Genomic DNA, 55,777 nt, shown 5'->3' with positions numbered 1-55,777 from the left:
GATAGAGGCGACGCGTCCTGTAGCTTCCTCATGAACCCAGAGAGGCTCGACTGGTCGCCGGTGATGATCGAGCGCATGGGTCTGGACGTAGGCAAGCTGCCGCCGATCCGCAACCCGCTGGATGTTGTCGGCCACGTCACCGAACAGGCGGCGCGCGACACCGGCCTGCGGTCTGGAACCCCCGTGCTGGTCGGCGGCGCCGACTATCCGGTGGCACTGCTCGGCTCAGGCGCTTGTCGGCCGGGAATGGGTTCCGACAGCACCGGCACGGGCGCTATCATCACGGCGATCGCGGAGAAGCCACTGCTTGACCCGGAAATCTCGAACGTTGCGACGATCGAAGGCAACTGGGCGCAATTCGTGCTGCTGGAGACCGGCGGCGACGGCATGCGCTGGGCACGCCGTGCCTTCCACGGCAACACGCTGTCCTATGACGAGATCGTCGCCCGCGCCGCCGAGGCACCTGCCGGCTGCGACGCACTGCTGTTCATGCCCTTTCTCACCGGCGAGCGCCTGGGGCGCCATCGCAACGCCCGCGCACAGTTCTTCGGATTGGGCGCCGGGCATGGCATGGAGCATCTGCACCGCTCGATCCTGGAAGGCATCGCCTTTGCCATGACGCGCCACATCCGCATCATGGAACATGCGTCAAACAAGCCGCTGGAGCGCGTCATCGCCGCGGGTGGCGGGGCGCGCACCGAACTCTGGCTAAAGATCAAGGCGAGTGCCTTCAACATTCCGATCCTGGTCCCGCGGGAGCCCGAATGCGGCATTGTCGGCTGTGCCGCGATGGCCGCGACGGCGACAGGCCGCTTCTCGCGCGTCGAACAGGCGGCCAAGCGCTTCGTGAGCTACGGCGCCGAAATCCTGCCGGACCCCAGATGGGCCGAGACCTACAGGCGCACCCAACCCGTTTTCGACAAGCTCTACTATCACAGCCAGGCGCTCTACGACGACATCGACGCCCTGGCGGCCGCCACGCGGCCGACGCAGCCGTGACGCATCTCAGGCCTGCCGAGCCCTGCCTGCAGCGAGACCTGGCAATCACGATGCATCCCGTCTGGAATGCATCGGACGATTGACTCAGTTGTGGCGGATTTCCGTCCCCAGCACGTTCAGGCACTCGCGGATGAACGCGGCAAGTGCGGTCCAGCCCTTTGCCGAGACCATCGTTCCGTCGACATAGGCCTCAGTCGGGGACAGGTCGATATAGGTTCCACCGGCCAGCGTCACTTCCGGCTCGCAGGCAGCCAGCGCACCTACTTTCTTGCCACGCACGACGCCATCGACTGCGATCAGGATCTGGACGCCGTGGCAGATCGTAAAGATCGGCTTCTTGTTTTCGTGGAAATGGCGGACGATCGCCTGTACGCGCTTATCGGTGCGGATGTACTCGGGGCCACGACCGCCCGCGCAATAGACGGCATGATACTGGTCGAGCTGTCTTTCCGCCTCCGAAAAGGTCTTGTTCAGCAAAGCATAGTGGCCGGGTTTTTCGGTGTAGGTTTGGTCACCTTCGAAATCGTGAAGCGACGTCTTGATCAGGTCTCCAGCGTTCTTGTCAGGACAGACAACGTGGACGATGTGGCCGACGGCCTCCATCGCCTGCTGATAGACGAAGATCTCGTATTCTTCGGTAAACTCACCGGTCAACATCAGTATTTTCTTGCCTGGCATGGTCGGTTCCTCGTTTTGTGAATGGAACGGTTTTGTGAATGAGGGGGGCGGCATTGCACGCGCCCGGCGGCGCGGGTCTCAGAAAAGGGGATCCGGGACGTGGTATTCCTGGGCGTTTGCCTGCGTGATCAACGATGCATCCAGCTTGACCGCGCCGCTCCCGACGCGGACGGTGACGGACATCGTGGACAGTCTCAATCGAACGCCAGCAGCAAACGATCACGAGAATGCTCGATATGACGGCGCATCGCCTGTTCCGCCGCAGCGGGATCGGAGGCAGCGAAGGCGGCCAGGATGGCCTCATGCTCGTCGAGCGCTTCCTCGGTGACGCGCGAATGGAACATCAGGCGGAAGATGTGGAAGTGCGTATGCTGGAACGCGAGAGTCTCGCGCACGAGATCATTGTTTGCAAATTCCATGATCCTGTCGTGGAAAATGGCGTCCTGCCGCGCAAAGTTGGAGTAACGCAGGCGTTCATCCTTGCCTTCGCGGCGCGCCATGCCCCCTGCGGACTCCTGAAGCACCGCAAGTTTCGTCTCATCCATCAATGCGGCTGCTTTGGCCGCCCCATGCGGCTCGAGCAGCAGGCGAAGCTCATAGAGTTCGTCAAATCGGCGCTTGGTTATCTGCGGCGCGGCGCGGTAGCCGATCAGATGTGTCTTCAGCACAAGGCCTTCGCCTTCGAGGCGGCCAAGCGCTTCACGGATTGGCGTGTGGGATACATCCAGTTCCTTGACCAGACTGTCGACGGTGATCCGTGAGCCAGGCGCGATCTTCAGCGACATGAGTTGCGCGAAGATCGCTTCATAAACGTCCTCCACCAGGCTGTTGGATCGCTGGATGCGTCCGCTAGCGGGGCCGACTTCTCGGGCATTGCTTACGTTCGTGACCTGCATCTTTGCCTCTTGACAGGATCACTGGCTAACACGATGCTTCGTTCAATGCAATCCTATATCCTATACGATTTAATAGAGGATACCTTTGGGCCGAGCTTGGCGAGCTTTCGCCTTTCCACTCCCACCATCATCGAGGGCCGCAGAACATGAGCCTTTTCGCTGCCGTAAGGCTGCCGCGTGAAATCCTCTTCGGGAAGGGCCAGCGCCATGTCATTGCAACCGTTGCGGCCAGGCTCGGCCGTCGCGCTCTCGTCTGTACGGACGAGCGCTTTGCCGCAACTGTCGCCTTCGCAGAGATCATCGCGGCGCTCGAGGACGCATCGATCGATGTGCTGGTGCACGACCGTGTGTTGCCCGATGTGCCACGAGACACGGTTGCCGTCTGCGTAGAGGTGGCGCGACAGTTTGCGCCGGAGATGGTGATCGGCATCGGAGGCGGCAGTTGTCTCGACATGGCCAAATGCGCCGCGTTGCTCATCAGTCACGGCGGCCTGCTCCAGGACTACTACAGCGAGTTCAAGGTGCCCGGTCCGACGCTGCCGCTGATCACGGTGCCAACGACAGCCGGCACCGGCTCGGAAGTGACCCCTGTCGCGGTGATTTCCGATCCGGATCGCACCATGAAGGTAGGCATCTCCAGCCCGCATCTGATCGCGGCAGCCGCCATCTGCGACCCGGAACTGACGATGACATGTCCCCCGGGATTGACGGCGATCGCGGGCGCTGACGCGCTGACCCATGCGATCGAGGCTTTTACCGCCGCCAGGCGCGGCACTGACCCCAGCCTGCCGCAACAGCATGTCTTCATCGGCAAGAGCGCGCTGACCGATCATTTTGCGCTGCTCGCGATCAAGCTGCTTGGCCGCAGTCTCGAGAAGGCATACCGCGACCCCGCCGACGAGGACGCTCGGGCCGATGTGATGATGGGCGCGCTTGCAGCCGGCTGCGCGTTCGGCACGGCCGGAACTGCGGCGGCGCACGCGGTGCAATATCCGGTCGGCGCGATAACCCACACGGCTCACGGGCTGGGTGTCGCCACCATGTTGCCGTATGTCATGAAGTACAACCGGGCCGCCGCGGCCGCCGAGATGACCGAGATCGGCCTTGCCCTTGGTCTCGACGGGAAGGACCGGAGCACCGGTGAGATGGCCGACGCGACGATCGACGAGGTCGGCCGGCTGTTTGGAGCGATCGGGATCACGCCTACGCTGGCCAAGCTCGGGCTCCCCGCCGACAAGCTCGATTGGACGGCCGAACAGGCGCTCGGCATTGACCGTCTCATCAAGAACAATCCGCGTCCATTCGATCTGGCAGCCATGCGTGGCCTGATCCAGGCCGCCTATGATGGCGACCTCGCCGCCTGTGTCATGTGAGCAATCGAGGAGCAGGCCATGAACATATCTCATCAGGTGCTGGAGGACGATCAGGACACTGCCGGCTTCCATAGATTCTCCCACGGCTTGTATATCGGCGGCCAATGGAGGCAATCCGCCGACGGCAGGGAAATCCAGGTCGTGGATCCTTCCACGGAAGCGGTGATCGCCGCCGTTCCCGATGCGACGATCGAAGATGCCGCGGCCGCCGTGGAGGCTGCGGCCAAGGCCGCCGATGGCTGGCGCACAACGGCACCCCGCAAGCGTTCCGAAATCCTCAGGCGTTGCTTCGAGCTGATGACGCAACGTTCCGAGACGCTGGCAACCCTGATCTCGCTGGAAAACGGCAAGGCACTCCGGGACGCGCGTGGCGAGATCGCCTATGCTGCGGAATTCTTCCGCTGGAATGCCGAGGAAGCCGTTCGCATCACCGGTGAATTCGGGGTTGCGCCTTCCGGCACGAACCGGATCGTGGTCGACTACGAGCCCATCGGCATCTGCGTCCTTGTCACACCCTGGAACTTCCCTGCCGCCATGGCGACGCGCAAGATCGCGCCCGCCCTGGCTGCCGGATGCACGGTAATTTTGAAGCCAGCCAGCGAGACCCCGCTGACGGCTTACGCGCTTGCCGCGCTCTACCAGGAAGCAGGTGTTCCGCCAGGTGTGGTGAATGTTCTGACAACCTCCAATCCCGGCCCTGTGACGGCCGCGATGCTGGCCGATCCGCGGGTGCGCAAACTCTCCTTTACCGGCTCGACTTGTGTCGGGCGCGTTCTGCTGGCCGAGGCTGCAAAGCACGTGGTTTCGTGTTCGATGGAACTTGGCGGCAACGCGCCATTCCTTGTGTTCGATGACGCGGACCTCGACGCGGCGGTCGATGGGGCGATGGTGGCGAAGATGCGCAACGCCGGCGAGGCCTGCACGGCTGCAAACCGCATCTATGTCCAGTCTGGCGTTTACGATGCCTTTGGCGAAAGCCTCGCCAGGCGGATGTCGGCACTCAAGATCGGCGCTGGTACGGACGCGGCCACGGAGTGCGGGCCGATGATCACCAGGAAGGCCGTCGACAAGATCGACCGTCTGGTCAACGATGCTGTCGCCCGTGGCGCGCGGGTGCTGTGCGGGGGCATGGCAAGCTCGGGAACGGGATACTACTATCCGCCGACCGTGCTATGCGACGTACCGGCCGAGGCGGAGATGGCGCACGAGGAAATTTTTGGGCCGGTGGCGCCGATCTCGAGATTCGAAACGGAAGCCGACGTTATCGCGCGCGCCAACGACACCGAATACGGTCTTGCCGCCTACATCTACACGCGCGATCTTGCGCGTGGAATGCGGGTTGCATCCAGGATCGAAGCCGGGATGATCGCTCTCAACCGCGGCTTGATGTCCGATCCGGCAGCACCTTTCGGCGGGGTAAAGCAGAGCGGCCTCGGCCGCGAGGGCGGCCAGCATCACGGCATTGCCGAGTTCATGGAGGCGAAATACCTCGCCATCAGCATCTGAGCGGAGGAAGAGTGCAAAGCGATCCGTTCCGCATCCGCGACCATGTCGCGGATTTTGACAAAATCGTCCAGGACATCGTTCACCGCAGCGAGGCCGTTCGCGCAACCATTCCAATGACTGCGGACGTTGCCTATGGGCCGGATCAGACCGAAACCATCGACCTGTTCTTTCCCTCCGGCAAAAGAAGCGGCCTGCCGGTGCACATGTTCATCCATGGCGGCTACTGGAGAATGTTCTCCAAGCGCGACTACTCATACGTGGCGACGACGATTACCCAGGCCGGCGCGATTGCCGTCATCGTCGACTATGCTCTGATGCCCAAGGTCAGAATGGCGACGATCGTCGACCAGGTGCGCCGCGCGAAGCAGTGGGTCCTGGCCCATATCGCCGACCATGGCGGAGACCCCGCAAACCTGACTGTCAGCGGCCATTCGGCCGGAGCACATCTTTCAACGTTTCTGTTCAACAGCGAGCATACCCCTTCGAATGTGCGGGCAGCTCTTCTGCTCGGCGGGCTCTACGATCTGAAACCGCTCCAGAACTCCTTTCTCGCCAACGAGATTGGAATTACCGATGAAGAAGTCGCCAGGTTTACACCGCTTGCCTACCGGCATGATCCTCAAACCAGGGCGATGGTTCTGGTCGGAGCCAACGAGACGCCGCCTTTCCATCAGCAAGCAGATCGATTCAAAGAGCACCTGCTGCAGCAGGGTTTGCCGGTAATGTCGCTTGTTCTCGCCAACCGCAACCACATGGACAGTGTCAGAGATCTCGGCGTGCCTGAGAGCCAGGCGGGGGATTGCCTGACGAAACTGATTGCCAACGACCGCCGCTAACCCTCCCGCAGCCATGCCGGCCATGGCGGCTTAACCGCAATGCCGTCTGCAGCACGCCTCAGCGAGGGAAAAGAACCTCACCCATTCCAAGCACCGCGTTGTCACCGCCATATTTCTGCGGTGCGATGCCCAGAAGCGGCCGTTTCAAAATACCCTCGGCGATCAGATGGCGATCGATGACTGCGGCGAAAACGCTCTCTGGCGCACCGCATTCGACGAAACTCGGCGACAGGCTTTTCGGCGCCCGATCGAGCAGGATCGAACCGCGACGCATCAAATAGCCGGGCATCTCGCCGCTGCCGCCGGCCACCACCAGCGTGCCGGCGATCATGCGGCTGCCGGCATTGTCGCCTGAGCCTTTCAGCACCGCGATCAGGCCGCGCCGCATCCGGTCGGCTGCAAAAGCGCCCGCTTTGCCCCTGACGATCAGCACACCGCCATTCATGCCGGCCAGTTCCCCGGCGAGCGGCGCACCAAGGTGATCACCGGCGTTGCCTGTTATTTCAAGCCTGCCGCCGCGCATGCCGGAGCCTGCATGCGGACCTGCATTGCCTTCGATCGTGAGCGTGCCGCCGCGCATGGCGCGCCCGGCCTGGGCGCCGGCATTACCGACGACGCGAACCGAACCGCCCCGCATGCCTTCCGCCACGCGGTCGAGGCGCGTGCTTCCACCTTCGAGCACGATGTCCAGCGGATCGTTTCCGGCGACGCGAAAGATATCGCCGACCTTCGATCCATGCTTCGACATGCCGATCTGGATTTTTTCGATATCGCGCCTTTCGATCCCGGCAAGCCGCTCCGGCGTCAGCGGCGACAGGTCAAGGCGCTCGGGCGGCTCGGCGACAAGGGTGAAGGTCAGCGCTTTCACGGCAGCATATCCTTCAGCGAATAGATGAACTTGCCGAGCTTGCCGCCGTAATTACCGGCGCTTATGCGAACCGCGCCTCGCTTCGGCCCGAGCTCGATGACGGTCTTGATGCCGGCCTTCATCGCGGCGGCAACGGCATCGTTGGTCTCGCCATCGATGACGATTTCCAGGACAGCGTTGATGTCGGAACCGAGCTCACTCCTGACAACACCGCGCAATGTCGGCGCGTAGGCTTCGTTGGCCGAGGCGATCATGCCCTTGTATTTGCCACCGATCTTGGAACCCGAACGGGCGATGCCGCCCGGAAACGGCACGATCGCGCCCGGCACCAGGCCTATCGCCGCAACCGCGGCCTCGGCGGCAGCCAAGGCCTTGGCGCTGCTTTCAGCCATGACGAAGAAATTGCCGCCGCCGACGGCAGCCTTCGTCAGCCCGGTCGTCGCTTCGCACAGGAATTCGCCATCCATGACGGGAACGCGCCAAAAATGCCTGCCGCCGATTTTCTTGGAGATCTGCCAGCCGTCACCAAAATAACGCAGCGCCGAACCGAGCTTCAACTCGGCGCTGCCCTCCAGTCCGGCGAAGCAGGCGGAACCCGGCGAGGTCAAGACACACTGGCCGACGCGATTGAGCAGTTGTTTCTGCAACTCGTCTGTTCCCATCGCAAAGATCATCACGCGGCAGCCGGGCCGGCCATCCGGTGTGGCCGATGGCGGCAGTTCGATATCGATTGCCGCTTCGCAGCCGCAGCCGATCACCGAGGTGGCAAAGCCGGTCATCGTGATCGCCGCCTGGCGGGCCCATTTCCGGTTCGGCGCGGTGATGATGATGGCGGTCGCACGCATGCCGAAGGCCTCGGCAAAGGTATCGTCGATCATTATGCCATTTACGCTCACGTTCGGCATGCAACCTCGCCGAATGGCTGTTCGCGCGCGATCGCGGAATCCGGGAAATTGAACCAGTCCAGCGACAGGCCGTAGCGCTGCTGGTGATAATCCTCCAGGCGCCGCACCATCGCCTTGTCCGGCGACGGATTGAGCCTGAGCGCCTTGCCCCAGCGGTAATGGGTGATCTCTCCGTCCTGCACGACGAGATCGCCATCCTTGAAGACGTACGCCGCCTGCCTCAGCATTTTCGCGATATTCCCGTCCCTGCGGTAGACAGCGATATCGGCTATGGCGCCGGCGCCGAGATGGCCCCGATCTGTCAGCCCGAGCAGCTTGGCTGGGGCCGCGCGCGTCATGATGGCGATTTCCTCGAACGTGTATTCGCGGTCGACTGCGGCCAGGGTGGAGAGCGCCATGGCGGATTTTGGAAGTCGGGCAATCATTTCGGTGCGCGCTTCCCGGCTCATCAGCAGCTCGAACAGGGTTGGGTAGGCGGTGAAGGGCGCGCCGTTGGGATGATCGGTGGTGAAGAAGACACGCCAGGGATCGTCGATCAGGAGAAAAAGCTCGAGCCCGATCGCCCACTGCATCGCGCCATAGAAATCCTTGCCATAGCTGTAGGGCACGATGCCGCCGCCATTGCCGTCGCCGTCATGAATGACGGATTTCTTCGGCTGCGCACTGCCACGCGCCGAAAACTGCCGCATGACGTCGGAGGAGACGGTGACCGTCTGGCCGAACATCACTTGGCCGATATCGATGGTGACTTCCGGCGTCGCGTTGACCAGTTCGGCAAGACGCGCCGCGGCCGACGAAAACCTGCGCTTGCCTTCCGTGCCATAGCCGTAGAACTGGAGATGGGCGAGGTGCAGCGGCAATCCTTCCGCCGCCGCGATCGTCGCGGCCGCCGTGTCCGCCGATCCGGGGCTGCCCAGATTGTTGCAATGGACATGCAGAGGATGCGGGACGCCAAGGCTGTCGACGGCCGCCTGTAGCGTCTTGACGATCTTGCGCGAGCTGACGCCATAGGAAGGCACGACATCGTCCAGCGAGAAGGTGCGGACGTTTTCCTTGAAGGCGGCCGCCGCACCGGCGTTGATCACCTTGACCCCAAGCGCCCGCGTCGAGGCGACCGTCCATGCAACATAGTCCTCGATCATTTGAGAGGAGGCGTCGTCGCGGACCATCGACAGCAGGAAATCGTCGTTGCCGAGAATGGCGAGCGTCGCCTTGTCGATGATCGGGATGTCGGCCAGTTCGAGATGGGTGTGAAGTGCGGCTCCCGGCGACATCGCCGGTTCGACGACCGTGGTGAAACCCATCTTGGCGTAGAGGCAGCCGGTCTGGAATGTCGACCAGCCGGCGTTGGAGAGCGGCGTCGTCGCCGGCCGCGCCTGGTGCGCGGCATGCTGCTCGGGCAGGAGCAGCCGTGCCGTATTCACGTTGCCGCCACCGATGTGGGAATGGATGTCAATGGCGCCCGCCATCACGATGCAGCCGGCAGCGTCGATGGTCCGGTCGGCAGCGCCACCCGCCGGCGCCGCAACGATCTTGTCGTCCCTGATCCAGAGGTCGCCCTTGCCGACACGGCCGTTGACGGGATCGATGATGTCGCCGCCGGCAATTTTCGTCAGCATGGCAACGCGGCCTCGGCGGAGACATGACTGGCGACCAGGCGGATAACAGTCGCAGCGGAGGGCAGTTCGGACGCCGCTCGCGCATCGATCGACCGCAGCGAACCGGTGCGGCTGGAATAGACCACCGCCTCGTGATCGACGCCCGCTTCGCCAATGGCGATGGTGACCGCAGCACCCGCGATCGGCTCCTGCGTTTTCGCCAGCGCAATCAGCGCCATGCGGTTCTTTTTCTTCTGCGGCTGGACAATTGAGGAAGATATCCGCAGGTGCAGGTCGGCTTCGCCGGCAGCGATCATGCGCGCGACATCGTAACGCCAGGGATCGAATTCCGGGACGCCGCGCGCAAAGCCGGTGCGCAACGGAAAACCCGTCATCCAGGTCGAGGCGAGCGCGCTACCCCATCCGTTTTCGCTTGCCGGCAGATGAAGGCCGGATGCGCGTGATTTGCGGTTGAGATCAGTGATCAGTCCTTGCAGCATCTCAAGCGCCAGCCCCTCGGTTGCGTCGCCTGAAAACAGGAAGACGGGAAAATGCGCAGCCTCCAGGGCTTTGGCGAAATCGTCGAAATTCGACACCGGCTGCGATGTTTGACGCCCCCTGCACTGCGTCCTCAGCGCCGCCAGTGTCGCGCCGAGGCTTGCCTCGCCGCAGGACAGGAGCGTCGCCGTCCGCCCGTTGTTCAGCGGCGGCGCCGACGCCCCGTTCGACCCGACCAGAAAGATCTCGCGTTGATTCTTGCCTGAGAGATCGGGGGCCGAGAGATCGGGAACCGTGGCTGAGAGTTCGCCGACAAATTCATGATGGATTTGTGGGAGTTCGCCGACAATCACCACGACATCGGCGCGCCGGCGCGTCTCGCCGGGCGCGACGGTCATCGCGCCTTTGTCGGTAAAGAGCGCCGTCTCCCGGGAAACTGCCGCGCCATCGGCATGATCGTATGCCGCGCCAACCCGCTCAGCCAGCGCGATCGCCGCCCTGGTGCCGTGTATATCCGTATCCAGGCTGAAAACCGGGCACCGGCTTGACCCCAACAGCGCGGCGGCATGTGCAGCCGCGCGCTCGACCAGCGTTTCCCGGTTGCCGATCCAAGCAACCGCCATTCACTACGCCACTTTCTGGTGCCGGCCCGATCCTAGACGAAACTGGAATGGCCGTGAACCCCGCCTGTCAGCAGATTAGCGAATGTTTTCTTAAGCCATCAACAAATTCCGACCGCGCTTAATCATATTTGATGTAGGCGAAGCGCTGATCGGTCGGCGGAGTGCCTTCCAGCGCGCCGCCTTCCCTGGCCGGCTGCCACTGGACGACATCCTCGATCTTTTTGGCCAGCGCGAAGTCTTTGTCGGTGATGCCCTTCGCTGCGTGGTTCATCAGGCGCACTTCGACCCAGGCGTAGGAAGCCGTGATGTCGGGATGGTGCCACGCCGCCTCGGCGAGATGGCCGACCGTGTTGATGACCATCAGTGTCGATTTCCAGCTATGGGTCTTGTATTTGCGCCGGATCCAGCCGTTCTCGTAATACCATTTCGGCAGTTCCTTCTCGAGCCTGTCGGCAATCTCGGCTTCCGAATAGACTTTTTCCTTAGGCGTCTCGTTCATCTCGACCTCCGCGACTTGCCCGGTCCGTTTTGCGCCGGGGCCAAAAGAAGATAAAACGAATGCATTCTCTCCGGCTTGCCCCTTCGACGAAAACAGCTATCATGGCGACGGGCACCTAAACTTCCATGATGCGTCTATGATGCACCCATCGGGGGGTAGATGTCGAATTCTGTTACCATACGAGTGCCCGCCCGCCTGCACCTTGGCTTCCTCGATCTCAATGGCGATACCGGACGTCGCTTTGGCAGCGTCGGGCTACCTCTAAGCGAACCCGAAACCGTCGTCACCCTGTCGCGGTCCAGCGAGACCATCGTCGAAGGCACCGAGAGCCGGCGCGCCGGCGAACATTTGTCGACGCTCTGCAGGCATCTCGGCATTCGCGGCCAGCACCGTCTGGTGGTCGAACAGTCGATCCCGAGCCATGCCGGCCTGGGCTCCGGCACGCAGATCGCCCTTGCCGTCGCCTCGGCGCTGCGCACGCTCCACAAATTGCCTCTCGATGTTGGCGGCGACGCGACCCTGCTCGATCGCGGCGGCCGATCCGGCATCGGCATCGCCAGTTTCGAAAGCGGTGGTGTCATTGTCGATGCCGGCAAGGACGACCGCGGCAGGCCGCCGCCGGTCGTGGCGCGACTGCAGTTTCCAGAAGAGTGGCGCGTCATCCTGATCCTCGACCATGGCGGGCATGGACTGCATGGCGATGCCGAGATCGCGGCGTTTCGTTCACTGCCGCCGTTCCCGGCGTCCGGCAGCGGCGAGATCTGCCGGCGGGTGCTGATGGGCATCATGCCGGCTCTGGTCGAGCACGACCTTCCAGCCTTCGGCGCCGCCGTCACCGCGATCCAGATGCTGATCGGCACCCATTTCGCACCGGCGCAAGGCGGCGTGTTCACCTCGAAGCGGGTCGAGAGGGTGGCCCACGGTCTCAATGAAGCAGGCGCTGTCGGCATCGGCCAGAGTTCGTGGGGACCGACAGGGTTTGCCTTCGCCCCATCGCAGGACGCTGCAGTCAGCTTCGTCAGCGCGGTTCAGCAGACAGTTGAAGACGGCATCGAGATCAGGATCGTCAAGGGCCGGAATTCCGGCGCGAAGATCAGTTCGACCAAACTTGATCTCGTCGGCAGCTGACGGCCCGGCAACGCGATCAGGTTCAAGAGGAAAGGCGAGAAATGGCCCGCAAACACATCCTGCACATGCTGACGCCGTTGAAGCATATGAGCCCTTTCGACGTGAACATGGCTCTCGATGCAGGTTTCGACGCCGTCGTCCCCTATGTCGATGTAAGCCTGGGAGAGGTGACAGGCCTCGTGCAGGACGCGATCTTCTCGCGCCCGCCCGATGCGGGCGTCGATACCGGCATCTTTATCGCCGGCAAGGACGCCTCGCTGGCGCTCGACATGTTCGACGCAGCGCGAAAGGCGATGGTGCCGCCTTTCCAGGTTTCGGTATTCGCCGATCCGGCCGGCTCGTTCACCACGGCCGCGGCGATGGTGGCCAAGGTCGAAAAAGCGCTGGAGAAGAAATTCGAGCGCGGGCTGAGGGACACCAGGATCGCTGTCTTCGGCGCCACCGGCGTCGTCGGCTTCTGCACTGCCGTCATCGCCGCCAGGGAAGGCGCCCGAGTCACGCTTGTCGGTCATGACGGCATCGGAAGGGTCGAGCAGATCGCGGCCGAGATCAAAAGCCGTTTCAACATCGCCGTCGATGCGGCTGACGGGTCGAGCGACGCCCGCAAGACGAAGCTGGTCGAGGCGAGCGAGGTGATCCTGGCCTGCGCCAAGGCCGGCGTCCAGGTGGTCTCGAAAGCGCAGTTGAAAGCCGACGGCCTGCTCATTGCCGCCGACGTCAACGCGGTCCCGCCGGCCGGCATCGAAGGCGTGGCCGTCAATGCCAATAGCGATCCGCTCGAAGCGGCAAAGGCTGTCGGCATTGGTCCGCTTGCCATCGGCAATGTGAAATACAAGGTCGAATTCGGCCTCTTCAAAAGAATGATCGAAGCCGAAAAAACCATCACGCTCGATTTCCAGGAAGCATTTTCCCTTGCACGCGAAATCGCCAAATAACGCCGGATCTCTATTGATCGCGGCGATTTCAGGCCGGGCGCTGGCTGCTGCTGCGCGCCGCGCCGGCTATCGTCCGCTGGTCGCCGATTTCTTTTGCGACACGGACACCGTCGCGCTCGCCGAACGCGCGACGATGCTGCCGGGCGACCTGCAAGGCGGCATCGACGGCGAGCGCATCATGGAGACGCTTCAGCAATTGGCAGGAGACGACCAGCCGGTCGCCATCGTCCTGGGTTCGGGCTTCGAGCGGATGACGGAGACCGTCGATGAGATTGCGCGCCATTTTCCGCTCGCCGGCAATGGCGGCGGCGCGATCCGCAGGATCAAGGACCCGCAATTGCTGGCCGCCGATTGCGCCGAACTCGGCATTCCGCATCCGCAATTCCGATGGGACCGGCCGCCCGATCCGGAGAACTGGGTGGTCAAGACCGCGGGCGGCGCCGGCGGCACGCATATCAGACGGGCCGCCGGAGAAACCGTGGCCACCGGCCGCTATTTCCAGCGTTTCGTTGCCGGCCGCAGCATCTCGGCCCTGTTCGTCGGCGACGGCCAAACCGCTGATATCGTCGGCTTCAGCCAACAATGGGCGTCCCCCGCCCCGGCAGCGCCCTATCGCTATGGCGGCGCCGTGCGGTTGAGACGCTTCGATCGCAGGCAGGCGGCGATGATCCGCGGCTGGCTTTCAGGTCTGGCGGGCCGCGCCGGCCTGGTTGGATTGTGCAGCGCCGATCTCATTCGCGGACCGGATGGCTACAAGCTCATCGAGATCAATCCGAGGCCAGGCGCCACCCTCGACATTTTCGACGATGCCGACGCGCCACTGATCGAAGCGCATCTGCGCGCCGCGGCAGGCAAGGCTTACCGTCTGCCGCGCTTCGTCGATTCGATGGCGTCGATGGTGACCTATGCCGCGGCGCCGATCGCCCGGTTTCCATCGATTGCCTGGCCTGAATGGACTGCCGACCATCAGTCGCCCGGCACCCGTCTGATTGCTGGCGATCCTGTCTGCACCATCTTCGCGCGCGGTCCGAGCGCCGATCTGACCAGGCGGCTCATCAAGGGACAAGCCAGCCGATTGCAACACCAATGGGAAGGAGACCGGACATGAAAGACGGTTCGGCATTCCTCAACGACAATGCGCAGCGCATCATAGACGGCATGATCGGCAACGCCGAACGCCTGCGTATCGCCGTTGCCAGGGGGCCATTGGGCGAGTGCCTGATCGATGCCGGCGCCAAGGCCGCCGGCGGCGTCGAGGCCGGGCTGCACATGGCGGAAGCCGCGATGGGCGGGCTCGGCAGCGTTTCGGTCTGCATGGACCGCGCGTCGCGGAAATGGCCGCTCACCGTCGAAGTGCGGTCTTCGCAGCCGGTGCTTGCCTGCCTGGGCAGCCAGTATGCGGGCTGGAACCTGTCGAGCCAAGGCTATTTCGCCATGGGATCGGGACCGGCGCGGGCGCTCGCCCGCGTCGAACCGCTGTTCGAAGCACTTTCCTATCGCGACACTGCGTCATCTGCCGTGCTTATCCTGGAGACCGCCGAACCGCCGCCCCAGCCGATCGTTGAGAAGGTCGGCAAGGCAACTGGATTGCCAACTGAAAAGCTCACCTTCCTCTATGCGCCGACACAAAGCCTTGCGGGCAGCGTGCAGATCGTTGCGCGCGCGCTCGAGGTCGCCTTGCACAAGAGCAACGATCTCAAGTTTCCGCTTGAGAATATCGTCGATGGAATCGGTACCGCCCCTATCCCCGCCCCCCATCCGGATTTCCTGACCGCCATGGGCAGAACCAACGACGCCATCATCTATGGCGGCAGCGTCCAGCTCTTCGTCAAAGGCCCGTCGAAAGACGCCAGGGAACTCGCGGAGCGACTGCCGAGCCGCGCCTCGCGGGACCACGGCCACCCCTTCGCCGAGGTCTTCAAGCGGTTCAAGGGTGATTTCTATGCCATTGATCCGCTGCTGTTCAGCCCGGCCGAAGTGATCGTCACGGCGATCGAGACCGGCGATACGTTTCGCGCTGGCGAGCGTGATCTGCGGATGCTCGAACGGAGCCTCGGTTAGACGATGGCGGTGCAATGGACTCATCTATCATCCGCCTGCCGGGCCGCCCGCTCGCGCCTTCGGTATACCGGTATCCGAGGCGCGACATGATCCCCCGTATCCTGATCGTCAGCGACGTCTCGGACACCCGCGCCAAGGGCCTGGCGGCAAGGCTAGACCGGCGGGGCGCCGTGGTCGCAACCGTGCCGCTGGCGGCAATCGCGTTCGACACCGGCAGCCCGAGCGGACTGTCGATCCCCGGCTTCGACGGCGCGCTGCCCGACGCCGTGCTGGTCCGTTCGATCGCCGCCGGATCGTTCGAAGCGGTCACCCGGCGCCTCGGCGTGCTGCACGCATTCGGCAAGCTTTCCATTCCGGTGTGGAATTCCGCACAGGCGATAGAGCGCTGCGTCGACAAGTCGATGACGACCTTCCTCCTGAAGGATGCCGGCCTGCCGACGCCGCCGACATTCGCGGTCGAAGGACGTGCCATGGCCGAAGCGATTGCCGAACGCGAACTGCCGTTCACGCCGCTGGTGCTAAAACCGCTTTTCGGCGCACAGGGCCGAGGCATCCGGCTGATCGAAACACTGTCCGATCTCCCCGCCGAGGACGAGGTAAACAGCGTCTACTATCTTCAGCATTACGTGCCGCGCCCCGGCCCTCCTTTCCGCGATTTTCGCGTTTTCGTCTGCGCCGGCGAGGTCCTGGCGATGATGAGCCGCCGCGGCGACGACTGGATCACCAACGTCAATCGCGGGGCAGTGCCAGAGCTGGTTTCGAGGCAGGTTTCGCTGCACGGCGAAACCGAATTGGCGACGCTGGCACGGGCCGCCGCCGCCGCTATCGGCGCCGATTTCGCCGGCGTCGACATCGTGCCGTCGGCCGACGGCACGATGTTCGTGCTTGAGGTCAACAGCATGCCCGCCTGGTCCGGGCTTCAATCGGTCGTCGCGGTGAACATCGCCGATGCGATTGCAGACGCCCTGCTGAAATTCCTGGCCGATCGTACCGAGGCGGCGGCAGCGCGACCCTACCGCCTCACTGCGCCGGCGAATTCGTGACCGACGGCATGGCGCTTTCGCGAGAACGCCTCCGGGCTGCCTATAAGGACGCCTGCCGGATGGAGATCGAGGCGCTGAAACCGGGCAATGTCCATCTGTTCGCCGACGGGCACGGCATGTCCGCCGCCCAGTTCATGACGAGCGCAGAGGTCTCGTCCGCGCCGCTGACCGATCCGCGACTGCCGGTCGGACAGCGCATGCTGGAAGCAGTCCGCGCGACACGTCTGGCAGTCGCGACCAATACCAATCTCGGTATCATTCTTCTGGCAGGGCCTCTGCTATGCGCCGCCGAAATGGCGGGCGGCAGCCTCCACGACAATGTCGACGCGGTGCTGCGCGCGATGACCATGGACGACACCAGGGCGGTGTTCGAGGCGATCGTCGCGGCCGCGCCGGGCGGGCTCGGAGAGGCCGCGAACGATGTGCGGCAGGAGCCGAAGGTTCATCTGCTCGAAGCAATGAGGGAGGCGGCCGACCGCGACATGATCGCCCGCCAGTATGTTACCGGTTTCGGCGACGTGTTCGGCGTCGGGCTTGCGGCTCTGAAAACGGCGTTGGCACGCGGCGAAGGCGGCATGTGGCCGACGGTGTTCGCCTATATGGCGTTTCTCACCAGCTTCCCCGACAGTCATGTGGTGCGCAACCATGGAACTGACGTCGCAGATCAGACGCGGCAAGAAGCCCTTGCCGTTGAGGCGGCGCTGCATGCCAACGATGACGAGACGTCACGCATTCGTCTGCTCATGGAGCTTGACCGCCGGCTGAAGGCGGACAACGTCAACCCCGGCACCTCGGCCGACCTGACCGTGGCTACTCTTTTAGTCCACACCCTCGGCGTTCAGCTTGCATAATCGCAACGTTGGTGGTTGACTTTCAGGAGCGGAAGCTGGGCTTCCGCGGCTATCCAGCCAACCGGTCCGGATGTCCGGGCGCTGCCAACAAGGATAGCTGTCCATCGAGCGCTCGCTCGGTTTGCGGCGTCTTTGGACACCATAACTGTGTCTTGGAGGAAATTGGCATGGCAAAAATCTCGAAAGTAATGGTCGGTGAATCGCTGGTAGGAGACGGCAACGAAGTGGCGCATGTTGACCTGCTCATCGGCCCACGGGGGAGCGCAGTCGAAACAGCATTTTGCAACGCGCTTACCAACAACAAGGACGGTTTTACCTCCCTTTTGGCGGTGATCGCACCCAATCTTCAGTGCAAGCCCAACACCGTGATGTTCAACAAGGTCACGATCAAGGGCGCTAAACAGGCCGTGCAGATGTTCGGCCCGGCCCAGCATGCGGTTGCAAAGGCCGTGCAGGACAGCGTCGCCGAGGGGGTCATTCCTGCCAGTGAGGCGGACGATCTGTTCATCTGCGTCGGCGTTTTCATCCACTGGGACGCGGCGGACGACGCCAAGATTCAGAAGTACAATTACGAAGCGACAAAGGAAGCCATCCAACGCGCGGTCGCGGGAACACCGACCGCCGCCGAAGCCACGGATAAGCGGGACCAGGTGAAGCATCCGTTCGCGGCTTAGACAAGAGACAGCCCCGCACAGGCAAAACCCTCCGCTGAGTCGGATGGTCTGTTGCGCCGCCTGAAAAAACTTCTGGGCCTTTAGAGCATCGGACCCCAAAACCTGCCCTCGGAATTGACCCGAGGGTTGGGAACCGGTTTTGGGAAATCCGATGCTCCAGCAAAGAGATAGAGCGGCGAGACGATCGACTTGAGAGTTCGCCGCTCTAATCCAAGGCAGTTTCCGAGGCCGAAGTTCGAGATCACGCGATGTCAGGTGCCAAGCGTTGCGAGGTGCCCCGGGGTGAGCGTGCCGTCATGCAGCGAGGTCGCGACCAGCGCCGCGGCGATACCGAGTGACGAAAGGGCGCGAATGTCAGCCTCGTTGCGCACCCCGCCGGCCGCGATGACGGAGCGGCTTCCAGCCTTCGCCTTGATTGCCTCAAGCCGCGTGAAATCGGGACCGGAGGCGGAGCCGACCTTGGCCAATGTCATGACGATCACCTTTTGCGGCCAAAGCTCCGGCTCGTCGAGAAATGATGCCGGACCGCGAAACCCGTCGTCGAAGAAATCCAGCGACAGGATAAGCTCCGGATGATTGCAAAAACGCCGCAACAACGCGTCGTCTTGCTGCGATTCGGAACCCAGCACCGGGTAAAGCCAGGGCTGGGCAAGTGCTGCCGAAAGGGTTTTCTCGTCGGCGAAGCCGGCATCGACCCAAAGCTCCGGCGGCTCCGCCATCGCCTTCAGCCGGGCAAGCGCGCCGCTGTTTGGCGTTCCGCCTTCGATGGCATCGAGATCGGCGATATAGAAGGCCGGAAAAGGATAAAGCCGGCGCAGCCCTTCGGCGACCGCGACGGCATCGGAACTTTGACTGAGCGGCGTGACGATCGGCCTGTAGCGATCGCGTTTTCCTTGCTGGGCGCGGACCACCTCGCCGCCTTTCAGGTCAAGAACCGGAATGATACGCAACGCTCTTTTTCTCGCTGACCAACTGCCCCTGACCAACTGTGATGAAAGCTTGAACCGTGGAAAAAAGAAAGAGCATCGTTGCCGGCTTCGATATTGGCGGAGCCCATCTGAAGGTGACGCGTGCGCAAGACGGCCGCATCGTCGAGGCAGTAACGATCGCCACGCCGCTCTGGCAAGGGCTCCATTCCCTGACCTCGGCATTCGAGGAAACGGCTCCTATCTATGCCGGCGCCGACCTCAACGCATTCACCATGACCGGCGAACTGGTGGATGTCTTTCCGTCCCGCGATGCAGGCGTCGCGGCTCTGCTGGATGAGATTTCAACCCGTGTCGCAGGCGAAAACTTGATCTATGCCGGGCCGTCCGGCTTTGTCGGGGTCGAGCAGGCAGCGCGGCTGAGCAGCGATGTCGCCTCCGCCAACTGGCACGCGACAGCGTCGTTGGTGGCGAAGCTCGCTGGCGATGCTCTGTTCGTCGACATGGGCTCGACCACCACCGACATTATCGCCATCAAAAATGGCTCCGTCGCCAATGACGGCTACACCGATGCCGGACGGCTTCTGAGCGGCGAACTGGTCTATACCGGCTTCACCAGGACGTTCCTGTTCGGCGTCGCCTCGTCGGCCCCCGTCCGCGGCAGGCTGACACCGCTGATGAACGAGTATTTCGCCTCGATCGCCGATGCGCACCGTATCCTGGGGGTGCTCGACGAGAAGGACGACAGGCACGCGTCCGCCGACGGCAAGGAAAAGACCGTCGATGGTTCGATAGCGCGGCTGGCGCGCATGATCGGGCGCGACGCCGCCGAGCTGACCCTGCCGGAATGGCATGAAGTCGCACGCTGGTTCAGCGAACGGCAATTGCGCAAGATCCACGACGCTGCGTCCCTGGTTGCCGGGTCCCTGGTCGCCGGGTCCCTGGCCCGGGATGCGCCGATCGTCGGCGCCGGAACCGGCCGCTGGCAGATCAGGCGGCTGGCCGAACGCATGGAACGCCGCTTCGTCGATTTCGCCGAGATCGTCCCCGCAGATGACGCCATTCGCGGCGAAGCGAGCAGCGTGGCGCCTGCGTCCGCGGTGGCGCTGTTGGCGGGATCTCCATCATAGGCGCTCTACCTGGTTCAGCCCCGCGCCTCCTCGCCGGGAGACCCCTTGACCGACAGGTGATCGCCGACACGCTGCATCAGCCAGTCCCAGGCTTCCTTTTCGCCCTCGCCCGCGGTCTTTTCGATGGCGATTGAAAGGTAGGCGATTTCCGCCTCGATCTTGTCGCGCGGCAGCATGCCGAGCCGGCTGACCAGGATGGCCAATTCCAGCACCGCCGCCTTGGCGCGGTTGAAGCCGGTGAACGGCGCATGCGTCTCCTCCTGCACCACGCGGCAGAAATGGCGAGGTCGCATAGCATCGCCGTCGACACTTTCGACTTCGAGGACCGAATGCGCGAGCGCCGCCTCGAGCCGCGGCACCGGAGATCCATCGACGGCAACGGTTGGCCAATGCTTGCGCCCGGTCAGGCAGCCGGCAAAGATACGCACGTCATCGGTGTAATTGGCGATGGCGAACGGCACTTCGGCGAGATTGTCGAGCGTGATCGACGGCCGGAACGGCGCGATGACCCAGCCGTCCTTCTCGGCGATGATGCCGATCGGGGCGATGTGGACATCGCCGGCCTTGTTGACGGTGGTGATGATCGATTCGCGAATGTAGGGCATGGTTTAGCGCTCTTTCTTCGCGCGGAGCGTGTGACCTGCTTCCGCAAGGCGGGTGCGGTCGGTTTCGGGACCCGGCGCGGCAACGCCCCATGCGAGCGGCTCGTCCTGCACATAGCGCTTGCCGAGGCGCCACGCGATCTCGGCTTTCATCAGTTCCGCGCCGAGATAGAACGCGTGTGCGCCATCCGCCTCAACGCCAAGCCCGGCAAAGAGTTCGAATGCATCCGTGGCAACCGCATGCCCTTTGCCGTTGAAAACATGGATGCCGTCCTCGGCGGTCATGATGCGGAAGTTGGTGTCGCGCACCTCCGCCGCGAGTGCTGCGATATCCTCGGTCGAGGCCGTAAACGGCTTGCGGTCGTGAACCTGCAGGAGCCCTGGATGGTAACTCCGCGGCAGCGCACCGTCGTTCTTCGCCGCGAACAGGATGCGACGGGCAATATCGTGCTCCTCGATCGTTCGCAGCGTGTGCGGGCTGACATGCACGGCAAGCACGTTTCGGATCTGAAGTTCCGAGCAGAGCCCGGCCAGAACGGCGGTAACGCCGGAACTGTCGGCGTCGGTCAACTCGGTGAGATTGCCGGTGCCCATCAGCAGTTCGACCTCGGGCCAGCGGCGGCGCGCCTCGATGAAGCGGCCAAGTGACGTCGCAAAGCCGAAATGGATTGGGTCGAGCACGGGGTCGGCGATGAAGGCGACGCCGGCCCTTTGCGCCGCTTCGATGGCACGGCCGAGCGAATCCAGGTCGCCGGGGGTGGACGGGATCAGCACTGGTACGGCCTTGCAATCGAAGGCCAACGGCAGCGTGTTCTCATCGAGGCTGAGAAGATAGTCCGCACCGGCGCGTGCGCCGATCGACAGTTCGTCCGTGCTGGCCGAATCGACACTGACCAGAAATCCCTGTGCCTTCAGCTCGACCACAGCCTGTTCGAGCAATGGAAACGGCGTTTCCGGCAGGCAGCCGAGATCGATGACGTCGGCGCCGGCTGCGGTCAGCGTCTGCGCCCTCGCCACGAGCGCCTCGACCGACAGCATCGGCGCATCGACGATTTCGGCGAAGATGCGCATGTCATGACGCGAAAGATCAGGCGGCTCGCCCGCCCGGCCGAGAAAGGCCGGCAGATCGGCGATCTCGTCGGGACCGCGGACGAAGGGCACGCCGAAATGGTTCGACAGATGCTCGATGTCGCCGCGATAGCGGCCGGGCAGGATGACGCGGTCGGCGCCGCCTGTCAGGCTGAGCCGCCGCTTGATGATATCTTCGCTCATCAGCGCCGCGACCTTGACGCCGATGTCGATGATCTCCCACGCAAATTCAGTTTCGCCCAGCCCGGCCAGCAGCCTTTCCAGCCGGACCTTGGCCAGATGGCCGGTAAGAAAGGCCAGCCGCTCAGCCATGGCTTGCAAGTTCGGCGTGGCGCCGTCTGACCGAGGCTTCGAGATCGGCAAGCGACTCGACCACCTGGGTCCGCTCGAAACTCTTCAGCTGGTTGGTATTCTCCAGGTCGATCCGGCGCGGATAGACCTTGACCAGCCCATGCGGCGCCATGGTTTCGAGTTCCGGCGCGGTGTCGCAAGCAAAGACGATGGCCGGCACCCGGCATTTTCCCGCCTGGGCAAAGACATTGGTGGCGAGCGTGTCGGAAATGCCGTGCACGCATTTGGCGACCGTGTTGGAACTGGCCGGCGCCACCACCACCGTGTGATAGACACCGTGATAGAATTCGCCGACCGGGATCGCGCTCGCCGTCTTGTCGTGCAGCACGCGCGTCGTCTCCGGGAAATCAAGCTTCAGCTTGTACATGCGCAGCACTTCGTTGGCGGCTTTCGACACGAAGACATCACAATGCTCGAGCTGGTGAATGAGTGCGAAGCTCTCCGTAAAAAAATGACCGGAACCGGTCAAAACCCATGCCCAGCGCGGCGTATGCAGCTCCGCCATCGCCTACCCTGCTTTTCTTGCCGGCCGGATCGGAGCCGCGATCGCGATGCCGGGCAGATTGCCCGACGCGAGTAGCGCCCCGGCTTCGGCTGCATCTTTCGGACCGGCGAGATGGAAATCGACACCGTCGGGCAGCATGGCGGCGAAGCCGGCGTCGATGATTCCTCTGACTGCCAGGCTGTCGATCGTGTCGCTGCCGAGGAAGGCCCCGGTCTGCTTGATCAGCAGCAGCGCATTCGCGCCGAGCTTGCCGGCAAGCCAGGCGGCAAGGGAATCGGAGGTAACATCCCAGGACGCCGGAATGTCCGGCGCCGCCAGCGCCAATGACGACGGCAGCCACACCGGCACCTTCCCCGCGTCCAGGGCTCGCAGCATTTCTTCCAGCGACCGTGCCGGCGCCAGCCTTTCGTCGCGGTCGAGGATGACCTGGCCGAACTGCTCCATGGCGAGGATCGCCATGGCGTGGGCGGCGGTCTCGGAAAAGTCCATGCGGAACTGCATCTCGCGCACCTGGTCGGCAAAGAGGCCGCCGCCGGGCACGATGACGATCGGCAGCTTGGAACCCGCCAGCGCCGCGATCCAGCTTTCCATTTCCGCCGCATGGACCGTGCTGCCGCCAAGCTTGACGACGGCTAGCTTGACGGCGGCTCGCCTCACGACCTCAGGCCTTTCCTGTCGCGGCTGGGAAGCAGCGCTTTGTTCTTTTCGGCCGGCAGGGCCGGAGGCGACGCCGCGGCCCGCCGCTTGGCGCTTGCGTTCGATCTCGACGCCGACGCCGCCTGGGCCGAGTTCGAGTTTTTCCACCCTTACCGTGACGCGCACGACACGCGGGTTCTCCAGAATGTACGTCGCCACCTGCTCGGCCAAGGCCTCGCTAAGCTGGATGTGGCCCCGCGCGACGATGGTGCGAATGCCGTCCATGATGATGTCGTAGGAGAACACATGGCGCATGTCTTCGGGATGGTCGGTGACTTGCAGCACGTCGGCGGTCACGTCGAAGCGCACCTTCTGTGTATGGCCGTGCTCGAAACTGTAAGCGCCGATCTGAACCGGCAGAACAAAGTCCCGCACGAAGATCTTGTCGGTGCCCAGTGTCGGGTCGGTGCCCGGCGAATAGCCCCTCGCCGCCAGCAGGCGGTAGTCGACGCTCGACGCGCCGCCCGCCCGGGATGCTTCCGGGACCAGCTCGCGGATCTGCGAAACCGCCTCGGCTCTGATCGAACCCACGCGGCCGGAGTTGCCGCACAGTGCCCCGCGAAAGCCGAGAAAATCGGGAGCGAAGGGCAGCAGGCGCGGAATGTCTGGGGCTTCCAGCGATCCGCTCAGCCCAACCATGAGACCAAGCGATTTCGTTCGATCGATGAATCCCGGGATACGCTCGGGCGGCAGATGGTCGAGCAGCCGCCCGTTTGCCTTGTTCGCAGTGTCGACCATGGCGCCGTAGAAGCGATGTTTGGCAAAGTTCGGCAGAAGCTCGAAATCCGGCGCCAGATCGGCGAAAAGCACGGCGATCAGCTTCGTTCGCGCGGCGAGCGGTTCGAGCGCTGCCGCGCAGGCGGCGGCATTTGCCGACGGAAAAAAGCCTATCTTGACGTAATCGACACCGGTCGCAGCGATCTCTTCGGCCTTGGCGCGGATCGTCTCCGGTTCCATCGGCAGGTCGCCGCAGACCGCGCTGACCGGCGCCCGGCCGGCGATGAATGAAATCGTGCGGCGGATGGTTTGCGTGGATACCGCGCCCAGCGCTCCCGCCTTCGGCTCCTTCAGGTCGACGATGTCGACGCCGCCCGAAAGCGCGATCTCCGCCTCGTCGACGCCGGTGACACTGGCCAGCATTCTGGTCATTGGACTTTCTCCGGCATGAGGGACAGGACGCTCTCGGGCCCGAATACCGAAATCCGCTCGGTTGCCGTTCCGGCGAGCAGGCATGGCACTAAAGCAGACGCGAGACGTCCACTTTCAGGGTTTGATAAAGTTTGCGGGTCAGCTAAGCTCATCACGGGCACCTTGACTTCGCGCCGCTCCGACAACAATCGGACTTTAGCGCAAGATGGGTAATTTTTATCGATGACAAGCGCGGTGCCGGGCACTCTCGCGGCCTTTTTGTGCTTTTTTTCCCTGACCGTCAACGTTCCGCGCGCGCCAGCCCAGGAGGCGACGGGCGGGCAACCGGCTGCAACGGCCAAGCTTGAAAAAAAGCTGACCGAAATCAAGATAGGCTATTTGCGCGCTTATGCGCCGCAGCTGGCCTTGTCGGTGCTCGACGTCCCGCCGCGCGATGAAGGCGTTGCCGGCGGCAATGTGGCGATTGCCGACAACAACACGACCGGCAGCTTCCTCGGCCAGAAATTCAGCCTCGACGTGACCGAGGTAAAGCCGGACGCGGATGTCGTTGCGGCCTTCCAGGAAATGATCGCCAGAGGCGACCGCTATGTGGTCGCAGACGTCTCGGCCAGGCAATTGCTGTCGATCGCCGATCTTGCCCGCGACAACGGCGTTTTGATCTTCAATGCCGGCGCCACCGACGACAGTCTCCGCGAAGAGGAATGCCGCGCCAACATCTTCCACACCATCCCGACGCGCAGCATGCTGGCCGACGGGCTGGCGCAATATCTCATCTGGAAGCAATGGCGGCGCTGGGTGCTGATCTACGGCTCGCACGAGCGCGACCAGCTTTTTGCCGAGGCGCTGCGCCGGGCGGCGACGCGCTTCGGCGGCGAGATCGTCGGCGAAAAGCTGTTCGAGGATACCGGCACGGCACGGCGGACCGATTCCGGCGTCGTCCAGATCCAGCGGCAGATGCCTGTCTTCACCCAGGACCTGCCGGAGCACGATGTGTTGCTGGTCGCCGATGAAAGCGAGGTGTTCGGCACCTATGTTCCGTTCCGCACCTGGACTCCGCGGCCGGTCGCCGGCACCGCCGGCCTCACCCCGTCGGCCTGGCATCCGGCCAGCGAGCAATGGGGCGGCACCCAGATCCAGAACCGCTTCGCCAAGGCAAACGGCCGCCGCATGATGTCGAAGGACATGGCGGCGTGGACCGCGGTGCGCATTCTCGGCGAGGCGGCGACCCGCACGCAGGGCGCCGACCCGCGCAAGATGGCCGACTTCATCCGCTCAGACGATTTTTCGATCGCCGCCTTCAAGGGGCAGAAACTGACTTTCCGCAAGTGGAACCAGCAGTTGCGGCAGCCGATCTTCATCGGCGACAACAGGTCGGTCGTCTCGACATCGCCGCAGGAAGGTTTTTTGCACCAGGTGTCGGAGCTCGATACGCTCGGGGTCGATGAGCCGGAAACAAAATGCGTGCTTGAGTAGAACCAATTGGGAGGAATTTCGGTGCAGAGACGAGCTTGCGCACTCGCCATTCTCGCGACCGGCTTCATGGCCGGCCCGGCGTCGGCCTACATGGCTTATGTTTCCAACGAAAAGGACAACACGATGAGCGTCGTCGACACCGCGACGATGCAGGTGGTGAAGACCGTCAACGTCGGGCAGCGTCCGCGCGGCATCACCATCTCGCATGACGGCAAGCACATTTATCTCTGCGCCAGCGACGACGATTCGATCGAGGTGATCGACACGGCAACCCTGGAGATCGTCGATACCTTGCCCTCCGGGCCTGACCCGGAGCTCTTCGTGCTCTCGCCTGACGGCAAGACACTCTATGTCGCCAATGAGGACGACAATCTAGTCACCGTCATCGACATAGAGAGTAAGAAGGTGCTGTCTGAGATTCCGGTCGGCGTCGAACCGGAAGGCATGGGCGTCAGCCCGGACGGAAAGACCATGGTCAATACGTCGGAAACGACAAACATGGCGCATTTCATCGATACGACGACCCACGAGATCACCGACAACGTGCTGGTGGATACGCGTCCGCGCTTCGTCGAGTTCACCCCCGACGGCAAGCAGGCCTGGGTGAGTGCCGAGATCGGCGGCACTGTTTCGGTGATCGACAATCAAACGCGCGAAGTTGTCCAGAAGATCACCTTCGAGATATCAGGCCTGAGGGCCGAATCCATCCAGCCGGTCGGCGTGCGCATCACCGCCGACGGCAAGAAAGCCTATGTGGCGCTCGGACCGGCCAACCGCGTCGCGGTAATCAACACGCAGACATACGAGGTCGAGAAATACGTGCTGGTCGGCCAACGCGTCTGGCAGCTCGCCTTCACCCCGGACCAGAAAACCATCATCTCGACCAACGGCGTGTCGAACGACATCACCTTCATCGACGTGGAGACCGACGAGCCGGTGCAGTCGGTGACCGTCGGCGCGTTGCCGTGGGGCGTCGTCGTCTCGCCCAATTGAACCAGCCCAATTGAATCAACACAGCCAGAAAAACAGCAGAAGGGCAGGAAATCATGCGGAAATTTCGGGTAGTCGCATTCGCTGCATTAGTGGGTATGGCACTCACGCAGGGCCAGGTCTGGGCGCAGGACGGCGATGACGATGACGCAGCCGCCGGTGCGGCCACCAAAAACGATGCCAGCCCCGAAGCCGAGAAGGCAACCCGGGCCAGCAAGGACGTGCCGGAACTTATCCTCGGCACAAAGCAAGACCAGTTCACCGCCAACCAGAAGGATTTTCAGCTGATCGCCGGCCAGGGCTATCGCTGGAAGATCACCGCGGCGGGCGGGCTGGAGTACAAATTCCATACCGACCTGTTCCGCAATGTGTGGAACAACCAGATCGTCGTCAACGACCTCGAGGTGCACATGAACGGCGCACCTGCATGGCTCGAATTCGACGCCGACGGCACCATCCAGGTACAGTTCACCACCGTGAGGCCCGGCATCTACACATGGTCGGTGCCCGACCTCGCCGACAGGGGCATGAAGGGCACGATCACGATCAAGTAGGATCACCGGAAAGCGAGACCTTCGCGATCGGGCCCGGTGCGCTAGACTCCTGGTGCGCCAGGTGCGCTAGATTATCGTCGACGACAAGGAGCCAGCCGGCGTGCAGCATGTGAGGACAAGCGGACCAGGAGATGAGGTGGCGGCGCTCGATGTCGCCGGCGTCAGCCATTCCTATGGTTCGAAGCGGGCGCTCAACGACGTCTCATTCTCGATCGCGCCGGCGACCTTCACCGTTCTTCTCGGCCTCAACGGCGCTGGCAAGACAACCCTGTTCTCGCTGATCAGCCATCTTTACGACACGCGCCGCGGGTCGATCCGCATCTTCGGCCATGACGTCAGCCGCGCTTCGGGCGAAGCGCTCAGGCGTGTCGGTATCGTGTTCCAGGCACGCACACTCGACCTCGATCTCAGCGTCCACCAGAACCTCTCCTACCACGCCGCGCTGCATGGCATCGGAGGACGTGAGGCCCGGCAGCGCATTGCCGCGCTGCTCGATATGGTCGACATGCAGGACCGGCAGCATGACAAGGCACGCAGCCTTTCCGGCGGCCAGATGCGGCGCATCGAGATCGCCAGGGCGCTGCTCCACCGCCCGTCCCTGCTGCTGCTCGACGAGGCGACGGTCGGTCTCGACATCCAGTCGCGCGCCGGCATTCTCGCCACCATCCGCAAGCTCGTCGAAACCGAGGGCATCGGCGTGCTGTGGGCGACGCATCTGATCGATGAGGTTGAAGACGGCGACCATGTCGTCGTGCTGCGGCAGGGCGAACTGGTCGCCAACGGCAAGGTGGCCGACGTCGTCAGGACGAGCGGCGCCGGTTCGATCCGCGACGCCTTTTCGAGGCTCAGCCGCATCGAGGCCGCCGGCATCGCGGAGATATCGCCATGAGCGCTCCCGCAATCCCCGAAAAAGTCGCCGGCATCGTGCCGATGAAGTTCGAAAAATTCGGCCTGCGCCACTATCTCATTTGCCTCAAGGGCGTCGTCCTGCGGGAGTGCCTGCGCTTCCTGCACCAGCGCGAGCGCTTCATATCCTCGCTGGTTCGGCCGCTCATCTGGCTGTTCATTTTTGCCGCCGGATTCCGGCAGGTGCTCGGCGTGTCGATCATCCCGCCCTACAAGACCTATGTCCTCTACGAGGTCTACATCACGCCGGGTTTGTGCGGCATGATCCTGCTGTTCTCGGGCATGCAGTCTTCGTTGTCGATGGTTTATGACCGCGAGATGGGCAACATGCGCACCCTTTTGGTCAGCCCCTTCCCGCGCTGGTTCCTGCTGGTGTCGAAGATGCTCGCCGGCGTCTCCGTATCGATCGCGCAAGTCTACGCGTTCCTGATCGTTGCCTGGTTCTGGGGCGTCAAGGCGCCGCCGATCGGCTATCTCATGGTTCTGCCGGCGCTGTTCCTGTCGGGCATGATGCTTTGCGCGCTCGGCATGCTTTTGTCGTCGATGATCAAGCAGCTCGAAAATTTCGCCGGCATCATGAACTTCGTCATCTTTCCCGGCTATTTCGCTTCGCCGGCGCTCTATCCTTTGTGGCGCATCCAGGAGGCGAGCCCGCTGCTTTACAAAATCTGCCTCGCCAACCCGTTCACCTATGCCGTCGAACTGATCCGCTTCGCCTTCTACGGCCAGATTAACTGGATGTCGCTGGGCGTCGTCGCCGGCTGCACGCTGCTGTTCCTTGCCGCCGCAATCATCGCCTATGACCCTTCGCGCGGCCTGATGACCCGCAAACAGGACACGGGAGGAAATGCCTGATGGCACGAATGAGCCTTGTTCGCAGCCTGGCTGTGGTTGCCATGCTCGCGCCGGGCGTGAACGCCATGGCGGCGAACACCGATCCGGACTGGCCTTGCATACAGCGCAAGGTGCCGCAACTCTCGCTCGGCCAGATCTGGAACGGGCCGGAGCTGCCGCCAGCGGCGAAGGACTTGTCGAAAGACCCCGGTATCTCCGCCCTGGTCGAGGAGGTGGCAGCCCGGCGGATACCGATTGCCGAAGCCCAAAAGAAGATCAAGGATTTCGCCGCCTCGCTGCCGGCCGAGCAGCTTGCGCCGAAGATGGCGATGCTGGTGCAGGGCATGTTCGATCACATGGACGCCGAGCGTTCTCACGTGATCTCAGGCATTTCCCGTTACGCTCACAAGCAGCTCGAAATGGCCGCCGCGTTGCGCAAGGAAGCGTCCGACGTCGATGCGTTGCGAGCAAAGCCCGATGCAGATCCAGACGAGATCGAACGGCGAACCGAACAGCTGAAATTCGCAACGCGAATTTTCAACGAACGCGTCCAATCACTGACTTACGTCTGTGACGTGCCGACGATCATCGAGCAGCGGCTTTATCAATTGTCCAAAGTCGTCTCGGAAACGCTCGCCGCGAAGAAGTAAAACCTCATTTGCTCTTCGCGGCGGATCTCACGATCCCCGGCCGGGCAGCACGCGCCAGCGCTGCACGAAATAACCGGGATGCGTCTCGATCCACTGGGCTACCAGCGGCTGCGCCTGCATGAAGGCGGTCCCGGGATTCATTGCCAGGCCGTCCACCATCTGTTCGCGTTGTTCACAGGTCTGCGGCACATCCGTCAGGCAGACCATCATAACCAGCGTGTAAAGCATTACCCCTTGTCCCCATCGAATCCCGAACCCCATGCCCGGGAGGTTTCAGTGATACCGACCAGTCTGCAGGGGTCGCACATACAGATCGCTTACGGGTGTGAAAGCACGTGCCCCCGCTCTTTCGCACTGCAACATAACATGTCGCTTATCTAACTCCAACGACCGCCGGGCGTTTTCCAGAGCAATCGCGTCAGGCTGCGCCGCGCCAACGTGGCGCCAATGTTTCCAGCCCCGATCATTCCGATCATCACGGGGTGTCGTCGATGTCGTCAGACCGGCAACCCGTTCTGCTTTCGCAGGCTTTTGTCGAATGCCGATGCGGGGACGAAACGGCGCAGGAAACTGACCTGGCGCGCCATTTTTCCCGCCGCATAGCGCCTCTTCGGAGCGCGATCGGTCGCAGCCGCCAAAACCGTCTTGGCTACCACTTCGGGCGAATCGCCTTTTTCCATTGCTTTCCGCACGACTGCGTTCATGCCAGCGCGCGCAGCGTCATAGATATCAAGCAACTGGTCCGGCTTGGCGAGATTATCCTCGAAGGACGTGCGGGTATAGGCGGGTTCGACCAAGGCAACGCGAATCCCGAACGGGCGCAGTTCATGGTCGAGCGATTCGGAATAGCCTTCGATGGCATGTTTGGTCGACGCATAAAGCGCGAAATAGGGAGCTGGAATGAACCCCTGCACCGAACTCAAATTGACAATTCTACCCTTGCCTTGACGGCGCATTATCGGCAGGACCGCGTTGGTCACGCGGAGCACGCCGAAGACGTTCACATCGAACAGTGCCTGAGCCTGGACCATTGAGGACTCTTCCGCGCCACCAAACAGACCCATACCGGCATTGTTGACGAGCAGGTCGATGCGCCCGGTCTCGGCCAGCACGTCATCGACCAGTTTCGCCACGGACGCGTCATCGGTCACGTCACTGGCCAGCATGGTTAGGCCGTCGGAGTTTTTGGCTGCGCGACGGCTGGTGCCGAACACGCGGAAACCGGCGCTTTGCAAAGCTATGGCCGTCGCGCGTCCGATGCCGGAAGACGCCCCCGTCACCAGGGCGACGCCAGGATTGGTCTTGTTCATGGAAATCATTTCTTTCTTTGGGTTGGACTGATTTTGGATTGGCATGGAAGAAGCACGAAAAGGTCGGAGTCAGTTATGAGCGCCTCTGGCGTTCGCACCGGCCAACTCGTCCGTCCAGCGCCTGAACAGCGCGCTGGCGTTGACGCCGCCAAAGCCGAAGCCGTTGGCGATCGCGTAGTCCATTGCCATCGGCCGGGCTTGGTTTGCGACGAAGTCGATGCCGTCACCGGCCGGATCCGGCGCGCTCAGATTGAGAGTTGGCGGCGCCACCTGATCCCTGAGCGCCAGCATGGCGAAGATGGCTCCAAGCCCGCCGGCGGCTCCGAGCAGGTGTCCGGTCGCCGATTTCGTTGCGCTGACGGCGATGGTGGAATCTGCGCCGAAGAGTGTTTTGATCGCCGCGATTTCCCCGAGATCACCGACCGGCGTGGAGGTCGCGTGCGCATTGAGGTGGCCAACCTCACGCGGCGAAATACCGGCTTGGGCAATTGCGATCTGCATGGCTCGGCGCGCCCCGTCGCCATCCTCGGGACCGGAGGTGACGTGATGCGCATCTGCCGTCGTGCCGTAGCCGACGAGCTCGGCGAGCGGTTTCGCGCCGCGCGCCAGCGCGTGGCTCAACGCCTCGATGACCAGCACGCCGGCTCCTTCGCCCATGACGAAGCCGTCCCGCGACACGTCGAAAGGCCGTGACGCCTGAGCCGGCGCCCAATTGAAGCCGGTTGAAAGAGAGCGTGCGGCAGCAAAACCACCGAGACTGACGATGTTCATGCAGGCTTCGGTTCCGCCGCACACGGCGATATCGGCCTCGTTGGCGCGGATGAGGCGGGCCGCATCGCCGATCGCCTGGATGCCGGCCGCGCACGCCGTCACCGGCGCGCCGAGTGGCCCCTTGAAGCCATGGCGGATCGAGATGTGGCCCGCCGCGAGGTTTACCAGGAAGGACGGCACCGTAAACGGCGACAGGCGGCGGACGCCGCGCTGGTCGACCGTGCGCACCGCCTCGGTTATGGCGGGGAACCCGCCGATGCCGGACGCGATGATCGTGGCCGTGCGCAGGCGATCCGCTTCAGAGACGGGCGCCCACCCTGCTTGCGCGAGGGCCTCTTGTGCAGCGGCGAGCCCGAAGAGGATGAACCGGTCTACCTTGCGCTGGTCTTTTGGCGCCAGAACGGCATCCGGATCGAAACCAGCATCCGGATCGTCTTCCAGCAAGGGAACCACCCCGCCGATCTTCGCCGGCAGCTCTCCCACCACATCGTCCGGAAGCCTGCGGATGCCGGAGCGACCGGCCAGGAGCCGCGACCACGACGCGTCGACATCGGCTGCAAGGGGCGTGACTGCTCCCATGCCTGTAACAACAATCCGTCGCACCTATTTTCCTATCAATTTGGGTGCGCCGCCAGCGCTGCGCACGCCGTTCAAGCGGCGGCTGCTTCGCGGACCTGTTCGGTCGCCGCGTCCAGAAAGGCCTGGGCGAGGTCCGGGTCGTTGACGACGCGCGATAGCGTCAGTGCACCGACCATCGTCGAGAGAATGGCCATGGCCTTTCTATCGGGCTCCTCACCATTGGCCTCGGCAATGAAACGGCCGAGGATTTCGAGATGCTCCGTGATCCCGGCTTCGAACGACGCTTTCACGTCGCTGCCCTGTCTGGCGGCATCCGAACCGAGCGCGACAATCGGGCAGCCGTCCATCTTTTCTCCGCGATGGTCCATACTGAGGTAGAATGCGATCACCGCGCCAAGCGGATCCTCGGATTTTGCCGCAGTCGCGGCCGACCACCGCAGCGTGGCGCTCTCCATCGCCCGCCTGGATGCCTGCGCCGCCAGATCGTCTTTGGATGCGAACTGCTTGTAAAACGCGCCTTGGGTCAGCCCGGCAGCCTGCATCAGGTCCTTTAGGCCGATGCCGTCAAAGCCGCGCTCCCGAAAAAGCCGGCTTGCCACATTGATCACTGTTTCGCGGTTTTCCGCCGCCTGAATGCGACTCACACGCATGTCGACCTCCTTGAATTAGCTTGCGTTCGACATCTATAGCAGGTATAGAGTTCGAACGCAATCCAATTTGGCTACGCGCCGGTCCCTTGGTCAAGCCATCGAACAAATTTGGAGGAGAGGTCAAATGCTATACAGTTATGTTGTCGAGAAATCGATCCGGCAGAGCTTCGACCACGTCAACAACCATCGCTGGGATGAGGCGGTGAAAGCACTCGTGCCGCATGTCCATCACCGCGTTTCCGGCTCCCACGCGCTTGGTGGTGAGCGCCACGACAAGCAAGCCGTGCGCCGCTGGTTTGAGCGCCTCGGCCGCGTCCTGCCCAATCTCCATCTCACGGTCAATCACGTCTGGGTGAAGGGCTGGCCGTGGCATACCACCGTGTTTGCCCAGTGGGACGGCACCGCAACGCTGCTCAACGGCGACGCCTCCTACGTCAACAGTGGTCTCCACGTGTTCACCCTGCGGTGGGGCAAGGTCTATGCCCTTGAGGAATTCTACGATTCACAAGCTGCGGCCCGCGGTCTTGCCGCCCAGGCCGCAACTGGCCTCGAAGAAGCTGCCGCCGAACCAATTGTAGGCTAGCAGAAGCGCAGTCAGCGGCCCGCAGCGTAACCGCGGGTACGCTACCCGTGGCCATGCCGGGCATCGCCCGCAGACGACCCCATCAGCGCGCTCCCGGCCGCCGCTTGCAGGAACCGTTCGACAGCCGCTCGTCGTTGACGGCCCGCGAGACCGCCGGCGGGTGGCGTTCTCCATCGCCCGCCTGGACGCCTGCGCCGCCAGATCGGATGCGAACTGGTTGAAAACGCGCCCTGGGTGAGTTCGGGCAGCCGCCATCAAAGTCCTTTAAGGCCGATGCCGTCCAAGCCGCGCTACCAAAAAAGCCGGCCTGCCGCATTGATCGCCGTTTCGCGGTTTTCTGCAAGCGACTCACACGCATCATCACTTTTTCTCTTTTTTTAGATTGCATTCGTAATCTATCTTCGATATAGAGTTCGAACGCAATCTAAAAAGAAGGAGATACGAGATGATCCGCAAAGCCCTGAGCGCCTCGGTTTTGGCCGCGCTGTTTCTTGCCGCCCCGGCATTTGCCGAGGAAGCCACCATAGGACGCCCGATCGAATCCGGCAGCCTGCATGAGGGACACCTCGACCTGGTCGTCTATTACGTCCCGGTCGACGGCGACCTCCTGGAGGTCACCGCCACCTTCGCGCCGAAGATCGGCGGCGATCCGCAGCGCGTCGTCATGGGCCTCGCCGACGGCGACACCGTCGCCTTTTCGATGCCGGGCTACCGCGGCCCGCTCTACGCGTTCGCGCGGTCCGGCGAGCAGGTGACGGTGTCGTCCGAGACCGACATGCGCGCCGATGCCAATGCACTGACCCGCCTTGCAGACGGCAGCCTGCGTGCTGCTGGCCGAGAACTCGCGTCCGTCGGGCCGATGTAAAGGTCAAACGCAATCTTTTTGAGAGGCGACGAACGTGAAAAAGAGACCCGCTGTTGTGCTGGGGGGCGTGCTGATCGCGATGTCGGGAGCGGCGGCATTCGCCACATTTGCCATTCCTACGCAGGGAGCCTCCGCCGTAGGCGACCCGAGGCAGGAACCGCCGATCGTCAGACTGGTGACGGCAGCGCCGGTGAAAGGATCCGAACGCGGGTTCACCGGTATTATCGGCGCGAGGGTGCAGAGCGATCTCGGCTTTCGGGTCCCCGGCAAGATCGTGGAGCGACTCGTGGATGTGGGTCAGGAGGTCAATGCTGGTCAGCCACTGATGCGCATCGACGACACCGACCTTCGCCTCGCGCTCACGGCGAAGCGCAACGCCGTTGCCGCAGCGCGCGCAACAGTCGTTCAGACGGAACCGGATGAACGGCGATACGCCAGTTTGCTCAAGGATGGATGGGTCCCCCGACAGCGCTACGAGCAGGCGAAGGCCGCGGTGGATACGGCCGAGGCGCAACTCGCCGCCGCCGAAGCCGATGCACGGGTCGCCGAGAACGAAGCGATCTACGCGGTCCTGCTGGCGGACGCGGATGGAACGGTAGTCGAAACGCTTGGCGAGCCGGGGCAGGTCGTCTCCGCCGGCCAGAAAGTGGTCCGGATCGCCAAGGCCGGCTCCCGCGAAGCAGTGGTCGCGCTTCCCGAAACGATCCGGCCGGCGATTGGGTCGGCGGCCGAGGCCAGCGTGTATGGCGGCGATGGGCGTCGTTATACGGCACATCTCCGGCAATTATCGAACTCCGCCGATGCCCAGACCCGTACCTATGAGGCCCGTTATGTGCTCGACGGTGAGGCCGCGGCAGCACCGCTTGGCGCGACGGTAACCATTCGGCTTGCAAGCCAGGCACGCCAGCGGGAGGTCCAGGTGCCGCTGGGAGCCGTGCTCGATGACGGCGAGAAGACTGGCGTTTGGGTCCTGGACAACGCCACCTCAACCGTACAGTTTCAGCCCGTCAAGCTTGTTCGTGTGACCAGCGAAACCGCTGTGGTCTCCGGACTGAACTCCAGCGATCCGATTGTTTCGCTCGGCGCTCATCTCCTGCAGGAGGGCGCTCGCGTCAGGGCTGCGTCCGAAAGCGGGGGCAACTGATGATGAACCTAAATCTCTCCGCGATCGCCGTTCGCGAACGCGCCGTTACCCTGTTCTTCATCCTCCTGCTGGTGGCCGCCGGCGCCTACGCTTTCGTCATGCTCGGGCGGGCGGAAGACCCCAACTTCACCATCAAGACCCTGACGGTCACGACGGCATGGCCGGGCGCAACGGCGCGCGAGATGCAGGACCTCGTCGCCGAACCGTTGGAGAAGCGGCTTCAGGAGATGACCTGGTACGACCGGGTCGAAACGACCACACGGCCGGGTTACGCGTATATGACGGTCACGCTGAAGGACAGCACACCGCCATCTGTCGTGCAGGAGGAGTTCTACCAGGCTCGTAAGAAGCTCTGGGATGAAGCCCGCAACCTGCCGTCCGGCGTCTTCGGCCCCTTCGTCAACGACGAATATTCGGATGTAAGCTTCGCCCTTTACGCGCTGAAGGCGAAGGGCATGCCGATGCGTGAGTTGGCGAGACAGGCCGAGGCGATCCGCCAGGACCTCCTGCACGTGCCCGGCGTCAAGAAGATCAACATCCTTGGTGAACGTCCCGAACAGATATTCGTCGAATTTTCCTACGCCAAGCTGGCTACCCTCGGCGTGTCGGCACAGGACATCGTCGCCGCCTTGCAGCGGCAGAACACCCTCACGCCGGCAGGCTCGATCGACACCCAGGGGCCGCGGGTCTTCATCCGGGTCGACGGCGCTTATGACAGCGTTCAGGCGATCGCCGACACGCCGATTGCCGCTGCGGGGCGGACGCTAAAGCTCTCCGATATCGCCGAAGTCCGGCGCGGCTATGAAGATCCTCCTACCTACCTCATCCGACGTCAGGGTGAGCCCACCATCATGCTCGCGGCTGTCATGCAGGAGGGCTGGGATGGTCTCGCGCTCGGCAAGGCGCTGGAGGACAGGACAGCAGCTATCGCACAGACACTGCCACTTGGGATGACGCTCGACAAGGTCACTGACCAGGCCGTCAACATCACCTCTGCGGTCGACGAATTCATGATGAAGTTTGCGATGGCGCTCGGTGTGGTGCTCTTGGTGAGCCTGTTGAGCCTCGGCTGGCGCGTCGGCATCGTCGTGGCGGCTGCCGTCCCTCTGACGCTTGCCGTCGTGTTCCTCATCATGCTGGAGACCGGCCGGTTCTTCGACCGCATCACGCTCGGCGCCCTCATCCTGGCGCTCGGTCTTCTCGTGGACGACGCCATCATTGCCATCGAGGTGATGGTGGTGAAGATGGAAGAAGGCATGGACCGCACCAAGGCGGCGGCCTATGCGTGGAGCCACACTGCGGCGCCGATGCTGTCCGGAACGCTGGTGACGATCGCCGGCTTCCTGCCGGTGGGCTTCGCGCGCTCGACGGCCGGCGAATACGCCGGCAACATCTTTTGGGTCGTAGGGTTCGCCCTCATCGTCTCCTGGATCGTAGCGGTGGTCTTCACACCTTACCTCGGCGTCAAGATGCTGCCCGCGATCAAACCGGTCGAAGGCGGTCACCACGCGATCTACGACACACCCAATTATCGGCGCTTGCGGCGGCTCATCACCTTCGCCGTGCGCCACAAGTTCATAATCAGCGGTGTCGTGGGCATCGCCTTTGTGCTTTCCGTTGTCGGCATGGGCTCTCTCAAACAGCAGTTCTTCCCGACATCCGACCGCCCCGAAGTGCTGGTGGAGGTTCGCCTGCCTGAAGGCACCAGCATCGAGACGACGACCGCTACGGTCGAGAAGCTCGAAGGCTGGCTGGACGACCAAGCCGAGGCTAAGATCGTCACGAGCTATGTCGGTCAGGGCGCACCCCGCTTCTTTTTCGCAATGGCGCCGGAACTGCCTGATCCTGCCTTCGCCAAGATCGTCGTGCTGACCCAGGACGCCGAGGCGCGTGAGGTGTTGAAGCACCGCCTCCGCGAGGCGGTGGCAGAGGGGCTTGCACCCGAGGCCAATGTCCGCGTCACGCAACTCGTGTTCGGCCCCTACACGCCATTCCCGGTCGAGTTCCGGATTATCGGACCCGATCCCGTGCAACTCTACAGCATATCCGAGAAGGCGCTCGACATCATGCGGGGCGTCCCGGACGTGCGTCAGGCCAACCGCGATTGGGGCAATCGCACACCCGTGCTCCGCTTCGTCCCGGATCAGGATCGACTGAACCTGATCGGCCTGTCGCCGGCGGAGGTGGGCCAGCAACTCCAGTTCTTGCTCACCGGCATCCCCGTTACGCAGGTTCGCGAGGACATCCGCAACGTCCCCATCGTCGCACGCAGCGCCGGCGGCGAGCGGCTGGATCCGACACGTTTGGCGGATTTCTCACTGATGAGCCGGGACGGTCGCCCGATTCCGCTCGACCAGATCGGCCATTCGGAAATCCGTCTGGAAGAGCCGATCCTGAAGCGCCGCGATCGCACGCCTGTCATCACGATCCGCTCGGATGTCAACGAAGCGACTCAGCCTCCAGAGGTTTCCAAGGAGATCGTGAAGGCCCTTCAGCCGCTGATTGCATCCCTTCCGGCCAGCTATCGCATCGAATTGGGCGGATCGATCGAGGAGGCCGAAAAGGCCAACACCGCGCTGGCTAAAGTCTTTCCGGCAATGATAGCCGCCATGCTGATTGTTATCATGCTGCAGGTGCGATCCTTCTCGACGATGGCCATGGTGATGCTGACGGCGCCACTTGGCCTCGTCGGCGTCGTGCCGATGCTGCTCACCTTCAACCAGCCCTTCGGATTCAATGCCATTCTGGGCATGATAGGACTGGCCGGCATCCTGATGCGCAACACGCTGATCCTGACCGAACAGATCAAGGAGAACCGTGCTGCCGGCCTTGACGACTATCACGCCGTGATCGAGGCCACGGTGCAACGCACGAGGCCCGTGATCCTGACGGCACTCGCCGCCGTGCTGGCCTTCATCCCGCTCACGCACTCCGTCTTCTGGGGATCGATGGCCTATACGCTGATCGGCGGCACGGCGGTCGGCACGGTGCTGATCCTGCTCTTCCTTCCCGCGCTCTATGCCGCGTGGTTCGGCATCAGGCCGACTGCTGACGAGGTCCGTGAGGGCGCGGCGGAGGAACTGGAAATGCACACGGCAATTGCTGCTGAATAGGGCCCTGTTGTCGAGCAGGCGGATCAAGATTTCGCCGCTGGCTTTGCCTGAACATACGCAGGGCCAGTCGCACGACCTTACCGCTTGCAAATGATCGTTCAGGGCGAGCCCAGCAGATCCATCATCAGTTCTGGAGACACCCATGAATCATCCGGTCGGAACGCAAACGGATCCCGACGAGGTGCGCGCTCGCATCCTGGAGGTGGCGGAGGAGCATTTTCGCCGCATCGGCTACCATAAGACGTCGATAGCCGACATCGCCTCCGAACTCGGCATGAGCCGGGCGAACGTCTACCGTTTCTTTTCCTCCAGGGATGCAATCAACGAGTCCATCTGCAGGCTGGTCGCGAACGAGGTCGCGGACATCGCCGTTGCGATCGCACGCACCAACGCGCCGGCCTTGGAGAAACTCGACCGGCTCCTGACCGCCGTTCACCAGCACAACAAGACGAAATTGATCAAGGAAAGAAGCATGCACGACTTGATCGTCGCCGCCATGCACGAGAATCGGGCGGTCATTAAGGCGCATGTCGAGCAAATGCTGAAAATCCTTGAGGCGATCATTCGCGAGGGGACCGAGGCGGGCGAACTCAAGGTCGAGGACCCGGCAGAAGCGGCGCGTGCGGTCAACACCGCGTTCACGCCGTTCTTCCACCCGATTCTGATCGAGCACTGCGTTCAACACGGCGAAGACACCGAAGAGGGCCTGCGCGCGCAGATTCGCTTTATCCTGAAAGCTCTCGGCAAATCGGACTAGGCGTCCTGGTAGGTGGCTGCCAGCGGCATTCCGCCCTCAATTCAGGCGCGACCTCTAGTGTCCGGTCCTTCGTGCGGATAGAGCTTGCCGAACAGCGGCAGATACATCGCGCCCTTGCGCATCAGGAAATCGTGGAACGTCGCCATCGCCGGCGAGATCGCGTGATCGCTGCGCATCACCGAAAACCATTGCCGGCGGATCGGCATGCCGACGACGTCGAGGATGACCAGCCGGCCGGCTTCGGTTTCTGCAGCGATGGTGTGGGCAGAGATGAAGGCGATGCCGAGCCCGGCCATCACCGCCTGCTTGATCGTCTCGTTCGAGCCCATCTCGACGCCGAGGTCGTCGATGCGCCCGGGCACGTCGCTCAGGAATATCTCCAGCGAGATGCGTGTACCGGAGCCGGGCTCGCGGATGAGGAAATGCTCTTCGGCGATCCGCTCCTTGGATATCTCGCGCGCTGACGCCAGCGGGTGGTCGGGCGGCGCGATGATGACCAGCGGGTGATCGCCGAACACCGAGGCACGCACCGGGACTTCCTTCGCCGGGCGCCCCATCAGCGCGATGTCGATGTCGTGGTTCTTCAGACTGTCGATCGTTTCGGCGCGGTTGCCGATGGCGAGCCGCATGTCGATGTCGGGATGTTCTTTCATGAAGCCGGCCATGAGCCGCGGCGCGAAATATTTGGCGGTGGAAACGACGCCGAGCCGCAAGCTGCCGATACGCACGCCCTTGATCGCATCCATCTTGTCTTCGAGCAGGCGAAGCCGCTCCTCGATGGCTTGCGCCGTCTCGACGAAGGCCAACCCTGCGGCAGTCGGACGCATGCCGTCCGACGTCCGGTCGAACAAGGCCAGTTGAAACTCCTCCTCGACCTGCCGCAACTGGATCGTCACCGCTGGAGGAGACAGGCCCAACACTTTGGCCGCGCTGACGATTTTTCCGTGGCTGACGATTGCCTGAACGGTCTTGAATTGCCTGAGCGTGAGATTCCTCATGCGTCATATTAAATTTTTTTTAGTGCGAAAGTAAAGTTATTGAATTTTACTTATCCCGCTTCGTTTGTTCTCATTCCCCTATCCGGCCGATCCGAGGAGAGGCGGCTGGATCGGGAGGTTACGATGCCAGCGGCAACGCTCGACGCTTTTCTGAATTCCTATCTCGGCCCGCCGGACGAACTGCGCTCTGCGGTCGTAGCGACTGTCCGTCAGCTGACGCAGGCCGCCACCAAGATCCGCAACACCATCAATCAAGGGGTGCTCGGCACCGCCTTTGCCGGATCCCGCGGCGCCAATGCCGACGGCGACATCCAGAAGGATCTCGACATCTTCGCCGACGACATCTTCCTCGACGCCATGCGCCACGCTCCGGTCGCGCTCTACGCCTCCGAGGAACTGGAGCAGCCGGTCCTGCTCGACAGGCAGGCGCCTCTCGCCATCGCCATCGACCCGCTCGACGGCTCTTCCAACATCGACACCAACGTGTCGATCGGAACGATTTTCTCGCTCCTCCCTGCAACTGGCGCGCCGGACGAAAATCCGGCCGCCTCTTTTTTGCAGCCAGGGGTGAACCAGTTGGGCGCCGGTTTCTTCATTTATGGGCCGCAGCTGGCGCTGGTTCTGTCGCTCGGCAGCGGCACGCATGTCTTCGTTCTCTCGACCAGGCTCGGCACCTTCGTCCAGGCCTATGAAAGCCGGATCATCCCGCAGCGTACCCAGGAGTTCGCCATCAACGCCGCCAACTACCGGCATTGGGACGAGGCGGTGCGGCTCTACATCGACGACTGCCTCGAAGGCACCGAAGGCCCACGCGGAAAGGACTTCAACATGCGCTGGATCGCCTCTCTGGTCGCCGACTGCTATCGTATACTGATGCGCGGCGGTGTATTCCTGTATCCAGGCGACAAGCGCAAGGGTTACCGCCAGGGTCGGCTGCGCCTCGTCTACGAGGCCAACCCGATCGCCTTTCTCATCGAACAGGCCGCCGGCGCCGCTACCGACACGATCACCCGCATCCTCGAAATCGAACCCGAGAGCCTGCACCAGCGCGTGCCCATGGTGTTCGGATCGGCGCGGGAAGTCGCGCGCATCACCCGCTACCACATCGAGCCCAGCGCGATCGGCGAGCGTGCGCCGCTGTTCAGCCGCCGCGGCCTGTTCAGGGCCTGAGCACCATGTCGGCGAAGCACCCCATCATCACCATCACCGGGTCGTCGGGCGCAGGCACCACCTCGGTCAAGCGCATCTTCGAGCTGATCTTCCGGCGCGAGAACATCGACGCCGCCTTCATCGAGGGCGATGCCTTTCACCGCTACGACCGCGCCACGATGAAGACAAAGGTGGCCGAGGAGGAGAAGGCGGGCAATCCGAACTTCACCCACTTCCATGCCGAGGCCAACGAACTCGCAATCCTCGAAGAGGTTTTTGAGGAATATGGCCGCCGCGGAACCGGGAAGACCCGCACCTACATCCATGACGAGGACGAGGAGAAGCAGTACGGCACGCCGCCGGGACAATTTACCGAATGGCGCGAATTCCCGCCGAGCGACCTGCTCTTCTACGAGGGCCTGCATGGCTGCGTCGTCACCGACAAGATAGACCTGGCCCGGCACGCTGACCTCAGGATCGGCGTGGTGCCGGTCATCAATCTCGAATGGATCCAGAAGATCCATCGCGACCGCGCAACCCGCGGCTATTCCACCGAGGCGGTGATGGACGTGATCCTGCGCCGTATGCCGGACTATGTCCGCTACATCGTCCCGCAGTTCTCGCAGACCGCCATCAACTTCCAGCGCGTGCCGATCGTCGACACGTCCAACCCGTTCATCGCGCGCTGGATTCCGACGCCCGACGAATCGATGCTGGTCATCCGCTTCGCCAATCCCCGCGGCATCGATTTCCCCTACCTGCTTTCGATGATCCACGACTCCTTCATGTCGCGGCCGAATTCCATAGTGGTGCCAGGCAACAAGCTCGATCTTGCCATGCAGCTGATCCTGACGCCGCTCATCCTGCAATTGATCGAACGCAAGAACCGTGTGTCGTGAGGAGGACGCCATGAACAGCCAAGCAGCAGCCCTGAAGCCCGTCGCCGCCGTCTCGGAACGCGACATGGCGAACGCCATTCGCGCACTGGCGATGGACAGCGTCCAAAAGGCCAATTCCGGTCATCCGGGCATGCCGATGGGCATGGCCGATGTCGCGACGGTGCTGTTCAGCCGCTTCATCAATATCGATCCGTCGGCGCCCAACTGGCCCGATCGCGACCGCTTCGTGCTTTCGGCCGGGCACGGCTCGATGCTGCAATATGCGCTGCATTACCTGCTCGGCTACGAAGACATGCCGATCGAGGAATTGCAGCGGTTTCGCCAGCTGGGCAGCCGCACCGCCGGACATCCCGAATATGGCCATGCGCTTGGCATCGAGACGACGACCGGTCCGCTTGGACAAGGCATTTCGAACGCCGTCGGCATGGCGCTGGCGGAGCGCATGCTTGCCGCCCGCCACGGCGCCGATCTCGTCGACCATTTCACCTACGTGATCGCCGGCGACGGCTGCCTGCAGGAAGGCATCAGCCACGAGGCGATCGACCTTGCTGGCCATCTGAAGCTGTCCCGGCTGATCGTCTTCTGGGACGACAATGCGATCTCGATCGACGGACCGACCTCGCTGTCGACATCGATGGACCAGCCGGCACGGTTCAAAGCCGCCGGATGGCATGTCCAATCGGTGGACGGCCACGACACGGAAGCCGTTGCAGCGGCAATCGAAGCGGCGCAGCAGTCTGACCGGCCCTCGCTGATTGCCTGCCGCACGGTGATCGGCAAGGGCGCGCCCAATCTGGGCGGCTCGGAAAAGACGCATGGCGCGCCGCTGGGCGACGCGGAGATCGCCGCGACGCGTGAAAACATCGGCTGGGCCTACGCGCCGTTCGAGGTGCCGGACGACATCTTGTTCGCCTGGCGCGAAATTGCCGAGCGCGGGCAAGCGGCACGGCACGCCTGGGAGCAGCAGCTTGCCGCCTCGCCGCAGCGCGACACCTTCGAGAGCGCGGTCGCCGGCACCCTGCCCGACGCGGTCTTCGAAGCGCTCCACGCCTTCCGCAAGGAGCATGTCGAAAAGGCGACCAAGGTCGCAACGCGAAAAGCCTCCGAAATGGCGCTCGGCGCCATCAACGCCGCAACCGAGCTGACCGTCGGTGGCTCCGCCGACCTGACGCATTCGAACCTGACGATCACCAAGGGCATGGATCGCATAGCGCCTGGTGCCTATGCCGGCCGCTACATCCACTACGGCATCCGCGAGCATGGCATGGCCGCGGCCATGAACGGCATCGCGCTGCATGGCGGCTTCGTGCCTTATGGCGGCACCTTCCTGTGCTTCGCCGACTATGCGCGCGGCGCCATGCGGCTCTCGGCGCTGATGGGCCAGCGCGTCATCTATGTGATGACGCATGATTCCATCGGTCTCGGCGAGGACGGCCCGACCCACCAGCCGATCGAGCACCTGGCGATGCTGCGGGCGACGCCCAACCTCAACGTCTTCCGGCCGGCAGACATCATCGAAACGGCGGAGTGCTGGGAACTGGCGCTGAAGAGCAAGAATCGGCCGAGCGTGCTGGTGCTCTCGCGGCAGAACCTGCCGATGCTGCGCCAGGCATATAGCGACGAGAACCGGTCGAGCCAGGGCGCCTACGTCCTGCGCGAGCCAGCCGGGCACCGCGCCGTGACGCTGATCGCCACCGGCTCGGAGGTCGAGATCGCCGTTGCCGCCGCTGAACGGCTGGAGACCGGGCACGGCATCGCCGCCGCCGTCGTCTCGATGCCGTGCTGGGAGCTGTTCGAGGAACAGGATACCGACACCCGCAAGACCGTCCTCGGCTCGGCGCCGCGCATTGCGGTCGAAGCCGCAGCACGGCTCGGCTGGGATCGCTGGACCGGCGACACCGGCGTGTTCGTCGGCATGGCCGGTTTCGGTGCCAGCGCCCCTGCCCCGGATCTCTACCGGCATTTCGACATCACGCCCGAAGCCGTCGCCGCAGCGGCGCTGAAGCTCATCATCTAGGAAGGACCCCAAAAATGGCCCGCATCACCCTTCGCCAGCTTCTCGACCATGCCGCCGAGCATGGCTACGGCGTTCCGGCATTCAACATCAACAACATGGAACAGGGCCTTGCCATCATGGAGGCAGCCAGGGCCTGCGACGCGCCAGTCATCATCCAGGCCTCGCGCGGCGCTCGCTCCTATGCCAACGACATCATGCTGGCCAAGATGATGGAGGCGTTGACCGAAATGCATCCGGCCATTCCGCTCTGCATCCATCAGGACCACGGCAACAACGAAGCCACCTGCCTTTCGGCGATCCGCCACGGCTTCACCTCGGTGATGATGGACGGGTCATTGATGGCGGACGCCAAGACGCCGGCGAGCTACGATTACAACGTCGCCATCACCGAACGTGTCGCCCGCATGGCGCATTGGGTCGGCGCTTCCGTCGAAGGCGAGCTCGGCGTGCTCGGCTCGCTGGAGACCGGCCAGGGCGAGGCCGAGGACGGGCATGGCGCCGAAGGTGTACTTTCCCACGACCAGCTTTTGACCGATCCCGATCAGGCGGTCGACTTCGTCACCGCCACCCAGGTCGACGCGCTGGCGATCGCCTGCGGCACCTCGCACGGCGCCTACAAATTCAGCCGCAAGCCGGACGGCGGCATCCTCGCCATGCAGGTGATCGAGGCGATCCACGAAAAGCTGCCCAACACGCATCTGGTCATGCATGGCTCTTCCTCGGTGCCGCAGGAACTGCAGGACGTCATCAACAGGTTTGGCGGCGAGATGCCCCAGACTTTTGGCGTTCCGGTGGAGGAGATCGAGCGCGGCATCCGCTACGGCGTGCGCAAGGTCAACATCGACACCGATTGCCGCATGGCCATGGCCGGGCAGTTCCGCCGCGTCGCGACGGAGGACCCGCGCGAATTCGATCCGCGCAAATTCCTGAAGCCCGCCATGGACGCCCTGCGCGATCTTTGCCGCGATCGCTTTGAACGCTTCGGCACGGCGGGCAACGCCTCGAAGATCAGGGTCATCGCCATGGACGAGATGGCGAAACGTTACGCCGCGGGAAAACTCGACCCGCAGATCGCAACCGCGAAAGCCGCCTGAGCGGCAAACAGGAGACCTGTCATGAACAAGATCGACATGCCGTCAGCAGGCACGCTCAAGGAAGGCAAGGAACGCTACAAGTCGGGCGTCATCCCCTACAAGAAGATGGGCTACTGGGAGCCGGACTACCGGCCCAAGGAGACCGACCTGATCGCCATGTTTCGGATCACGCCGCAGCCCGGTGTCGACCACGAGGAGGCGGCCGCCGCCATCGCCGGTGAATCCTCTACAGCGACATGGACCGTGGTGTGGACCGACAGACTGACCGCCTGCGAGCTCTACCGCGCCAAGGCGTTCAAATCCGAGCCGGTGCCGAACACAGGTCCCGGCACCAAGACCGAGCAGCAGTACTTCGCCTATATCGCCTACGATCTCGACCTGTTCGAGCCCGGCTCAATCGCCAACCTGACTGCATCGATCATCGGCAACGTGTTCGGTTTCAAGGCAGTCAAGGCCTTGCGACTCGAGGACATGCGCATCCCGGTGGCTTACCTCAAAACCTTCCAGGGCCCGGCGACCGGCATCGTGGTGGAGCGCGAGCGGCTCGACAAGTTCGGCCGGCCGCTGCTCGGCGCGACGACGAAGCCGAAGCTTGGCCTGTCAGGCCGCAACTACGGCCGCGTCGTCTACGAGGCGTTGAAGGGTGGCCTCGACTTCGTCAAGGACGACGAGAACATCAACTCGCAGCCCTTCATGCACTGGCGCGACCGCTTCCTCTACTGCATGGAGGCTGTGAACAAGGCGTCGGCCGCTACCGGCGAAGTCAAGGGCCATTATCTCAACGTCACCGCCGGCACGATGGAGGAGATGTACGAGCGCGCCGAATTCGCAAAACAGCTTGGTTCCTGCATCGTCATGATCGACCTCGTCATTGGCTACACGGCGATCCAGTCGATGGCCAAGTGGGCACGCCGCAACGACATGATCCTGCACCTGCACCGCGCCGGCAACTCGACTTATTCGCGCCAGAAGAACCACGGCATGAATTTTCGCGTCATCTGCAAATGGATGCGGATGGCCGGCGTCGATCACATCCATGCCGGCACGGTTGTCGGCAAGCTGGAAGGCGACCCGCTGATGATCAAGGGTTTTTATGACACGCTGCGCGAGGAGCGCACGCCGCAGAACCTCGAAACCGGGCTGTTCTTCGATCAGGACTGGGCCTCGCTCAACAAGGTGATGCCCGTCGCCTCGGGCGGCATCCATGCCGGCCAGATGCACCAGTTGATCCACTATCTCGGCGAGGACGTCGTCCTGCAGTTCGGCGGCGGCACGATTGGCCATCCGGATGGCATCCAGGCCGGCGCGACGGCCAATCGTGTCGCGTTGGAGGCGATGATCCTCGCCCGCAACGAGGGCCGCGACTATCTGCGCGAAGGGACCAAAATCCTCGAACAGGCGGCCAGATGGTGCACGCCGCTGAAGGCGGCCCTGGAGACCTGGAAGGACGTCACCTTCAACTACGAATCGACCGACACGGCCGACTTCGTGCCAACCGCAACGCCCAGCTTCTAGACGAAAGGAACCGTCGCCATGATGACCAATCCGGGAAACAAGGTCACGCAGGGACAGTTTTCGTTCCTCCCCGACCTGACCGATGAGCAGATTTCGGCGCAGATCAAATACGCGCTGAAAAACCACTGGGCGGTCAGCGTCGAGTACACGGACGATCCGCATCCGCGAAACACCTATTGGGAAATGTACGGCAACCCGATGTTCGACCTGAAGGACCCGGCGGGCATCCTGCTTGAAATCAATAGCTGCCGGAAAGCCATGCCCAACATGTATGTCCGGGTCACCGCCTTCGATTCGAGCAAGGGCTGGGAAGCGCCGCGCATGTCGTTCATCGTCAACCGGCCGCCCAACGAACCCGGGTTCCGGCTGCTGCGCCAGGAGCGCGACGGCCGCAGCCAGGGCTATTCGATCGTGCCTTATGCGACCGACAGGCCCGAAGGCGAGCGGAGCTAGCCGAAACCATGCTGGACGCGATAGCAAAGGGCACTGCCGCGCAGGACGAATCGGTTGATCTGCAGGCCGAGTTCGAGGCGTCCAACATCGACGAGGTGATGGACAAGCTCGACCGCGAACTCGTTGGCCTGAAGCCCATCAAGACCCGCATCCGCGAGATCGCGGCGCTGCTCCTGGTCGACCGGCTTCGCCGCAAGTTCGGCCTGACCTCGGGCGCGCCGACGCTGCACATGAACTTTACCGGAAATCCGGGCACCGGAAAGACCACCGTGGCGCTGAGGATGGCCGAAATCCTGCATCGTCTCGGCTATGTTCGCGAAGGCCACATGGTCGCGGTGACGCGAGACGATCTCGTCGGCCAGTATGTCGGCCACACCGCGCCCAAAACCCGCGAAGTAATCAAGCGCGCCATGGGCGGGGTGCTTTTCATCGACGAGGCCTACTATCTCTACAAGCCCGAGAACGAACGCGACTACGGCCAGGAATCGATCGAAATCCTGCTGCAATGCATGGAAAACAACCGTGACGATCTGGTTGTGATTCTTGCCGGCTATAAGAACAAGATGGACCGCTTCTTCGACAGTAATCCCGGCATGCGCTCGCGCATCGCCCACCACCTCGATTTTCCCGACTACGGCGTCAGCGAACTCAAATCGATCGCCGAGATCATGCTGGCGGAACAGAATTACCGTCTCAGCGAGGCGGCGGCCAAGGCGCTCGAAGAGTATCTCCCGATCCGCATGCGGCTGCCGCATTTCTCCAACGCCCGCTCGGTCCGCAATGGGCTCGATCGGGCGCGGCTTCGCCAGGCCAACCGGCTTTTCGCGTCGCGCGACCGGGTGTTGACGAAGACCGACCTTATCACCATTGAAGAATCCGATATTCGCGGCAGCCGCGTGTTCGCGGAAGGCAAGCTCGAAGGCGAGCCGGTGACGAAGGCGCGCTGACAAGATGACTCCGGTTGGTGTGCAGCGACCGGAAACGGAAGACGGAACGGGAGCCGACGACTATGGGTACCAAGACAATCATCGCGCCCTCGGTGCTTTCTGCGGACTTCTCGCGGCTCGGCGACGAGGTCGAAGCGGTCGTCCGGGCGGGCGCCGACTGGATCCATCTCGACGTGATGGACGGCCATTTCGTGCCCAACATCACCTTCGGTCCGCCGGTGATCAAGGCGATCCGTGATCGAACGGACAAGATCTTCGACTGCCACCTGATGATCGCGCCGGCCGACGCCTATCTCGCCGCCTTCGCCGATGCCGGCTGCGACATCATCACGGTGCATGCCGAGGCCGGGCCGCATCTCGACCGTTCGCTGCAGGCGATCAGGAATCTCGGCAGGAAGGCCGGCGTGTCGCTGAACCCGTCGACGCCGGAAAGCGTCATCGAATATGTGCTCGACCGGCTCGATCTGGTGCTTCTGATGACCGTCAATCCGGGTTTCGGTGGCCAGGCGTTCATTCCGGCTGTCGTCGACAAGGTCAGGCGGGTCAAGGCACTGATCGGCAGCCGCCCGATCGACATCGAGATCGACGGCGGCGTCACGCCCGAGACCGCTCCGCTGGTCAGCGCGGCCGGCGCCAATGTGCTGGTCGCCGGCTCGGCCATCTTCAAGGGCGGCACCGAAGCTGCCTATCGCGCCAATATCGGCGCCATCAGACAGGCAGCCGACGGGGCGATCCGGAAAGCCGCGTAAACCGTCTCATCGGAGGCCAAACATTTCATCGGAGGAAACCTTGGCGGCAATCCCACCTGTCTGCGATTTCGGCTGGCAAGCCATCGATGCCGTTTTGCCCGGCGTCGACGGCAAATCGCATTCGATCTTCAGCCACGCCGGCCCGAACGGGCTGGTCGTGGCCTTCATCTGCAACCATTGCCCTTATGTGAAGGCGGCGATTTCCCGCATCGTCCGCGATGCCAACGACCTCAAGCCCGAAGGCATCGGCTTTGTCGCGATCAATTCCAACGATGCCGACGCCTATCCGGATGATTCCTTCGACAACATGAAGCTCTTCGCCAGGACGAACGGCTTCACTTTCCCCTACCTCCACGACGAGCGCCAGACGGTGGCGCGTGCCTATGGAGCCGTTTGCACTCCGGATTTCTTCGGGCTCAACAGCGACTTGACGCTGCAATATCGCGGCCGGCTGGACGCGGCGCGACGCGACGCCGGACCGCCCGGGCTGAGGCGCGACCTGTTCGAGGCGATGAAGCAAATTGCCAGAACCGGCGACGGACCGCTGGACCAGATCGCTTCGATCGGCTGCTCGATCAAGTGGAAGGACGCCGCATGAACGTCGGCATGAGTAGGCCGTTTCGATCGTCGAAAGCGATCCTGTTCGATCTCGACGGCACGCTGGTCGATTCGGCGCCTGATATAACGGCCGCCGTCAACGAGTTGCTGGCCGGCCGCGATCTGCCGCCGCTGCGCCTGGTACAGGTCAAGGCGATGATCGGCGGCGGCGTCAGGAAACTGGTCGAGCGAGTCTTCGCCGCTTCCGGTATGCCGCTCCTCGGCAGCGCGCTTGACGAGGCCAACCGCGCCATGGCGCCGATCTACCGCAAACATCTGACCGGCCTGACGACGCTGATGCCTGGCGTCAGGGAGGTTCTCACCCACTTCCACTTGAGCGGAATAGCCATGGGCGTGGTGACCAACAAGCCGCAGTTGGCGGCTCGCGAAATCCTGCTGCATTTTGGGCTGACGGAACATCTCGGCGCGATCGTCGGCGGAGACGCGGTGACATGCCTGAAACCGGCGCCCGACGCTCTGCTGCTGGCGCTCGACCAGCTTCAGGTCGAGCCTTGCGACACGCTGATGGTCGGAGACAGCAGCGCCGACGTGGTCGCCGCCCGCTCCGCCGGCATGCCCGTCATTCTGCTGCGCGGCGGCTACACCCAAATTGCCGTTGAAGAGCTTGGCGCCGACCTCGTTTGCGACGGCCTGCTCGACCTGCCTTCCGCCATGCGGAGGCTGCAAGACGCCGCTTGACCGGCGGCGCCGGCCATCAGCGCGGCGCCGGCCGAACGCAGTTAGAACGGCCGGCGAAGTAACGCTACTTCCTGCGGAAGAACCGGGTTACTTCCTGCGGAAGAACCGGGTTACTTGGAGTATTGCTTCAGATAGGCGATGACGTTGGCGAGATCCTCGTCTTTCTTGAGACCGGGAAACGCCATCTTCGTGCCTTTGATCATGGCCTTGGGATCGCGAAGATAGGTCGTCAGCGTGGCTTCGTCCCATTTGACGCCGGATTTACCCGCCTCGGTCATGGGCTTGGAATATTTGAACCCCGGATGCGTGCCGGCCGTCCGGCCGATAACGCCGCTCAACGATGGACCGACCTTGTTCTGGTCCTTGTCAACGACGTGACAGACCTTGCATTTGGCGAAGACCTTCTCACCCGCGGCGGCATCCTGTGCCTGCGATTGGTTTGTGATGAACGTCGCAACGGACACGACGGCGAAAAATGCGATTGCACGCATGGCATTTCCTCATTGATCGTCAAGGTGCCCTGGACGATTTGCGCACGCCGTTGTTTTGATCATCGGCATGCGTCGTTTATGGCAGAGCGAAAGCTTCTCCCCAGTGGAGTTGCGGCGCCTGCATCCTGGAAGCTACCCGGCAGATGAGCGATGTCAACCATGCAGCGGTTCGCACAGGCAATCGCTTCAGAAAAAAGGGACGGGTCCAAGTCGTACTGGCGATTGTCGACGTCGGCGCTGCCCCTCATCCGCCTGCCGGCACCTTCTCCCCGTATAATGACGGGGCGAAGGGGGCTGGCCGCAACGGAGGGCGATGAGGGGCTGCGCAAACGGAAGCGATTGTCTTGCAACCAGGGGTAGTTCCAACTTGACAGATGACGGCAGTTACGCTAGGAATTTAATTGGAATGATGATTGCGCCAACGACCCGCCCCGAGGCGGGTTTTTTGTTTCAGGTATCGGCGACGTCCCCCGAAGTTCAGAGCGCGCTCGGTTCCGGCGCCCCATCCATTCGCCTTTATTGACGGCCATCAGGCGAACGCGTAGCCTCAAACCAATCCGGTTTTCCATGGGCACCTCGGGACTCCGGCAGTTGGCGATTTTGTCCAGGCTCGCCGATCGGGCCGGATCTCGCCGAAGCGGGCGTCTTCAAGCGCGCAAGAGGTGCTGAATGGATATGGTCGACCTCATATTGACGGTTTGCCTGATTGCCAATCCGGGCAATTGCCGAGACGAACATCTCTATTTCGAGAGCCGCGGCTCTCTGGTCCAATGTATGATGCTGGCGCCCAGCGAAATCGCGAAATGGTCGCAGCAACACCCGACCCTCACGGTCAAGCGCTGGAAATGCGCTTTCCCGAACAAGGACCGTGCGATCTGATCGGCGCCCCGGTCTATTACGGCCCCGGGAGGAGACATCATGATGATTTCGCGTCGAGCAACGCTCCGGCTGGCAGCTCTTGGAACAGCCGCGGCTCTTGTCTCAAGGCCGTCCTTCGCCACGACCCCCTCCTTCGCCACGGCCAGGGTTCGCATTGGTGTGCTGAAGTTCGGCACCGTGAGCTGGGCGCTTGACACGCTGAAGCAGCACAGATTCGACACAGCCAACGGCATCGATCTGCAGATCATCGACTTCGCCGGCGAGGATGCAACCAACGTCGCCATGCTGGCCGGCGCGATCGACATCATCGTCTCCGACTGGCTGTGGGTCTCGCGCCAGCGCTCGGAAGGCGTCGACCTGACATTGGTCCCCTATTCGACCGCCGTCGGGGCAATCATGGTGAAGGAGGCGGCGCCGATCCGCACGATCACCGATCTCAAGGGAAGAAAGATCGGCGTCGCCGGCGGGCCTCTCGATAAAAGCTGGCTGCTGATCCAGGCGCTGGCCAGACGCGATCACGGCCTCGACCTGCCGGCAACCAGCGACATCGTCTTTGGCGCGCCGCCGCTGATTTCGGAAAAGGCGATGCAAGGCGAACTCGATGCGGTGCTCAATTTCTGGCATTTTTGCGCCCGGCTCGAGGCCAACGGCTTTCGTCGGCTGATCGGCGCCGATGATGCGGCGAAGGCGCTCGGGGCCTCGGGCGCCGTATCGGCGCTCGGCTATGTCTTTCATGACAAATGGGCGAACGAAAATCCGGACGCTATCAGGGGCTTCGTCAAGGCTTCGGCGCAGTCCAAGGACTTGCTGGCCAGATCCGACGACGAGTGGCTGCGCCTTGCGCCGATTATCCGAGCACAGGGCAAGGAATTGGCCAAACTGCGTGACCGCTATCGCGAGGGCATTCCCAGACGCCCCGTCGCCGAGGATGCGGCCGACGCGGGAAAACTCTACCGCGTGCTGGCCGAGATCGGCGGCGACAAGCTGGTCGGCCGCGCGCCCGAGATGGCGCCCGGCACGTTCTGGCAGGAGCTGCCGAAATGACCGCACCGGACACCGGCGATCGCCCGCCCGGCGCCGCAGCCGATATCTCCAGCCAATCCGGCCTTGCAGCGGCGCTGACACCCGTGCTGACGGTCGCGGTCTCTCTGCTCGGGCTTTGTCTGCTGTGGGGTCTTGCGGCAAATGCCTGGCCGAGCCGGGCCTTTCCTGGGCCGGGGCGGGTCTGGCAGGTGCTGCTCGCAGAGGCGGCGAACGGCGACCTTTTCTACCATCTCGGCGCGACCCTCGGCCGGGTTGCCGCAGCCTATGTCGTCGCGATGGTCGTTGGCTCGGTCATCGGCGTTCTCCTCGGCAGCCACCGCAGGGCAGACCGGTTCTTCAGCCCCTGGCTGGTCCTGTTTCTCAACATTCCCGCGCTGGTCGTCATCGTGCTTGCCTACATCTGGTTCGGCCTCAACGAGGCGGCGGCGATTGGCGCCGTTGCCGTCAACAAGATCCCCAATGTCGTGGTGACGATGCGCGAAGGCGCCAGGGCGCTTGATCCGAGTTACGCCGAAATGGCCGCCGTCTACCGCTTCGGTCCCCTCGAACGCATCCGCCATGTCCTGCTGCCGCAACTGCAGCCCTATCTTGCCGCCGCCTCGCGATCCGGTATCGCCCTCATCTGGAAGATCGTCCTTGTGGTCGAACTGCTCGGCCGCTCCAACGGCGTCGGCTTCCAGATCTATCTTTATTTCCAGCTTTTCGACGTCGCCGCCATTCTTGCCTACACGCTGGCTTTCGTTGCGGTGATGCTTGTCATCGAACTCCTTCTGGTGCAGCCCATTGAACGACATGCAACCCGTTGGCGCCGTCGTCCCGCTTAGGGTCGACATCGCCGAAAAGACCTTCAGGTCCGCGCAAGGCGTCTCGATCCCGGCGCTCCAGGACCTTTCCTTCGAGGTCCGGCAAGGCGAATTCGCCTGCTTGCTGGGGCCGTCCGGCTGCGGCAAGACCACGACGCTGCGCATCCTGCTTGGATTGGACAAAGACTTTTCCGGCTCGTTTCAACTGCCTGAAGGCGGCTCCAACCGGATCGCCGCCGTGTTCCAGGAGCCGATCTTGCTGCCGTGGCGGACGGTGGAGCAGAATGTCAGGCTGGCGCTGCCGAAAAGCCTGAGAACGAAGAACCTCGACGGGCTGTTCGACACACTCGGCCTCGCTGGCATGCGCTCGCTCTACCCGGCGGAGCTTTCGCTCGGCCTTGCGCGCAGGGCAGCACTTGCCAGGGCCTTCGCCACCGAACCGGCGGTGCTTTTCCTGGACGAACCCTTTGCCTCGCTCGACGAACGAACCGCCGAGCGGCTTCGGCACCTGCTTTTGACCGTGTGGTCGGCGCGGCCTACCACCGCCCTGATGGTAACGCACAATCTGCGCGAGGCGCTGATGCTGTCGGATCGCATCATCGTTCTCGCACAGCGGCCGGCCCATGTGCTCGGCATGTTCGACGTAAGGCTGCCGCGGCACTATCGCAATCCACAGGTGATGAGCGACCTTTTACGGTCGTTCCACCAAAAATTTCCGGGCGTGGCCTGATCGCCTTACGGCTCGAATTCATATCGGGGAAGCCATGCCGATCGATCGGACAAGACGCAAGCTTGTGAATGGCTTCGCCTGCACCGCGGTCAGTGCCGCGATGCTGCCCTGTTGCCTCGGGCGGGCCGCTCTCGCCGCTGCCGGCGGGCTTGAATTCAAGCTCAGGAAAATCGCCGACGGCGTCTTCGCCTTCCAGGGCGTCGATGAATTGATGAGCCCCGCCAACCAGGGCGCGATCTCGAACCTGGGCGTCGTCGTCGGCAGCGACGCCGTTGCCGTCATCGACAGCGGCGGCAGCCTGGTCGAGGCGAACGCCCTCATCGCCGCGATCGGCAAGATGAGCGCCAAGCCGGTTCGCTACCTGATCAACACCCACATGCACCCCGACCACATCTTCGGCAACGCGGCGTTCCGGGAGATCGGCGCCACCATTGTCGGCCATCGCAATCTGCCGCGCGCGCTCGAGGCACGCGGCGCGTTCTACCTGCAAAGCTTTCGCGAACAGATCGGCGACGCGCTGATGGAAGGGATCGAGATCATACCGCCGACGATGCTGGTCGACGACCGCCTGCAGCTCGACCTCGGCGGGCGCGTGCTCGAATTGCAGGCATGGAAGGCGGCTCACACCGACAACGACCTGACCGTCTTCGACAGCGCGACCCGCACGCTGTTTGCCGGCGATCTCGTTTTCATAGGTTCCTTGCCGACGCTCGACGGGTCGCTGCTCGGCTGGCTCCGCCAGATGAATGCGCTGGCCGCGATCGGCGCCGCGCGCGCCGTGCCGGGTCATGGCCCGGTGCCGGCCGGCTGGCCTGAGGCGCTGACGGCGGAGCGGCGCTATTTCGAAGTTCTGGCGCGCGATATTCGCAAGGCGATCGCCGACGGGGTGCCGCTCAGCGAGGCAGTCAAAACCGCCGGCGGAAGCGAACGGGGCAATTGGCATCTGTTCGACGACTACAATGAGCGCAATGCCACGGCCGCCTTTGCCGAACTCGAATGGGAATAGATCAAACCGACAGCGTTGGACGCTATCAGGTGCAGGGCAACGAGTCCAGGTTAACGGGCTTGGAGAGCTGCCATCAGGTAGTCGGTATCCCAGGTTGCGAGTTTTCGCT

The 55,777-nt window shown here is 63.1% G+C and carries 56 protein-coding genes (1 of these 56 cut by a window edge); 38 read left to right on the top strand and 18 right to left on the bottom strand.

Features of this window, described 5'->3' with window-relative positions:
* On the top strand, positions 1–999 hold the 3' portion of the coding sequence (locus tag AC0L3I_RS10690; RefSeq protein WP_473526848.1) for a xylulokinase. Its footprint begins 525 nt before the window's first position; only the last 999 of its 1,524 coding nucleotides appear in the window; its start codon lies beyond the left edge, outside the window; it ends in the stop codon at positions 997–999.
* An 84-nt stretch (positions 1,000–1,083) separates the two neighbouring features.
* Here the strand turns inward: AC0L3I_RS10690 and AC0L3I_RS10685 are convergent, their stop codons facing one another.
* Positions 1,084–1,677, bottom strand: a complete 594-nt coding sequence (locus AC0L3I_RS10685; RefSeq protein ID WP_473526847.1) for a DJ-1/PfpI family protein — start codon at positions 1,675–1,677, stop codon at positions 1,084–1,086.
* A 194-nt stretch (positions 1,678–1,871) separates the two neighbouring features.
* Positions 1,872–2,573, bottom strand: coding sequence for a GntR family transcriptional regulator (locus AC0L3I_RS10680; RefSeq protein ID WP_473526846.1), 702 nt, complete (start codon positions 2,571–2,573; stop codon positions 1,872–1,874).
* Between the two features lie 146 nt (positions 2,574–2,719).
* Between AC0L3I_RS10680 and AC0L3I_RS10675 the strand changes: the two genes are divergently transcribed.
* The 3 genes from AC0L3I_RS10675 to AC0L3I_RS10665 are packed head-to-tail and all read left to right on the top strand — an operon-like array spanning position 2,720 to position 6,288.
* Positions 2,720–3,946 carry an iron-containing alcohol dehydrogenase gene (locus AC0L3I_RS10675; RefSeq protein WP_473526845.1) on the top strand — a complete coding sequence of 409 codons (1,227 nt, stop codon included), beginning with the start codon at positions 2,720–2,722 and terminating at the stop codon, positions 3,944–3,946.
* An 18-nt stretch (positions 3,947–3,964) separates the two neighbouring features.
* Positions 3,965–5,452, top strand: coding sequence for an NAD-dependent succinate-semialdehyde dehydrogenase (locus AC0L3I_RS10670; protein WP_473526844.1), 1,488 nt, complete (start codon positions 3,965–3,967; stop codon positions 5,450–5,452).
* 11 nt (positions 5,453–5,463) lie between these two features.
* The gene (locus AC0L3I_RS10665; RefSeq protein WP_473526843.1) at positions 5,464–6,288 is read left to right on the top strand and encodes an alpha/beta hydrolase; all 825 of its coding nucleotides are present in this window, start codon (positions 5,464–5,466) and stop codon (positions 6,286–6,288) included.
* Between the two features lie 58 nt (positions 6,289–6,346).
* On the opposite strand, the gene AC0L3I_RS10660 is transcribed toward AC0L3I_RS10665, so the two are convergent.
* From AC0L3I_RS10660 to AC0L3I_RS10640, 5 genes are all read right to left on the bottom strand, one after another.
* Positions 6,347–7,156 (bottom strand): formylmethanofuran dehydrogenase subunit C, encoded by an 810-nt coding sequence (locus AC0L3I_RS10660; protein WP_473485512.1) that lies wholly within the window; start codon positions 7,154–7,156, stop codon positions 6,347–6,349.
* The gene (gene fhcD / locus AC0L3I_RS10655) at positions 7,153–8,061 is read right to left on the bottom strand and encodes a formylmethanofuran--tetrahydromethanopterin N-formyltransferase (protein ID WP_473526842.1); all 909 of its coding nucleotides are present in this window, start codon (positions 8,059–8,061) and stop codon (positions 7,153–7,155) included. Before fhcD ends, AC0L3I_RS10660 begins: the two co-directional genes overlap by 4 nt.
* Positions 8,049–9,680, bottom strand: coding sequence for a formylmethanofuran dehydrogenase subunit A (locus AC0L3I_RS10650; protein ID WP_473526841.1), 1,632 nt, complete (start codon positions 9,678–9,680; stop codon positions 8,049–8,051). The genes fhcD and AC0L3I_RS10650 overlap by 13 nt, the downstream gene beginning before the upstream one ends.
* Positions 9,674–10,780 carry a tungsten formylmethanofuran dehydrogenase gene (locus AC0L3I_RS10645; RefSeq protein WP_473526840.1) on the bottom strand — a complete coding sequence of 369 codons (1,107 nt, stop codon included), beginning with the start codon at positions 10,778–10,780 and terminating at the stop codon, positions 9,674–9,676. The genes AC0L3I_RS10650 and AC0L3I_RS10645 overlap by 7 nt, the downstream gene beginning before the upstream one ends.
* A 118-nt stretch (positions 10,781–10,898) precedes the next feature.
* Entirely contained in the window at positions 10,899–11,279 is a 381-nt protein-coding gene (locus AC0L3I_RS10640) for a 4a-hydroxytetrahydrobiopterin dehydratase (RefSeq protein ID WP_123148513.1), read from the bottom strand.
* A gap of 159 nt (positions 11,280–11,438) precedes the next feature.
* Here AC0L3I_RS10640 and AC0L3I_RS10635 point away from each other — a divergent pair, with 159 nt between their 5' ends.
* The 7 genes from AC0L3I_RS10635 (at position 11,439) to fae (ending at position 17,971) form a co-directional block, all read left to right on the top strand.
* A complete protein-coding gene (locus tag AC0L3I_RS10635) occupies positions 11,439–12,407 on the top strand; it encodes a beta-ribofuranosylaminobenzene 5'-phosphate synthase family protein (protein WP_473526839.1) in 969 nt (322 codons plus the stop codon).
* A 41-nt stretch (positions 12,408–12,448) separates the two neighbouring features.
* Positions 12,449–13,342, top strand: a complete 894-nt coding sequence (locus tag AC0L3I_RS10630) for an NAD(P)-dependent methylenetetrahydromethanopterin dehydrogenase (RefSeq protein WP_473526838.1) — start codon at positions 12,449–12,451, stop codon at positions 13,340–13,342.
* 13 nt (positions 13,343–13,355) lie between these two features.
* Positions 13,356–14,450 (top strand): ATP-grasp domain-containing protein, encoded by a 1,095-nt coding sequence (locus AC0L3I_RS10625; protein WP_473526837.1) that lies wholly within the window; start codon positions 13,356–13,358, stop codon positions 14,448–14,450.
* A complete protein-coding gene (gene mch / locus AC0L3I_RS10620) occupies positions 14,447–15,403 on the top strand; it encodes a methenyltetrahydromethanopterin cyclohydrolase (RefSeq protein WP_123148250.1) in 957 nt (318 codons plus the stop codon). Before AC0L3I_RS10625 ends, mch begins: the two co-directional genes overlap by 4 nt.
* Positions 15,404–15,489: 86 nt before the next feature.
* Positions 15,490–16,446: an ATP-grasp domain-containing protein gene (locus tag AC0L3I_RS10615; RefSeq protein WP_473526836.1), complete on the top strand. Its 957-nt coding sequence runs from the start codon at positions 15,490–15,492 to the stop codon at positions 16,444–16,446.
* Complete coding sequence (locus AC0L3I_RS10610) at positions 16,443–17,297, top strand: triphosphoribosyl-dephospho-CoA synthase (RefSeq protein WP_473526835.1); 855 nt, start codon at positions 16,443–16,445, stop codon at positions 17,295–17,297. The genes AC0L3I_RS10615 and AC0L3I_RS10610 overlap by 4 nt, the downstream gene beginning before the upstream one ends.
* 167 nt (positions 17,298–17,464) lie before the next feature.
* Complete coding sequence (fae, locus tag AC0L3I_RS10605) at positions 17,465–17,971, top strand: formaldehyde-activating enzyme (RefSeq protein ID WP_123148516.1); 507 nt, start codon at positions 17,465–17,467, stop codon at positions 17,969–17,971.
* Positions 17,972–18,222: 251 nt separating this feature from the next.
* Here the strand turns inward: fae and AC0L3I_RS10600 are convergent, their stop codons facing one another.
* Complete coding sequence (locus tag AC0L3I_RS10600) at positions 18,223–18,921, bottom strand: HisA/HisF-related TIM barrel protein (RefSeq protein WP_473526834.1); 699 nt, start codon at positions 18,919–18,921, stop codon at positions 18,223–18,225.
* A gap of 56 nt (positions 18,922–18,977) precedes the next feature.
* Between AC0L3I_RS10600 and AC0L3I_RS10595 the strand changes: the two genes are divergently transcribed.
* On the top strand, positions 18,978–20,027 hold the full coding sequence (locus AC0L3I_RS10595; RefSeq protein WP_473526833.1) for a hydantoinase/oxoprolinase family protein: 1,050 nt from the start codon (positions 18,978–18,980) through the stop codon (positions 20,025–20,027).
* 14 nt (positions 20,028–20,041) lie between these two features.
* Here the strand turns inward: AC0L3I_RS10595 and AC0L3I_RS10590 are convergent, their stop codons facing one another.
* The 4 genes from AC0L3I_RS10590 to AC0L3I_RS10575 are packed head-to-tail and all read right to left on the bottom strand — an operon-like array spanning position 20,042 to position 24,419.
* Positions 20,042–20,632: a DUF447 domain-containing protein gene (locus AC0L3I_RS10590; RefSeq protein ID WP_473485501.1), complete on the bottom strand. Its 591-nt coding sequence runs from the start codon at positions 20,630–20,632 to the stop codon at positions 20,042–20,044.
* Positions 20,633–20,635: 3 nt separating this feature from the next.
* Complete coding sequence (locus AC0L3I_RS10585; RefSeq protein WP_473526832.1) at positions 20,636–22,030, bottom strand: DUF6513 domain-containing protein; 1,395 nt, start codon at positions 22,028–22,030, stop codon at positions 20,636–20,638.
* On the bottom strand, positions 22,023–22,574 hold the full coding sequence (locus tag AC0L3I_RS10580) for a flavoprotein (RefSeq protein WP_473485499.1): 552 nt from the start codon (positions 22,572–22,574) through the stop codon (positions 22,023–22,025). The genes AC0L3I_RS10585 and AC0L3I_RS10580 overlap by 8 nt, the downstream gene beginning before the upstream one ends.
* Before the next feature lie 3 nt (positions 22,575–22,577).
* Positions 22,578–24,419 carry a (5-formylfuran-3-yl)methyl phosphate synthase gene (locus AC0L3I_RS10575; protein WP_473526831.1) on the bottom strand — a complete coding sequence of 614 codons (1,842 nt, stop codon included), beginning with the start codon at positions 24,417–24,419 and terminating at the stop codon, positions 22,578–22,580.
* 222 nt (positions 24,420–24,641) lie between these two features.
* On the opposite strand from AC0L3I_RS10575, the gene AC0L3I_RS10570 reads away from it, so the two are divergent.
* The 6 genes from AC0L3I_RS10570 (at position 24,642) to AC0L3I_RS10545 (ending at position 29,826) form a co-directional block, all read left to right on the top strand.
* Complete coding sequence (locus tag AC0L3I_RS10570; protein ID WP_473526830.1) at positions 24,642–25,892, top strand: ABC transporter substrate-binding protein; 1,251 nt, start codon at positions 24,642–24,644, stop codon at positions 25,890–25,892.
* A 66-nt stretch (positions 25,893–25,958) separates the two neighbouring features.
* Positions 25,959–26,885 carry a YVTN family beta-propeller repeat protein gene (locus AC0L3I_RS10565; RefSeq protein ID WP_473526999.1) on the top strand — a complete coding sequence of 309 codons (927 nt, stop codon included), beginning with the start codon at positions 25,959–25,961 and terminating at the stop codon, positions 26,883–26,885.
* Positions 26,886–26,980: 95 nt separating this feature from the next.
* Entirely contained in the window at positions 26,981–27,436 is a 456-nt protein-coding gene (locus AC0L3I_RS10560; protein WP_473526829.1) for a cupredoxin domain-containing protein, read from the top strand.
* Positions 27,437–27,536: 100 nt separating this feature from the next.
* Positions 27,537–28,325, top strand: a complete 789-nt coding sequence (locus AC0L3I_RS10555) for an ATP-binding cassette domain-containing protein (protein ID WP_473485495.1) — start codon at positions 27,537–27,539, stop codon at positions 28,323–28,325.
* Between the two features lie 41 nt (positions 28,326–28,366).
* Complete coding sequence (locus AC0L3I_RS10550; RefSeq protein ID WP_473526998.1) at positions 28,367–29,197, top strand: ABC transporter permease; 831 nt, start codon at positions 28,367–28,369, stop codon at positions 29,195–29,197.
* Positions 29,197–29,826: a hypothetical protein gene (locus AC0L3I_RS10545; RefSeq protein ID WP_473485494.1), complete on the top strand. Its 630-nt coding sequence runs from the start codon at positions 29,197–29,199 to the stop codon at positions 29,824–29,826. Before AC0L3I_RS10550 ends, AC0L3I_RS10545 begins: the two co-directional genes overlap by 1 nt.
* A 27-nt stretch (positions 29,827–29,853) precedes the next feature.
* Here AC0L3I_RS10545 and AC0L3I_RS10540 read toward each other — a convergent pair whose 3' ends face one another.
* From AC0L3I_RS10540 to AC0L3I_RS10525, 4 genes are all read right to left on the bottom strand, one after another.
* On the bottom strand, positions 29,854–30,054 hold the full coding sequence (locus AC0L3I_RS10540) for a hypothetical protein (protein ID WP_095518885.1): 201 nt from the start codon (positions 30,052–30,054) through the stop codon (positions 29,854–29,856).
* Between the two features lie 269 nt (positions 30,055–30,323).
* Positions 30,324–31,136, bottom strand: a complete 813-nt coding sequence (locus AC0L3I_RS10535; RefSeq protein WP_473485493.1) for an oxidoreductase — start codon at positions 31,134–31,136, stop codon at positions 30,324–30,326.
* A gap of 69 nt (positions 31,137–31,205) precedes the next feature.
* Positions 31,206–32,510, bottom strand: a complete 1,305-nt coding sequence (gene fabF / locus AC0L3I_RS10530) for a beta-ketoacyl-ACP synthase II (RefSeq protein ID WP_473526828.1) — start codon at positions 32,508–32,510, stop codon at positions 31,206–31,208.
* A 47-nt stretch (positions 32,511–32,557) separates the two neighbouring features.
* Positions 32,558–33,136, bottom strand: coding sequence for a TetR/AcrR family transcriptional regulator (locus AC0L3I_RS10525; protein WP_473526827.1), 579 nt, complete (start codon positions 33,134–33,136; stop codon positions 32,558–32,560).
* Positions 33,137–33,260: 124 nt separating this feature from the next.
* Here AC0L3I_RS10525 and AC0L3I_RS10520 point away from each other — a divergent pair, with 124 nt between their 5' ends.
* The 5 genes from AC0L3I_RS10520 to AC0L3I_RS10500 all read left to right on the top strand — a co-directional run bounded on the left by AC0L3I_RS10520 (position 33,261) and on the right by AC0L3I_RS10500 (position 39,598).
* A complete protein-coding gene (locus tag AC0L3I_RS10520) occupies positions 33,261–33,719 on the top strand; it encodes a nuclear transport factor 2 family protein (RefSeq protein ID WP_473485490.1) in 459 nt (152 codons plus the stop codon).
* Between the two features lie 445 nt (positions 33,720–34,164).
* On the top strand, positions 34,165–34,584 hold the full coding sequence (locus AC0L3I_RS10515; RefSeq protein WP_473485489.1) for a hypothetical protein: 420 nt from the start codon (positions 34,165–34,167) through the stop codon (positions 34,582–34,584).
* A 79-nt stretch (positions 34,585–34,663) separates the two neighbouring features.
* On the top strand, positions 34,664–35,728 hold the full coding sequence (locus AC0L3I_RS10510; RefSeq protein WP_473526997.1) for an efflux RND transporter periplasmic adaptor subunit: 1,065 nt from the start codon (positions 34,664–34,666) through the stop codon (positions 35,726–35,728).
* Between the two features lie 2 nt (positions 35,729–35,730).
* Positions 35,731–38,841: an efflux RND transporter permease subunit gene (locus tag AC0L3I_RS10505; RefSeq protein ID WP_473485615.1), complete on the top strand. Its 3,111-nt coding sequence runs from the start codon at positions 35,731–35,733 to the stop codon at positions 38,839–38,841.
* A gap of 142 nt (positions 38,842–38,983) precedes the next feature.
* The gene (locus tag AC0L3I_RS10500) at positions 38,984–39,598 is read left to right on the top strand and encodes a TetR/AcrR family transcriptional regulator (RefSeq protein ID WP_473526826.1); all 615 of its coding nucleotides are present in this window, start codon (positions 38,984–38,986) and stop codon (positions 39,596–39,598) included.
* 41 nt (positions 39,599–39,639) lie between these two features.
* On the opposite strand, the gene AC0L3I_RS10495 is transcribed toward AC0L3I_RS10500, so the two are convergent.
* Complete coding sequence (locus tag AC0L3I_RS10495) at positions 39,640–40,596, bottom strand: LysR family transcriptional regulator (RefSeq protein ID WP_473526825.1); 957 nt, start codon at positions 40,594–40,596, stop codon at positions 39,640–39,642.
* Positions 40,597–40,719: 123 nt separating this feature from the next.
* Here AC0L3I_RS10495 and AC0L3I_RS10490 point away from each other — a divergent pair, with 123 nt between their 5' ends.
* From AC0L3I_RS10490 to gph, 10 genes are all read left to right on the top strand, one after another.
* Positions 40,720–41,766, top strand: a complete 1,047-nt coding sequence (locus AC0L3I_RS10490; protein ID WP_473526824.1) for a class 1 fructose-bisphosphatase — start codon at positions 40,720–40,722, stop codon at positions 41,764–41,766.
* 5 nt (positions 41,767–41,771) lie between these two features.
* The gene (locus tag AC0L3I_RS10485; protein WP_473526823.1) at positions 41,772–42,644 is read left to right on the top strand and encodes a phosphoribulokinase; all 873 of its coding nucleotides are present in this window, start codon (positions 41,772–41,774) and stop codon (positions 42,642–42,644) included.
* A 10-nt stretch (positions 42,645–42,654) separates the two neighbouring features.
* Positions 42,655–44,661, top strand: coding sequence for a transketolase (gene tkt, locus AC0L3I_RS10480; protein ID WP_473526822.1), 2,007 nt, complete (start codon positions 42,655–42,657; stop codon positions 44,659–44,661).
* A 14-nt stretch (positions 44,662–44,675) separates the two neighbouring features.
* The gene (gene fba / locus AC0L3I_RS10475; protein ID WP_473526821.1) at positions 44,676–45,755 is read left to right on the top strand and encodes a class II fructose-bisphosphate aldolase; all 1,080 of its coding nucleotides are present in this window, start codon (positions 44,676–44,678) and stop codon (positions 45,753–45,755) included.
* Between the two features lie 21 nt (positions 45,756–45,776).
* Positions 45,777–47,270, top strand: coding sequence for a ribulose-bisphosphate carboxylase large subunit (locus AC0L3I_RS10470; RefSeq protein WP_095496323.1), 1,494 nt, complete (start codon positions 45,777–45,779; stop codon positions 47,268–47,270).
* A gap of 18 nt (positions 47,271–47,288) precedes the next feature.
* On the top strand, positions 47,289–47,723 hold the full coding sequence (locus tag AC0L3I_RS10465) for a ribulose bisphosphate carboxylase small subunit (RefSeq protein ID WP_473485484.1): 435 nt from the start codon (positions 47,289–47,291) through the stop codon (positions 47,721–47,723).
* 8 nt (positions 47,724–47,731) lie between these two features.
* The gene (gene cbbX, locus AC0L3I_RS10460) at positions 47,732–48,670 is read left to right on the top strand and encodes a CbbX protein (protein ID WP_473526820.1); all 939 of its coding nucleotides are present in this window, start codon (positions 47,732–47,734) and stop codon (positions 48,668–48,670) included.
* A 62-nt stretch (positions 48,671–48,732) separates the two neighbouring features.
* Positions 48,733–49,419, top strand: coding sequence for a ribulose-phosphate 3-epimerase (rpe, locus tag AC0L3I_RS10455; protein ID WP_473485482.1), 687 nt, complete (start codon positions 48,733–48,735; stop codon positions 49,417–49,419).
* A 40-nt stretch (positions 49,420–49,459) separates the two neighbouring features.
* Positions 49,460–50,017, top strand: coding sequence for a thioredoxin family protein (locus tag AC0L3I_RS10450; protein ID WP_123148281.1), 558 nt, complete (start codon positions 49,460–49,462; stop codon positions 50,015–50,017).
* Positions 50,014–50,715 (top strand): phosphoglycolate phosphatase, encoded by a 702-nt coding sequence (gene gph / locus AC0L3I_RS10445; protein ID WP_473526819.1) that lies wholly within the window; start codon positions 50,014–50,016, stop codon positions 50,713–50,715. The genes AC0L3I_RS10450 and gph overlap by 4 nt, the downstream gene beginning before the upstream one ends.
* A 110-nt stretch (positions 50,716–50,825) precedes the next feature.
* Here gph and AC0L3I_RS10440 read toward each other — a convergent pair whose 3' ends face one another.
* Entirely contained in the window at positions 50,826–51,206 is a 381-nt protein-coding gene (locus tag AC0L3I_RS10440) for a c-type cytochrome (RefSeq protein WP_473526818.1), read from the bottom strand.
* Between the two features lie 669 nt (positions 51,207–51,875).
* Here AC0L3I_RS10440 and AC0L3I_RS10435 point away from each other — a divergent pair.
* The 5 genes from AC0L3I_RS10435 to AC0L3I_RS10415 are packed head-to-tail and all read left to right on the top strand — an operon-like array spanning position 51,876 to position 55,668.
* A complete protein-coding gene (locus AC0L3I_RS10435) occupies positions 51,876–52,085 on the top strand; it encodes a hypothetical protein (RefSeq protein ID WP_473485477.1) in 210 nt (69 codons plus the stop codon).
* A gap of 39 nt (positions 52,086–52,124) precedes the next feature.
* Entirely contained in the window at positions 52,125–53,129 is a 1,005-nt protein-coding gene (locus AC0L3I_RS10430; RefSeq protein ID WP_473526817.1) for an ABC transporter substrate-binding protein, read from the top strand.
* Positions 53,126–53,953 carry an ABC transporter permease gene (locus AC0L3I_RS10425; protein WP_473526816.1) on the top strand — a complete coding sequence of 276 codons (828 nt, stop codon included), beginning with the start codon at positions 53,126–53,128 and terminating at the stop codon, positions 53,951–53,953. Before AC0L3I_RS10430 ends, AC0L3I_RS10425 begins: the two co-directional genes overlap by 4 nt.
* On the top strand, positions 53,922–54,662 hold the full coding sequence (locus AC0L3I_RS10420) for an ABC transporter ATP-binding protein (RefSeq protein WP_473526996.1): 741 nt from the start codon (positions 53,922–53,924) through the stop codon (positions 54,660–54,662). The genes AC0L3I_RS10425 and AC0L3I_RS10420 overlap by 32 nt, the downstream gene beginning before the upstream one ends.
* Before the next feature lie 34 nt (positions 54,663–54,696).
* Positions 54,697–55,668, top strand: coding sequence for a quinoprotein relay system zinc metallohydrolase 2 (locus AC0L3I_RS10415; RefSeq protein ID WP_473526815.1), 972 nt, complete (start codon positions 54,697–54,699; stop codon positions 55,666–55,668).
* The last annotated feature ends 109 nt before the right edge of the window (positions 55,669–55,777 follow it).

The organism is Mesorhizobium sp. WSM4840, assembly GCF_055811755.1.
The sequence above is the reverse complement of the archived record's forward strand: the minus strand, read 5'-3'. Positions and strand labels throughout refer to the sequence as shown.

What these genes read in the sequence shown, in the direction of transcription:
- AC0L3I_RS10685 (WP_473526847.1), bottom strand. Translation starts at nt 1,677, where the DNA reads ATGCCAGGCAAGAAAATACTGATGTTGACCGGTGAGTTTACCGAAGAA.
- AC0L3I_RS10680 (WP_473526846.1), bottom strand. Translation starts at nt 2,573, where the DNA reads ATGCAGGTCACGAACGTAAGCAATGCCCGAGAAGTCGGCCCCGCTAGC.
- AC0L3I_RS10675 (WP_473526845.1), top strand. Translation starts at nt 2,720, where the DNA reads ATGAGCCTTTTCGCTGCCGTAAGGCTGCCGCGTGAAATCCTCTTCGGG.
- AC0L3I_RS10670 (WP_473526844.1), top strand. Translation starts at nt 3,965, where the DNA reads ATGAACATATCTCATCAGGTGCTGGAGGACGATCAGGACACTGCCGGC.
- fhcD (WP_473526842.1), bottom strand. Translation starts at nt 8,061, where the DNA reads ATGCCGAACGTGAGCGTAAATGGCATAATGATCGACGATACCTTTGCC.
- AC0L3I_RS10650 (WP_473526841.1), bottom strand. Translation starts at nt 9,680, where the DNA reads ATGCTGACGAAAATTGCCGGCGGCGACATCATCGATCCCGTCAACGGC.
- AC0L3I_RS10645 (WP_473526840.1), bottom strand. Translation starts at nt 10,780, where the DNA reads ATGGCGGTTGCTTGGATCGGCAACCGGGAAACGCTGGTCGAGCGCGCG.
- AC0L3I_RS10640 (WP_123148513.1), bottom strand. Translation starts at nt 11,279, where the DNA reads ATGAACGAGACGCCTAAGGAAAAAGTCTATTCGGAAGCCGAGATTGCC.
- AC0L3I_RS10635 (WP_473526839.1), top strand. Translation starts at nt 11,439, where the DNA reads ATGTCGAATTCTGTTACCATACGAGTGCCCGCCCGCCTGCACCTTGGC.
- AC0L3I_RS10630 (WP_473526838.1), top strand. Translation starts at nt 12,449, where the DNA reads ATGGCCCGCAAACACATCCTGCACATGCTGACGCCGTTGAAGCATATG.
- mch (WP_123148250.1), top strand. Translation starts at nt 14,447, where the DNA reads ATGAAAGACGGTTCGGCATTCCTCAACGACAATGCGCAGCGCATCATA.
- AC0L3I_RS10615 (WP_473526836.1), top strand. Translation starts at nt 15,490, where the DNA reads ATGATCCCCCGTATCCTGATCGTCAGCGACGTCTCGGACACCCGCGCC.
- fae (WP_123148516.1), top strand. Translation starts at nt 17,465, where the DNA reads ATGGCAAAAATCTCGAAAGTAATGGTCGGTGAATCGCTGGTAGGAGAC.
- AC0L3I_RS10590 (WP_473485501.1), bottom strand. Translation starts at nt 20,632, where the DNA reads ATGCCCTACATTCGCGAATCGATCATCACCACCGTCAACAAGGCCGGC.
- AC0L3I_RS10585 (WP_473526832.1), bottom strand. Translation starts at nt 22,030, where the DNA reads ATGGCTGAGCGGCTGGCCTTTCTTACCGGCCATCTGGCCAAGGTCCGG.
- AC0L3I_RS10580 (WP_473485499.1), bottom strand. Translation starts at nt 22,574, where the DNA reads ATGGCGGAGCTGCATACGCCGCGCTGGGCATGGGTTTTGACCGGTTCC.
- AC0L3I_RS10575 (WP_473526831.1), bottom strand. Translation starts at nt 24,419, where the DNA reads ATGACCAGAATGCTGGCCAGTGTCACCGGCGTCGACGAGGCGGAGATC.
- AC0L3I_RS10570 (WP_473526830.1), top strand. Translation starts at nt 24,642, where the DNA reads ATGACAAGCGCGGTGCCGGGCACTCTCGCGGCCTTTTTGTGCTTTTTT.
- AC0L3I_RS10565 (WP_473526999.1), top strand. Translation starts at nt 25,959, where the DNA reads ATGGCCGGCCCGGCGTCGGCCTACATGGCTTATGTTTCCAACGAAAAG.
- AC0L3I_RS10560 (WP_473526829.1), top strand. Translation starts at nt 26,981, where the DNA reads ATGGCACTCACGCAGGGCCAGGTCTGGGCGCAGGACGGCGATGACGAT.
- AC0L3I_RS10550 (WP_473526998.1), top strand. Translation starts at nt 28,367, where the DNA reads ATGAAGTTCGAAAAATTCGGCCTGCGCCACTATCTCATTTGCCTCAAG.
- AC0L3I_RS10545 (WP_473485494.1), top strand. Translation starts at nt 29,197, where the DNA reads ATGGCACGAATGAGCCTTGTTCGCAGCCTGGCTGTGGTTGCCATGCTC.
- AC0L3I_RS10540 (WP_095518885.1), bottom strand. Translation starts at nt 30,054, where the DNA reads ATGCTTTACACGCTGGTTATGATGGTCTGCCTGACGGATGTGCCGCAG.
- AC0L3I_RS10535 (WP_473485493.1), bottom strand. Translation starts at nt 31,136, where the DNA reads ATGAACAAGACCAATCCTGGCGTCGCCCTGGTGACGGGGGCGTCTTCC.
- AC0L3I_RS10525 (WP_473526827.1), bottom strand. Translation starts at nt 33,136, where the DNA reads ATGCGTGTGAGTCGCATTCAGGCGGCGGAAAACCGCGAAACAGTGATC.
- AC0L3I_RS10520 (WP_473485490.1), top strand. Translation starts at nt 33,261, where the DNA reads ATGCTATACAGTTATGTTGTCGAGAAATCGATCCGGCAGAGCTTCGAC.
- AC0L3I_RS10515 (WP_473485489.1), top strand. Translation starts at nt 34,165, where the DNA reads ATGATCCGCAAAGCCCTGAGCGCCTCGGTTTTGGCCGCGCTGTTTCTT.
- AC0L3I_RS10510 (WP_473526997.1), top strand. Translation starts at nt 34,664, where the DNA reads ATGTCGGGAGCGGCGGCATTCGCCACATTTGCCATTCCTACGCAGGGA.
- AC0L3I_RS10505 (WP_473485615.1), top strand. Translation starts at nt 35,731, where the DNA reads ATGAACCTAAATCTCTCCGCGATCGCCGTTCGCGAACGCGCCGTTACC.
- AC0L3I_RS10500 (WP_473526826.1), top strand. Translation starts at nt 38,984, where the DNA reads ATGAATCATCCGGTCGGAACGCAAACGGATCCCGACGAGGTGCGCGCT.
- AC0L3I_RS10495 (WP_473526825.1), bottom strand. Translation starts at nt 40,596, where the DNA reads ATGAGGAATCTCACGCTCAGGCAATTCAAGACCGTTCAGGCAATCGTC.
- AC0L3I_RS10490 (WP_473526824.1), top strand. Translation starts at nt 40,720, where the DNA reads ATGCCAGCGGCAACGCTCGACGCTTTTCTGAATTCCTATCTCGGCCCG.
- AC0L3I_RS10485 (WP_473526823.1), top strand. Translation starts at nt 41,772, where the DNA reads ATGTCGGCGAAGCACCCCATCATCACCATCACCGGGTCGTCGGGCGCA.
- tkt (WP_473526822.1), top strand. Translation starts at nt 42,655, where the DNA reads ATGAACAGCCAAGCAGCAGCCCTGAAGCCCGTCGCCGCCGTCTCGGAA.
- fba (WP_473526821.1), top strand. Translation starts at nt 44,676, where the DNA reads ATGGCCCGCATCACCCTTCGCCAGCTTCTCGACCATGCCGCCGAGCAT.
- AC0L3I_RS10470 (WP_095496323.1), top strand. Translation starts at nt 45,777, where the DNA reads ATGAACAAGATCGACATGCCGTCAGCAGGCACGCTCAAGGAAGGCAAG.
- AC0L3I_RS10465 (WP_473485484.1), top strand. Translation starts at nt 47,289, where the DNA reads ATGATGACCAATCCGGGAAACAAGGTCACGCAGGGACAGTTTTCGTTC.
- cbbX (WP_473526820.1), top strand. Translation starts at nt 47,732, where the DNA reads ATGCTGGACGCGATAGCAAAGGGCACTGCCGCGCAGGACGAATCGGTT.
- rpe (WP_473485482.1), top strand. Translation starts at nt 48,733, where the DNA reads ATGGGTACCAAGACAATCATCGCGCCCTCGGTGCTTTCTGCGGACTTC.
- gph (WP_473526819.1), top strand. Translation starts at nt 50,014, where the DNA reads ATGAACGTCGGCATGAGTAGGCCGTTTCGATCGTCGAAAGCGATCCTG.
- AC0L3I_RS10440 (WP_473526818.1), bottom strand. Translation starts at nt 51,206, where the DNA reads ATGCGTGCAATCGCATTTTTCGCCGTCGTGTCCGTTGCGACGTTCATC.
- AC0L3I_RS10435 (WP_473485477.1), top strand. Translation starts at nt 51,876, where the DNA reads ATGGATATGGTCGACCTCATATTGACGGTTTGCCTGATTGCCAATCCG.
- AC0L3I_RS10430 (WP_473526817.1), top strand. Translation starts at nt 52,125, where the DNA reads ATGATGATTTCGCGTCGAGCAACGCTCCGGCTGGCAGCTCTTGGAACA.
- AC0L3I_RS10425 (WP_473526816.1), top strand. Translation starts at nt 53,126, where the DNA reads ATGACCGCACCGGACACCGGCGATCGCCCGCCCGGCGCCGCAGCCGAT.
- AC0L3I_RS10420 (WP_473526996.1), top strand. Translation starts at nt 53,922, where the DNA reads ATGCAACCCGTTGGCGCCGTCGTCCCGCTTAGGGTCGACATCGCCGAA.
- AC0L3I_RS10415 (WP_473526815.1), top strand. Translation starts at nt 54,697, where the DNA reads ATGCCGATCGATCGGACAAGACGCAAGCTTGTGAATGGCTTCGCCTGC.